Below are 56,249 nucleotides of genomic sequence, written 5' to 3'. Positions count from 1 at the left end.
CCGGCGACACCGTGTTCGTCGCGGCGCTGTTCAGCCTGTACCTGGGCTCGTGGGGCGCGCTGGCCGGCGCCGAGCGCCTGCACTGCCGCAGCCTGCCGTTCGGGGCGGGCGCGCAGGGCATGACCGCCCGCGCCGTCACCTGGCTCGCCCGCACGCGGCCCAAGGCGTTCTACGCGACGCCGTCGTACGCGCTGCGCCTGGCCGAGGTCGCCGAGCAGGAGAAGATCGACCCCCGCGAGTTCGGGCTGCAGGTCATGTTCTTCTCGGGCGAGCCGGGCGCGTCGGTGCCGACGGTGCGCCGGGCGATCGAGGACGCGTTCGGCGCCACGGTGATCGACTGCGGGACGATGGCCGAGATGACGCCGTTCATGTCGGCGTCGGCCACGGCCGGGACCCCGGACGGCATGCTGCTCTGGCAGGACATCGTCTGGCACGAGGTCTGCGACCCGACCACGTTCCGGACGGTCCCGTTCGGCGCCGAGGGCACGCCGGTCTACACCCACCTCGAGCGCACGTCGCAGCCCATGATCCGGCTGGCGTCCAACGACCTCACCCGCTGGGTGATGGAGGACAACCCCTGCGGTCGGACGTACCCCAAGCTGCCCGACGGCGTGTACGGCCGGATCGACGACATGATCCACATCCGCGGGGAGAACGTGTACCCGACGGAGGTCGACAACTACCTGCGCAGCGTCGAGCACTACGGCGGCGAGCACCGGATCGTCGTGCGCCGGACCGGCTCGATGGACGAGATGATCGTCCGCGCCGAGTGCACCCTCGCCGACGGGCAGCGCGCCGAGTTCGAGCGCCGCACCGGCGCCGGCCTGCAGTCGCTCCTCGGCGTCCGCGTGACCGTCGAGTCCGTCGACGCCGACACCCTCGAGCGCGCGGAGCACAAGTCCCGCCGCGTCGTCGACGAGCGCGAGCACACCCGCCGCTGACCCGTGTGAGCGGAGTTCACGGCTATCGCCGTGATTTTCGCTCACGTACCCACACCGTCAACGCAGAGGGGAGAACGTCGTGAACAACGCCCTCGGGGAGAAGCCCGCGCCGTACGGCGCACCCGAGACGACGGCCACGCCGGGGGAGGCGGGCGGCTTCTTCGAGACCGGCCGGCCGCGCCTGGGCGGGCTGCAGGAACCGGTCCGCTTCACCGACCTGCAGGCCGCGGTGATCGATGCTGCCGCCGACACCCTCATCCCGCCGCACCCGCGGTGGCCGACCGCGAGCGAGCTCGACCTCGTGACGTTCGTCGGCCGCTACGTGACGCCCAGCGGCTACCGCACCAAGCACTTCCCCTTCGCCGAGGAGGACGCGTTCACGGCCGGCCTCGACCGGCTCGGGCAGGCGTTCGTGGACGGCTCGCCCGACGACAGGACCGCGGCGATCGCCGCGCTGGAGCAGGCCGAGGACCCGCTCTTCGAGCAGCTGCGCGCGCTCGTCTACTACGGCTACTACTCGCGCCCGGTCGTCACGCTCGCGATCAACCGCAACCTCCCCGCCGGCCGCGACTACCACGGCCCGCCGCTGCCCTACGGCTACCTGCAGACCACCGAGCCCTGGGACGAGGAGCTGCTGACCCAGGCGCAGGAGCACGGCTCCTACCTCGAGACCGACGAGGTCGTGCGCGTCGACCTCTCCCAGCTGTCCTGGACGAAGTGAGGCGACGATGGCCGCATACGAGGAGACCGACGTCCTGGTGATCGGGGCGGGCCCGGGCGGGGCCGGCATCGCGCTCAAGCTGGCCAGGGCCGGCGTCAAGGTGGTGTGCCTGGAGCAGGGACCGTGGGTCAAACCGAGCGAGCACCCGCACTACCACGACGAGTGGGAGCTGGAGAAGCAGCGCGGCTGGGCCTACGACCCCAACGTCCGGCAGCTGCCCGAGGACTATCCGGTCACCGGCACCACGACGCCCTACATGATGAACAACGTCGGCGGCTCGACCGTGCACTACGCGGGGCACTGGCCGCGCTACAAGCCCGTCGACTTCCGCAAGGGCACCGAGCACGGCCTCGAGGGGACGATCGACTGGCCGATCTCCTACGAGGACCTCGCCCCGTTCTACGACGAGAACGACGAGATCTACGGCATCTCCGGGCGCATCGGCGACCCGTCCTACCCGGACCGCAAGCAGGCCGTCCGCGACCCCGAGGTGCTGCCCGGCAAGCTCGGGCTGAAGTACGCGAAGGCGTCGCGCGACCTGGGCTGGCACTGGTGGCCGTCGGACAACGCGATCATCACCGTGCCGCGCGAGAACCGCGAGGCCGACCAGGCCATGGGCAACGAGCTCTCCGGCAGCCCGACCGGCTCGCTGTCCACGCCGGCCAACGCCCACTGGCCCTACGCCATCCGTGCCGGCGCCGACCTGCGCACCCTGGCCCGCGTCGAGACGATCAACGCCGACGGCGGGAAGGCCACCGGGGCCACGTACGTCGACCGCCTCACCGGCCGGCGCCACGAGATCCGGGCGAAGATCGTGGTGCTGGCCGCCAACGGCATCGGCTCGCCGCGCCTGCTGCTGCAGAGCGCGCAGAAGGGCCACCCCGACGGGCTGGCGAACGCGAACGGCATCGTCGGCAAGTACCTGATGCACCACGTGTTCGCGTTCTGCGATTCGTGGTTCGACGAGCCCATCGAGGGTTTCAAGGGCGCGTTCGGCGCGCCGCTCTATTCGCACGAGTTCTACCACACCGACGTCAGCCGGGGATTCGTCAACGGATTCGGCATGCAGGTCGCGCGCAGTTTCGGGCCCGCCTACGCCGCGATGGGGACGCACACCGGCTACACCGCACCGTGGGGCGCGGAGCACCGCGAGTTCTTCGACGGGCACTTCGCCAACCACCTCATGGTCTTCATGTTCGGCGAGGACCTGCCGGTGGAGTCGAACCGCGTCACGCTCGACCCGGACGTCACGGACTCCTCGGGGCTGCCGGCCGCGCACGTCGACTACGCGCTGCACCCCAACGACGTCGCGCTCGCCGAGTACGGCATCGAGAAGATCTTCGAGGCCACGCGGGCGGTCGGGGCGGTCGAGACCAACGACACCGGCGTGCTCTACCCGCCGCCCGGCTGGCACCTCATGGGCACCTGCCGGATGGGCAACACCCCCGACGACTCGGTGCTCAACAAGTGGTGCCAGACCTGGGACGTCCCGAACCTGTTCGTCGTCGACGGCAGCACGCTGACCACCGGCGCGGCGGTCAACCCGACCTCGACGATCGGGGCACTGTCGCAGCGCACGGGCGAGTACATCCTGCGCAACGTCGACCACATCACCGCGCAGCGGACGACGCCGAGCAACGCCGACGCGCCGACCATGTGACCTCCGGTCTCGTGAGCACTTTCGCGTGCCAGGGCACGCGAAAGTGCTCACGTGCGTCGGAGGCGCACCCGGACCTACCATCGCCGCGATGAGGTACACGGTCAGCGACGACGACACCGCCATCGCCCTGGGCAGTGGCGACGTGCCCGTGCTCGGCACGCCGCGGCTGATCGCGTGGCTCGAGGCGGAGACCGTGGCCGAGGCCGCCCCGCGCCTGCGCCCGGAGCAGACCACCGTCGGCGCGGCGATCCGCGTGCGGCACCGGCGTCCGACGCCGGTGGGCGGGGCCGTCGACGTCTACGCCACCCTGACCACCGACGGCGACCGGCTCACCTTCGACGTCAGCGCCATCGACGGCGACGGGCACTACGTCGCCGACGGCGAGATCGACCGGGTCGTCGTCGACCGGGCCACCTTCCACTAGCGCTCCGTCAGGGCACGATCGAGTCCACGTACCCGCCGTCGACGCGCACCGCCGCGCCCGTCGTGGCCGACGCCAGCGGCGAGGCCAGGTAGGTGACGAGGTGCGCGATCTCCTCGGGCTCGATGAGGCGCTGCAGCAGCGACTGCGGGCGGTACTCGACCATGAACCTCCGCTGCGCCTCGTCCCACGGCAGGTCGTCGCCGACGAGCTCGCGCACGAACCCCTCGACGCCCCCGGTGTGCGTGGGTCCGGCGATCACGGAGTTGACGGTGACGCCGGTGCCGGCGGCCTCCTTGGCGAAGCCCCGGGACACCGCGAGCAGGGCCGTCTTCGACATCCCGTAGTGGATCATCTCGGCGGGGATGACGACGGCCGAGTCGCTGGCGATGTCGAGCACCCGGCCCCAGCCGCGAGCGGTCATGCCGGGCAGGTAGGTGCGGATGAGGCGCGTCGCGGCGAGGACGTTGACCTCGAAGTAGCGGCGCCAGTCGTCGTCGCTGATCTCCAGCGCCGGCTGGGCGCCGAAGATGCCGAGGTTGTTGACCAGCACGTCGACGTCGGGCTCGGCGGCCGCGAGCGCCGCGGCGCCCTCGGCGGTGGTGACGTCCGCGGCGACCCCGACGACCTCGCCGCCGGTCTCCTCGCGGATCGCGGCCACGGCCTCGTCCACCCGCTCCTGGGCGCGGCCGTTGACGACCACCCGCGCACCGGCGCGGGCGAGGTCGACGGCGATCGCCCGCCCGATGCCCCCGGTCGAGCCCGTGACCAGCGCGGTCCGTCCGGACAGGTCGAGCTGCATGCTGGTGCCTCCTCGGCGTCGCTGACGTGCTGGGGGAGCAACGGGGCGAGGCGCGCCGAGCTTCCCCACACGTCCCCGCGTCGTCCCCACCTCGTGGAGCGAGGGACGCCCTGGCTGCGTGGGACGCAGCGAGGGACGCCCTCGCTGCCACCCCCGGACCACCCCGCGCCGGTGTCGCCGTCGGGACATCCGCCGTCCGGGCCGGAGCGCGGCGGCGGCGTCCTAGACTGGGGCCATGGCGGGGCGCATCCGGGACGCGGACATCGCGGAGGTGCGCGACCGCAACCGGGTGGACGAGGTCATCGGCGAGTACGTCGCGCTGCGCCGGGCGAGCGCGGGGTCGGTGAAGGGCCTCTGCCCGTTCCACGACGAGAAGACGCCGTCGTTCAACGTCCGCCCCACCCACGGGACGTTCCACTGCTTCGGCTGCGGCGAGGGCGGCAGCGTCATCGACTTCATCATGAAGATCGAGCAGCTGGGCTTCGTCGAGGCCGTGGAGAAGCTCGCGGACCGTGTCGGCTACCGCCTGACCTACGAGGGCGGCGGGTCGAGCGTCCAGAAGGACCGCGGCACGCGCAGCCGCCTGCTCGCGGCCAACAAGCTCGCCGCCGAGTTCTACGCCGAGCAGCTGCGCGCCCCGGGCGAGGCGCAGAAGGCCCGCGAGTTCCTCGCCGAGCGCGGCTTCGACCAGGCCGCCGCCGAGGACTTCGGCTGCGGGTTCGCGCCGTCGGGGTGGGACCGGCTCACCAAGCACCTGCTCGCCCAGGGCTACACGCTCGAGGAGCTCGAGAAGGCGGGGCTCTCGCGGCCGGGCCAGCGCGGCTACATGGACCGGTTCCACCGGCGGCTGCTCTGGCCGATCCGCGACCTCGGCGGCGACGTCGTCGGCTTCGGCGCGCGCCGGCTGTTCGACGACGACCGCATCGAGGCCAAGTACCTCAACACCCCCGAGACGCCCGTCTACCACAAGTCGAAGGTGCTCTTCGGGCTCGACAAGGCCAAGCGGGAGATCGCGAAGACCCGCCAGGCGGTGATCGTCGAGGGCTACACCGACGTCATGGCCATGCACCTCGCCGGCGTGAGGACCGCCGTCGCGAGCTGTGGCACCGCGTTCGGTGACGACCACGTCGCGGTGCTGCGCCGCCTGCTGATGGACGACTCGTTCGACCGCGGCGAGGTCATCTACGTCTTCGACGGCGACGCCGCCGGACAGGCCGCCGCGCGCAAGGCGTTCGAGGGCGACCAGCAGTTCGCCACCCAGACCTACATCGCCGTCGCCCCCGACGACATGGACCCCTGCGACCTGCGGCAGCGCCGCGGCGAGATCGCGCTGCGCGACCTGGTCGCCCAGCGGGCGCCGCTGTTCAGCTTCATCATCCGGGCGATCCTCGACGAGCACGACCTCGGCACCGTCGAGGGCCAGGTCGCGGCGCTGCAGCGCGCCGTCCCCGAGGTCGCCCGCATCCGCCGCGAGGACCTCCGCGACGGCTACGCCCGCCGGCTCGCGGGCTGGGTCGGGTGGACCGACGAGGCGCAGGTGGTGCGCCGGGTGCGCGAGACGGCGGGTGCGCCGGTCGACGCCCCCGCCCGCCGGGCGCCGCGCAAGCCGCAGGGCCGGGGCACCGACGGGCCCGCGCTGCCCGGCCGCGACGACCCGCGCCTGCGCGTGCAGCGCGAGGTGCTCAAGGCCGCGCTGCAGGCGCCGGCCCTCGCCGGCCCGCTGTACGACTCGCTGCCCGAGGACGCGTTCTCGAACGAGGCCTACCTCGCGGTGCACCGGGCGGTGCTCGCCGCCGGGGGGACGTCGGCGGGGTGGTCGGGCTCGGCGTGGATCTCCGCCGTCGGCGCCGAGGTGCCGAGCGGCTACCGGTCGCTGGTCCACGAGCTCGCCGTCGAACCGCTCCAGACCCGCGAGCCCGACGAGCACCGCTACATCACCTCGATGATGAGCGCGCTGCAGGGCACGCTCGTCGAGCGCCAGGTCTCGGAGATCAAGTCGCGGCTGCAGCGGCTCTCGCCGATCGGCGACGCCGACGAGTACCACGAGCTCTACGGCGACCTCGTCGCCCTCGAGCAGTACAAGAAGGCCCTGCGCGACCAGGCGACCGGGGCGGTCTCCCTGTGAGCGGCGTGCGCGACCGGCTCACCGCCCTGCTCACGGGACGCGAGCCGGTGCCCGAGGGCTTTGCGGGCACGCTCGACGAGGGCGAGCGGGTGATCGCCGACGGTCGCGGTCCGCGCGGCTCGATCGTGCTCGCCACCGACCTGGGGCTCTGGCTGCCGCCCGCGGCGTCGGGGGAGGGCGCGCACCGGGTCGCCTGGCACCTCGTCACGAAGGCGACGTGGGCGTCCGGGGCGCTCGAGGTGATCGAGGCCGACGAGGTCGAGGACCTCGCGGGCGGGGTGGTCCTGCTCGCCGACCGCGCCGCCCGCCGCGTCCCGCTGACCACCCCCGGCAGGCTCCCCGAGACCGTGCACCGCCGCGTCACCGAGGCGGTCAAGGACAGCCAGCACCACGACCTCGGCGACGGCGGGGCCTGGTTCGTGCAGCGCCGCGTGCCCGGCGCCGGGATCGTGCTGCACGTGCGCCCCGACCCCGGCACCGACCCGGAGGTCGTGCGCACCGTCGCCGCGGGGGTGGGGGAGAAGCTGCGGGACGCGGGTCAGACCGGCCGGCCGTGACCCTCACCTGGGACCCGGCGCTCTACCGCCGCCACGACGACCACCGGGCCCGCCCGTTCCTCGACCTCGTCGCCCGGATCGGCGCGAGCGCGCCGCGCGAGGTCGTCGACCTCGGCTGCGGCCCCGGGCACCTGACGGGCCTGCTCGCGCAGCGCTGGCCGCGGGCGCGGGTGCGAGCGTCGGACGCGTCGCCGGACATGGTCGCCGCGGCGCGCGCGCACGGGGTGGACGCCGAGCTCGCCGACGTCCGCGGTTTCGCGCCGGGCCCGGACACCGACGTCGTGGTCACCAACGCGGTGCTGCACTGGGTGCCCGAGCACCGCGAGCTCCTGACGCGCTGGGCCGGGGAGCTTCCCACGGGTGGCTGGCTCGCGGTGCAGGTGCCGGGCAACGAGCGCTCGCCGTCGCACACGATCCCGCGCGAGCTCCTGGCGAGCCCGGCGTGGGCCGGCCTCGTCCCGGAGGGCCTGCCCGGGTACGGCGTCGGCGAGCCTGCGGAGTACGCGCGGCTGCTGGCGGCCGCGCGTCCCGGCGGTGTCGTCGACTGCTGGGAGACGACGTACCTGCACCCGCTGACCGGGGACGACCCGGTCGGCGACTGGATCGCGGGCACCACCCTGCGCCCGGTGCGCGACGCGCTCGACGACGCCGGGTGGGAGCGCCTGCGCGCGGAGCTCGCGCCCCGCCTGCGCGACGCCTACCCGCCCGACGACGCCGGCGTCACCTGGTTCGGGTTCCGGCGCGTCTTCGCGGTGCTCGGCGCCTGACCTACCGGCCGGTGCCGTTCGTGGTCGACCGGCCGGGCGCCGAGGGCCCGCCGCCGGCGGGGCCGCCCGCCGCGCCGCCGGACGGCGCCACCCGCTCGCGGGCCATGGCCACACCGGTCTGGACGGCCTCGCCGGCCTTCGCGCGGGCCACGCCAGCCGCCCCCTGGACGCTCGGGTGGTCGGCGACGCGGCGGTAGGCGCGCGAGAGCTGCTCGTAGCGCTCGCGCCCGGCCCGCGTGCCGAGCACGTAGCCCACACCGGCACCCAGCAGGAACGGGATCATCATCAGGCGTTCTCCTCCGCGACGTCTCGTGCGGGCCCATCCTGCCCCACCCCGCGGGGAAAGGCGGTGAGCCCCGTGCGGTAACGTGTACCCCGTCCGGCCGCCGGTGCCGGGCGTCGGCAGTCCTCCGTAGCTCAATCGGCAGAGCATTCGACTGTTAATCGAAGGGTTACTGGTTCGAGTCCAGTCGGAGGAGCCCTCTCCCCAGGTCGCGGCATTCTCGACCGGGTGTGACCCCGTTCTCAGCGACGGTCGTGCGGTGCGCGGCGCTGGTTTTCGGCGCGCCGCGCCGCGGCCTCCTCGGTGAGCCAGCGCGCCACGTCGACCAGGCGGATGTTGGTCTCCTGCGAGGAGCTGACGAGCATCTGGAACGCCTCGTCGTCGTCGACGGTGAAGCGCTCCATGAGGATGCCCTTGGCCTGCCCGATCGTGTCCCGGCTCTCCAGCGCGTGGCCGAGGTGGGCGGCGTGGTCCGCGCCGTGCAGCAGCACCGCCGCCTGGAGGCCGAACAGCCCGGCGGTGAGCTGCGCCGAGGTGTCGAACACGCCCGGGTCGTGGCTGTAGATGTTCAGTGCCGAGCGGCGCTCGCCGTGCAGGGACAGCTGCACCGACATCAGCGAGCGGTGCCCGGCCCGCACGCAGCGCGGGGCGAACTCCGGCCAGCGTGCGGCGTCGTCGCCGGCGAGGTCGGTGGCCGTCACGACCCCGGTCTCGGGCGGGTCGTCCGCGGCCGTGATGCAGGGGCCCTGGCCGAGGTCGGACTGGAGCTGGTCGAGCTCGTAGATCCGTTCGTCGGTCGCGTGGCTCGAGCGCACCGTGCCCAGCTCGGTGCGGGAGATGCCGCCGCCGGAGGCCCCGGGGATGGTGGTGACCGCCGCGTGCACGAGCTTCGAGACCGTCGTCTCGAGGTCGCGGATGCTGCGGTTCTCGGTGAGCTGCTCCGCGGCCTGCCGCAGCGCCTTGACCAGCGTCTCGTGATCCGGGTCGTACACGGTACGGATGTCCTCACCTCGGGGGCGAGCGGCCACGGCCCTGGGGCACGTGCGCGCCGGGCGGGCCGGAGGGTCGACCTGTGACCCGACCGTACATCTTGTGCGTTGACTGTCCATCCCGAGTTCGGCGCCGGCGAGGGGCCGGGCCCCACCGGGTCGAGTGAATCCGTCCCCGTGTCGAGTGAAGCTGGGCGCGCGGCCCTGGTGCCGGCCACCCGGCGTCGGCCACGCTCTGCTCCGAGCCGGTGACGACGTCCCGGCGGTCCGGTGCCCCGGGGGGCACCGACGGCGAGATGGTGGGCCGGACCAGGCAGCTGGGGAGCGGGCCCTCCGGCCCACCATCATCGCGACACCGTCCGCGCTGCTCAGCGGGTCGTGGTGGTCGTGGTGGGCGCCGGCGTCGTGGTCGGGACCGGCCCGGTGGTCGTGGTGGTGGTCGGCGTCGCCGGCGGCGTCGTCGATGGGGTCGTGGTCGTGCTCACGGTGGTGCCGGAGCACGTCACGGGCTTCTGCACCGGCGCGCTCGGCGCGCTGGTCCAGCTGCCGGCGCTCGCGGTGACGCGGACGGTGATGGGCGTCAGCGTCGACGTGGTGGTCAGCGTCGTGGACGTGCCGCTCACGGTCTTCGGCGGCGGTGCGCCGATGCCGAGCGGCCGGGTCGACTCCACCGTGTACTGGCCCGCGCCGCTGACCGCGTTCCAGCTCACGGGGATGGTCGCCGTGGTGACGAGCCCGCTCGTGGTGCACGTGACCGTGCCGATCGCGACGCCGGTCGGGACCTCGATCTGCCCGGCCCGGGCCGTCGCGGTGCCGGTGTTCGTGGTCTGCCAGCCCGCGGTCGCCACGCCGCCGCCCGCGAGCAGCAGCGTGACGACCACGGCGGCGAGGAGGCCGCGCCGGCTCATGCGCTCGTGATCGCGACGGTCACGGGGATGGCGAAGGTCGCGTTCTGGCATCCGGTCTCCGAGGCGCTGGTCATCGACGCCGCGCCCGCGAGCGTCAGCGTCGCCGACCCGGTGGCGGGGATCGCGGTCCCCGGCGAGGCCGCGGTGAGGCTGACGCCGGTGGTCGCGCACGTCCCCACCCCGCCGGCCGCCGTCGGGGCGCCGTTGGGGGCGACCGAGGTGACCCTGACGGGGTAGACGTTCGGGTTGTTGACGGTGATCTTCACGTCGCCGCTGGTGCCCGGGTAGAGCAGGTTCGTGGTGAACGCCGTGCCGGGCACCACGGTCGTCGTCGGCGGCAGGGCCTGGCCGGCCCGCGACGACGCCGTGCCGCCGCCGCTCGACAGCCAGGCCGCCGAGGCGAGCCCGGCGCCCAGCAGCACGGCGACGCCGACGACGCCGACGGTCGGCAGGCGTCGTGCCCACCACCGCCACGAGACCCGTCGCCCGGACGACCAGCGGGCGCGTCCGAGGGGGGACACCTACTGCGCCGCGGAGGCCAGGCTCGCGGTGAGCGGCAGCACGAACGTCTGGTTCTGGCAGGCGTTGTCCGGGTTGGCGATCATCTTCGCCTGCAGCGTGTACGTGCCGGTGGCGCCCGGGGCGATGGTGCCGGCCGGGTTGGTCAGGCCGGTGGTGGTGACGGTGCCGGCGGGGCAGTTGCCGCTCGTGGCGTTCGAGCTGCCCGGCGACACCGAGGCCACGGTCACCGGGTACTGGTTCGGGTTGTTGATCGTGACGGTCGCCGTCGTCGTCGCCCCGGGGTAGAGGCCCGTGGCGCCGGTCGTGGGCGTGATCGTCGAGTTGACGGCCTGGGTCGAGCTGCCCTCGGCCGTGCCGGCCCCGCTGGACAGCCACGCGGCGAGCGCGACACCCGCGACGCAGGCGAGCGCGATCCCCCCGACGACGGCGCCGAGACGCCTCTTGGTCTTCGTTTCCACGTCATCGCTCCTTGTGCCGGACGTCGGTCGTTCCCGACGTTCCGCACCGGAGGTAGTCCGTACGGCCTAGTGGCCAATCGGCGAAACGCCTTACTTCACCGGATCGGTGCGCGTGCCGCGGCGACCCGCACCGTTCGGGCGACGCTGCACCCTGTACAGCCGCTGCGCTCCGCGCACACCCTTGAACTTGCGAGGTGCGGCCGTCCGGAAGCGGAGGGGCTCGACCCCGTCCGGCTCCCCGTCCTGCGCCGCGGCGAGGACGGCGTCGTGGACGGCCGCGGTCACCGTCACCTCGCCGGGGCGCGCGGTCTCGGTGACGCGGCTGGCGAGGTTGACCGGCGGCCCGAACCAGTCGCCCGCGCGCGGCACCGCGATGCCCCGGGCGACGCCCACCCGCAGCGCCGGGCGCCCGTCGTCGGGGGCCGACCACGCCTCGACGAGTGCGACGGCGGCGTGGACCAGCGCGGTCGGGTCGGGGGAGACGAGCATGACCGCGTCGCCGATGACCTTGGCCAGCCGGACCGGTGAGGAGGCCACCTCGGTCGCGCACGCCGAGAGCATCTCGGCGACCTCGCTCAGCTCGACCGCGGAGACGGACTCGCCGAGGTCGGTGAACCCGACGAGGTCGGCGAAGCAGACGGTGACGTCCTGCGCGCCCTGCAGCCGGCCCGCGCTCGACTCCTCGACGGCCAGCGCGTGCGAGCGGATGCGGTCGGCGAGGGCGGCGGCCACGAGGTGGACGAGGTGCAGCGAGTCCTCCTCGACGATGCGCCGGGCCTCGGCGGCGTAGCGCAGCGCCACCTCCGGCTCGGGCTCCCCGGGGCGCAGGAGGGCCTCGCCGAGCAGCCCGCCGAGGGCGTCGGCGATGTTGAGCACGCCTCGACCGATCGCCCGGACGACCGGCATCATCTCCTCGTCGCTGAAGCCCAGGCCGCGGTAGCGGTGGATCCGCTCGGCGATCTCGACGTCCTCGTCGGTGTAGATCGGGTCGTCGGGGTCGGGCGCGAGCGGGCGGCCCAGGGCCTGGAACCAGCGTCGGACGACGTCGATGTCGACGTCGGTGAGGCGGCAGACGTCGGTGAGCGAGTGCCCGTCCTCGGGTCGCAGCGTGCGCTCGAGCAGCAGCAGCCCGAGGCGGTCGCGCTCGATCGCGTCGCGCATGGTGTCGAACGCGACCCCGTCCGCGGCGAGCGACTCCAGCACCGAGACCCGCGTGCGCCGCGCGTCGCCGGTGAGCCCGTCGAGGAGCCCGGCCCGCTCGTAGTCGCCCTCGGCCATGACCGAACGGATGCGCGCCGGCAGCGGCAGTGACGGGCGGTGGCGCGGCGGCACCCGGCTCATGGTGCCAGCGCGACCCCGACCCGACATCTCCTGCTCGCCGTGGGAGACGGCTCACGACGGCTCGGCCGGGTGCTCGCGAGGTCCGTACCGTGGACGGGTCGGGGAGATCGGGAGGATTCATGAGCAGCGGCCCGCGCCTGCTGGCCACGAGCGACCTGCACGTCAACCGCTCGGAGAACGAGGACCTGGTCCGCGAGCTGCACCCCACCCACCCCGACGACTGGCTGATCGTCGCCGGGGACGTGGGCGACCGCGTCGACACCGTGACCTGGGCCCTCGGCGTCCTCGCCGAGCGCTTCGCGCGGGTGATCTGGGTGCCGGGCAACCACGAGCTGTGGACGCCGCCGGGCGACGAGGTCGACCTCGTGGGTCCCGCGCGCTATGACCACCTCGTCGAGGCCGCGAGGGGACTCGGCGTGCTCACGCCCGAGGACCCGTGGCCGGTGTGGGACGGGGAGGGCGGCCCGGCGCTGGTGTGCCCGATGTTCCTGCTCTACGACTACTCGGTGCGCCCGCCCTCGATCCCCGCGTCCGCGTCGAACGCGGAGGCGCTCGAGGTCGCCCGCGAGGCCGGGGTCGTGTGCACCGACGAGATCCTCATGTCGAGCGACCCGTTCGCAGACCCCGCCGCCTGGTGCGCCGACCGCCTCGCGCGGACCGAGGCGCGCCTCGCCGAGCGGCCGGCCGGGATGCCGACGGTGCTGGTCAACCACTGGCCGCTGACCCCGCACCCCACCCGCATCCTGCGCCACCCCGAGTTCGCGCTCTGGTGCGGCACGACCGCCACCGCCGACTGGCACGTGCGCCACGACGCGGCCGCGGTCGTCTACGGCCACCTCCACATCCCCCGCACGACCTGGGAGGACGGCGTGCGGTGCGAGGAGGTCTCGGTCGGTTATCCCCGCGAGTGGCAGCGCCACGGTCTCGTGCGCGGCGCGTTGCGGGAGATCCTGCCCGCCCGGGAGGTCGCCGAGCCCGACCCGTTCACCGCCTGGGCGGCCGAGCAGCGCCGGAACTGGGCCCGGTCGTGACGGCCCCGACCGACGCGCTCGCCGACCTCCTGCCCGGCTCGGTGGTGGCGGTGGCCCGGGCCGACGACGACCCGTCGGCCGTGCTCGCGCCGGAGGAGGAGGCCGCGGTGGCGCGCGCGGTCGCCACGCGGCGCGCGGAGTTCACGACGGCCCGGACCTGCGCGCGCGACGCCCTGAGCCGGCTCGGTGCCCCTGCCGCGGCGATCCCGGTGGGGGAGAAGCGCGCCCCGATCTGGCCCGAGGGCGTGGTCGGCGCGATCACGCACTGCGCGGGGTTCCGGGGCGCGGCCGTCGCCTGGCGCGACGAGGTCCGCAGCGTCGGCCTCGACGCCGAGCCGCACGTCGCCCTGCCCGACGGGGTGCTCGAGGCGGTGTCCGACGAGCGCGAGCGGGCGGTGCTCGCCGCGCTGGCGCGGGACGTGCCCGACGTGCGGTGGGACAAGCTCCTGTTCAGCGCCAAGGAGAGCGTCTACAAGGCGTGGTTCCCGCTGACCGGGCGCTGGCTCGGGTTCGAGGAGGCCGAGCTGGTCCCGTCCGCCGACGGCACGTTCCGGGCGGGGCTGCGCGTGCCCGGGCCGGTGGTGGACGGGCGCGAGGTGACGGGGTTCGCCGGGCGCTGGGTGGTGCGCGACGGGCTGGTGATCACCGCGATCGCCCTGCCGGCCGGTTCTCCGTAGCCTCGGGTCGCGATGCGGGACGAGGGGTACTGGGAGAGCTACGAGTCGATCGTCGAGCAGCGCATCCGCGACGCCCAGGACGAGGGCAAGTTCGACGGGCTGCGCGGCGCCGGCCGGCCCCTGCCCGGGCTCAACCGCCCGTACGAGGAGAATTGGTGGCTGCGCTCCTACCTGGAGCGCGAGGGCATCCCGAACGACGTCCTGCTGCCGACGCCGCTGCGGCTGCGCCGCGAGATCGACCGCCTGCCCGAGACCGTGCGGGACATGGAGACCGAGCGCGAGGTCCGCGACACCGTTGCCGCCCTCGCCGCGCGCGTGGCCGCCTGGCTGCGCTTCCCCGACGGTCCGCAGGTCGCCGTGCCCATGCCGCGCTCGGACGAGGTCGTGGCGCGCTGGCGGGAGGAGCGGGCGCGGCGACGGGCGGTGCTGGAGCCTGCGGTGGCGGAACCGGCGGCGCGGGCGTCGGCGTCCGTCTCGCGGCGGTCGTGGTGGCGGCGGGTGTTCGGGCGCGGCTGAGCGGGGGGTAGCAGCGAACGCGCTGTTCGCTGCTTCTAGGCGTTCGAACTCCCCGTTCGCTCGAGCTGGTCGTGGCGCCGGCTCGCGGCGGGTGGTGACGTCATCCGCTCTTACGCGGCCGTCGGGTCCGTCGGGTCCGTCGGGCCGGCGCGGACGCGGACGCCAGCGCCGTCCCGGGAGGTCAGCCCGCGCGCGGGGCGCGCGGCAGGTCGACGACCGTGCCCGGCGCGCGGGCCGGGGTGTCGTCGGCGGCCGGGGCGGCGGGGTGGTCGCCGCGGTGGTCGTCGCGGTGGTCGTCGCGGTCGGCGTCGCGGTGGTCGCCGACCTCGGCGTGGTCGCGATCGTGCATCCGGTCGCGGTCGTCGGGGCGGCGGGACGGAGCGAGCGGGACGACCGTGGCGGCGCCGATGCCGTGGTAGCGCTCCGGGGTGCAGGTCAGCACCACGACCTGCGCGGCACCCTCGCCGGCGGTCGCCGCGGTGAACACGGCGCCGAGCCGGGCGAGGCGCTCGGGGTCGGTGTGGCCGAGGGCGTCGTCGATGACCACCGGCACCCCGTCCGCCGGGTCCACCAGCGCGGCGCAGGCCAGGCGCGCGCACAGCCCCAGCTGCTCCTGCGCGCCGCTGGAGAGCGCGCTGAACGCGACCGTCGTGCCGTGGAGCGTGCGGTGGGTGATGCGGAGGTCCTCGTCGATCTCCAGGGACAGCGACGACCCGAACACGATCCGCGCCAGCCGCTCGACCTGCGCCCGGAACGGGGCGACGTAGGAGCGGCGGACCCGGTCGCGGTGGCGCGCGAGGGTCTCGTGCAGCCGGCGCGCGGCGGCGGCCCGGCGGGCGACGGCGTCGTGGTCGCGGACCGCGGCCTCGAGCTCGGTCGCGGCGGCCGCGAGCTCGTCGTGCCAGCCCTCGAGGCCCGCGGCCTGCAGGCGCCCGGTGGTCTCGGCGTGCTCGCGCTCGAGGCGGGCGGCCTCGGCGGCGAGGCGCTCGTCGACCGCCCGCGCGTTCACCACCCGCGCCTCGACGGTCTCCGGGTCGTCGTCCGCGAGCGCCGCGGCCAGCGACTCGTGCTCCCGCTCGGCCTCCCGCGCCCGGGCCCGGCGATCCTCCTCGGCGGCCGCGAGGTCGGCGTCCGGCTCCGCGGCGCGGGCGGCGCGCAGCTCCTCGGCCCGGCGCGCGTGGGCGTGGCGCGCGTCGGCCGCCCGCTCGGCGAGCACCGCCGCGCGCGTCTCGGCCCCGCGCACCGCGTCCTCGGCGGCCCGGCACGCCGCCCCGGCCTCGTCGGCCCGGCGAGCCGCGTCGTCCGCGGCCGCGCGCGCGGTGTCGGACGCGTGCCGCAGCGCCGCGAGGTCGGCGGCACCGACCGGCTCGGTGGTGGCCTCGGCGACCGAGAACAGGTCGTCCCCGTGCCCGAGGTCGTCGTCCAGCCGCCCCCGCACCGCGTCGTGGGCCTGACGCAGGGCCGCGGTGCTGCCGTGGCCCGCGACCTCGCGGTCCCGTGCCGCGCGGTGCTCCGCCGCCCGCCGGGCCGCGTCGTCGGCGGAGCGTCGGGCGGCGCGGGCGGCCTCGAGGTCGGCGACGCCCAGACCCGCGCACCGCTCCTCCAGCGCGCGGGCGCACGCGCGCACGACGTCGTCGCGACCGGCCTCGTCGTGGCCGGGGCGGACGCGCACGTCGAGCACCCCGGGCACCACCACCGCCCGCGACCCCGCCACGGGCAGCGAGCGTGTCTCGCCGGGCGCGAGCGTCACCGGCTCGCCGTCGACCTCGATCGTCAGCTCCGCCGGCGCGGTGAGCTCGACGCGCGTGGCGGCGGCGTCGCGCGCGGCCTCGGCGCGCAGGAGGTCGCGGGCCAGGTCCTCGAGCGCGTCGAGGTCGTCGGGGCCGACCGTGGCGGCCGCGAGCACGCGCTCGGCGGCAGCGAGCCCGGACTCGGCCTCCTCGACCCGGCGCAGGCGCTCGGCGAGGTCGGCGAGCTCGGCGCGGTCGCGCGCGGCGGAGACGTCCCGCGCGGCCTCGTCGGCGGCCCGGCGGGCGGCGGCCGCCTCCTCGCGGGCCGCGGTGTCGGCGGCGCGGAGGGCGTCGCGCTCGTCGCGGGCCGCGGTGTGCTCGGCGTCGTGGGCGTCGCGGGCCTCCTCGGCGCGCGCGAGCACCGCGGCGTCGGCCTCCACCGCGGCGACCAGCACGTCGCGCGCCTCCCGGCGCTCGCGGGCGGTCTCCGCGCGCTCGCGGGCCAGCACCGCCCGCCCGCGCTCCGTCTCGACCTCCCGCAGCCGCGACTGCAGCCCGGCCCAGCGGTCCTCGAGCTCGGCGACCTGGGCGGCGTGGGCGAGGCGCCGGCTCCGGACGCCCGCGGCGTCGGCGTCGAGCCGGTCGCGGGCGGCCACGTCGCGCTCCACGGCCTCCAGCGCGGCCCGGCAGCGCTCGTGCTCGACCTCGGCGTCGGCGAGGCGCACCTCGGCGGTGCGCAGCTCGCCGGTGGCCCGGCCGCTGGGCGTGCGGTAGCGGCGCAGCTCCTCGCAGGCGCGCTCGACCAGCCCGTCGTCGGCGGTGGGGTCGGGGCGCGCCGTGCCACCCGTGCCCGACGCGGCGCGGTCGAGCGCGCGGGTCAGCGCGTCCTGGCCGCCGAGGTCGGCCTGCCCGACCGCGGTGTGCTGCTCCACGCGCAGCCCGCGCCAGAGCACGCGGTCCATGGTCTCGTCGAGGATCGCCGTGACGCGGGCGTGCGCGTCGGCCCCCGTGAGCTGCTCGCGGGCGGGCTCGAGGACGTGCAGCTCGGTGCGCGGCCGGCGCAGCCAGCGCTTGCGGTAGACGAAGCGGTAGGGGCCGGTGGACACCTCGGCCTCGACCTCGGGCCCGGCGTCGACCCCGGCCGGCTGGGCGGCGCGGATGTCGGCGCGGCGCGAGGAGTCGGCGGCGTCGAAGAGCAGGTCGAGCGCGGCGACCGTCGAGGTCTTCCCGACCTCGTTGTCGCCCTGCAGCACCGTGACCCCGCGCTCGGCGAGGGCGACCTCGCGGTCGTGCACGCCGCGGAAGTCGCGCAGGCGGATGCGGTGCAGCCTCATCGCGGCCCCCCGACGAGCCGGTGGAGCAGGCGCAGGGCGTCGCGGGCCTCGGCGTCCTCGCGTCCGGCGGCGGCGAAGAGGTCGGTGGCGGCGTCGGCGGCGAAACCGTGGAGATCGAGGTCGTCGAGGTCGGCGTCGTCGGGGACCGTCGCCAGGTCCGAGTGCTGCTCGAGCACCTCGACCGCGGCGAACGCGTGGCCGTGCGCGGCGAGCAGGTCGTCGAGACGGCTGCGCTGCCGCAGCGACAGCGTGCCGACCAGCGCCAGGCGCACCGCCGTGCGCTCCTTGTCGGGCAGCGCACCGAGCGAGGCGTCGAGCGCGTCGAGGTCGTCGTCACCGTCGAGTCCCGCGTCGTGGCGGACGAATCGCCAGCCGCCCACCGTCTCGACGGTCACGTGCGCGGCGTGCTCGTCGAGGTCGACGACCAGGACGTGGCCCGGGTCGACCTCGTCGAAGTCGGTGACCTCCGGCGTCCCGGGATGGCGGATGCGGTCGTCGACGGCGTCGACCCAGGCCGAGTGCCGGTCGCCGAGCGCCACGTAGTGCACGCGGCCGTCGGCCAGCGCCGCGAGCACGCCGTCGCGGCGGATGCGCGCGGGCTCGTCGTCGTCGGGGTCGAGGACGTCGAGCTCGCCGTGGCCGGCGAGCACCCGCAGCGTGCCCGGCGGCGCCGGGTCGAGGGCGGCGAGCTGCTCGCCGACGAGGTCGGTGAGCGGGTGCTTGGACCGCCACGGCGCGGCGACGACCTCGACGCCCGGCGCGACCTCGTGCACGCCGGGGGTGTCGAGCACCGTGACGTGCGGTGGGCAGCGGCGCACGAAGTCGGGGCGGCGCATCACGCAAGCAGCGTCGGCCGGGTCGTGGTTGCCCGGCAGGAGCAGTACCGGCGTGCGGAACGACGCCAGCGCCTCGCACGCGCGGGCGACGACGTCGGGACCGACGAGGTTGGACTCGAAGACGTCGCCGCAGACGAGGACGAACGCGGCGTCGCGCTCGTCGGCGAGGCGGCCGAGCGCGGACACGGCGTCGAGCCGGGCCTGGGCGAACCGGGCCTGGGCCTCGCCGGTCAACCCGCCGGCGGCCTCCTTGGGCGGCCGGGCCCCGAGGACCCGGCGCGTCATGCCGAGCTGCCAGTCGGCGGTGTGCACGAACCGCACGCCTGCTCCCTCCGCTGCTCGACCCCTGAAGGTAGAACGACGCCACGGCCCGGACGGGCACCGACACGCACCCGATCCGGCACAGGGTCCGACGCAGGCGCCGCCTTGCCGGTTCCTTCTTTCTCCGGCGCGATCGAGCGGGTGGGTTTTCTGGCGTTGAGTGACAGCGTGGACGCCAGGCTGGAACACCACAGCCGCTCAGGTCAGCGGGAGCTCCGCCACCGCCTCGAGGCCGCCGCGGCTGCCCGAGCGCTCGACGCGGATGCGGGCGTCGCGGCCGCTGACCTCGAGCGTCGACACCGCGTTGCCGAACCACGGCCCGCCGATCGTCGACCAGGACAGCGGCAGGTCCCCGATCCCCGCCGCCGTGGCGACACGGCCCAGGGCGTTGGTGAGGCCGCGCCACCAGCCCAGCGCGAACACGTACTCCATGAACCACGGGACGCCGTTGCGCACGGGCGAGCAGGTCAGCTGGTAGACCCGCGACCGGGTGGGGGAGGGGTAGCGGGCCTCGGCGGCGTAGCTGTGGTGGACGTCCCCGGACAGCACGCACACCGTGGCCGGCGCCGACGGGCCCGAGGCGACGCCGCGGACCAGGTCGGCGAGCCGGTCGAAGGACGCGCGGAAGGCCGGCCAGTGCTCGAGGTCGACGGCCTGGCGCACGGACTCGGCGAGCTTGCTGCCGCGCGCCGCGGCCCACTCGTCGAGCGACTGGACGTGGCTGACCGCCGGCGGCATCAGCCACGGGATCGACGAGCCGAGCAGCAGGTGGTCGACCTCCTCGTCCGGGTCGGTCGCGTTCTCCTCGATCCAGGCGAACGAGTGGTCGTTGATCATCAACCGTTCCTGGGCGTTGAGCACCCGGGCGCAGCGCGAGTCGACCATGAGCAGGCGGGTGCGCCCCAGGTCCCAGCGGTAGCTCCAGCGCACACCGGTCGGCTCGCCGACCTCGGCGTCGGCGCGGCCGGCGAAGTCGGCGAGCATCTCGAACACGTCACCGTCGGCCTCGAGGACCTTGCGGTAGAGCGGGTCGGCGTCGCGCGTCTCCGGGTCGAGGTTGCCGAGGTGCTGGTAGACCCAGTACGACGCGAGCCCGGCCCGGATGCGCTGCGGCCACCACGGCTTCGACGCCATCTGCTCGCGCCAGGTCTGCGAGGTGTTCCAGTCGTCGCGGACGTCGTGGTCGTCGAAGATCATCGCCGTCGGCACCGTCGAGAGCAGCCAGCGCAGCTCCCGGTCGGTCCACGACTCGCTGTAGAGGTGGGCGTACTCGCCGTAGTCGGCGATCTCCAGGCCCGGGCCGTCCGCGGCGTCGGGGTCGCGGTTCTCGCGGATCCAGCGCTCGGTCCGCGGGGTGATCTCGTCGGCGTAGACCTGGTCGCCGAGCAGGCACAGCGCGTCGGGCAGGACCGTTGCCGGGTCGTCGGCCGCGGTGACCTCGTCCATCAGCCGCGTCGCGAACGCGTCGAGCGCGTCGATGCCGAGCGAGGCCTCCAGCTCGGGGTCGTCGGTCGGCGGGTAGCGGCACGAGCCGAAGACGAACCGCAGGCGCGTGCTGTCGGGCTCGGGGGTGCGCTCGCGGCGCGTGCGCAGGTAGCTCGGCGGCGTCGAGGTGCCCTCCATCGGCCACACCAGCTCGCCGTCGAGGCACACCTCGTAGGGCCGGACGGTCCCGGGCTCGAGGCCGTCGACGACGACGAGCGCGTAGTGCTGCCCGCACACCTGGAACGTCGGGGCGGACGCACCGAGCACCTCGACCGTGCAGGGCTCGCTCGTCTCGACCCAGATCGTGGCGGTGGTCGTGCCGACGTGGCGGAGCAGGGGACCCAGCTCGAGGGAGGTCACCCGCCCTGCCTACACCGGGCACCCGTCCGCGGCCACGTGAGGGCGCGCCGCGATCAGTCCGAGCGGTGGGTCAGCTGCTCCAGGCGGCTCTGGACCTGGTCGAGGCGCGCCTGCAACAGGGCCACCTCGGCGCTGAGCAACGGCACGAGCGTGGCGTCGTCGACCTCGCTCCCGAGCCCCGCGAGCGGGGCGAACCCGTCGTCGGCGCCGTCCTCGGCCCGCACCGGCACGTGTCCCAGCAGCACGCCGAACGCCTCCGGGGTCAGCACGGGACGCGGGCCGGCGCACAGCCCGCAGACCGGGTGCAGGCGCCGCCAGCCGACGATCCCGGGTCCGCCGTCGGCCAGCGCCGTCGCCGCGCGCCCGCAGCCGCAGCGGCCCAGCCGCACCGAGCGGATCGTCTGGCGCGCGTAGCGCAGGCCCAGCTCGTAGCGCACGTACCGGCCCGACGCGGCGACCTCGAGCAGCACGCAGTGCTGGTACTGCGGGTCGCACGCGAGGTCGCGGGCGTCGTCGAGCGCGTGGAAGCAGTAGAAGCCGCAGTCGCACCACGACGACGGGCACCGGTGCCGCGGGCTCTGGATGCAGACGGCGTCGGCGACCGCGCCGTAGACCTGCGAGCGGCCCAGCGCGACGCCGTTGAAGCCCGCGCGGCGCGAGTCCGCGGAGATCATCGGGTACGCGATCTTGTACCCGGTCAGCGGCCCCTCCGGCCGCCGGTGCCTAGCGATCGACCAGCTGCTCGGCCGGCTCACGCTGATCCGTGTCCTCGAGGACCTCCTCGACCGCGGGCTCCTCGGCCGCTGCGGGCGCGGGCGGGTCCTCGGCGATGCCGGCGGAGAGTCGACGTCCCAGGCGCATGGCGGCCTCCGAGCAACTCGTGCGATCGACGTGACGTGCCACCAGCGTCGTCGGCGAACCCCGCGATGTCCAGCGTTCGCGTGCCGCGGACGCGCGGAGGGCCCGGGTCGATCCCGACCCGGGCCCTCGCGGAAGCTGCTGTGGGGAGCGGCTCTCAGTCCATCACCTGCTACATCACCTGCTGGTCGTGCGTCCCGACGCGGTGTCGGGTGATCACTCGGCGGCGGCGAGGCCCAGCGCGTCGAGGGCGGCGCCGACCTCGGCCTCGGTGGCCGCGACGTCCTTGTCCAGCTGGTGGGCGTACGGCGCCAGCTCGACCGCGTTGGCCGCCGGGGCGGCGAAGCCGGTGACGGCCGCGGGGACGGCGACGGCGGCGAACGCGAGGCGCATCGTGCTCTTCTTCATGGGGGTCCTTCCCGATCAGGACGGTGACCGTCCGGGTCCGGCTGACCCGAACGGCCGAACCATCGCGGGCTAGCGGCGTCCGATTCAAGCCAGAACGGCCCATTCCGGGACTCGGTAACGAGATCATCACGCGGGCTGTGACGATCTGGATGCGCTCCGCGACCGGACACCCTTGTCCAGGGCCCTTCGGGTGGTCCTCGCGAGGATCTCGGCAAGATCACGCCGATGTCACGCGTGTTCACACGGACGTCACGTCGCGCGGGCCCGGCGATCCCGTGCCCGGGGTGTCGTACGCTCGGCCCGCCGTGGCCGCCCCGGCGGGCGGCACCCCGGGGGGCAGTAGCTCAGCTGGTCAGAGCAGCGGACTCATAATCCGTCAGGTCGTCGGTTCGAGCCCGACCTGCCCCACTCCCTCGACCTGGTGAGATCTCACCGAGGCCGTCCCGGCGGCATCGCTCAGCGACGATGGGCGCAGGCGCCGACGACCGCTCCCACCGCGGCCGCGGCCCCGAGCAGTGCGGCCATCACGGTGGACGGAGGTCGCCGCACCGTGATCGCCGGCCGCACGACCACCGACGCGGGCTCGTCCGCCGCCTCGGGGGCGTTCTCGCCCAGCGTGGCCGCCCACGCCGTCACGAAGAGCACGAGCCGGGCGACGAGGTTGGTGAACACGAGCAACCCGAGGATCGGGCCGAAGGCGACACCTGCCGGCGAGGTCGTGACCCGGGCGAGGTAGACGGTCACGAGCTGCTGGAGCGCCACGAGCCCGACCGCGCCGAGGGCCGCGGCCCGCACGGCACTGCGCCGCGTCACCGGTTCGCGGGGCAGCCGGGCGATGACCCACACCAGCACGATCCAGTCCGCGAGGAGGGTGAGGGCCAGGCCGGCCAGGACGACCAGGAGTCGGGTCAACCAGGCGCGGTCGAGTCCGAGCAGCTCGATCACGGTGCCGGACATGCCGGTGCCGGCCGCGGTGACCCCGAAGGAGAGGAGCAGCGCCAGTGCGAGACCGATCATGGCGAGCAGGTCGGTGCCGTAGCGCCTGACCAGGGGCACCGCCGGCCGGCGTTGGGCCCACTGCTCGGACAGCGCCTCGCGCAGGTTGGCGGTCCACCCCAGGCCCACGACCAGTCCGAACGCCAGACCGAGGATGCCGACCGCGTCGCGTTGGTCGATCGCGGTGGTGATGATCGAGGTCACGGTGGGGGCCAGCGTCGCCGGCACCGTGCTCGTGATCGCCGACTGCAGCTCCGCCAGCAGGTGCGGGTCGCCGGCGAGCACGTAGCCGGCGGCCGCGAAGGCCATCATCAGCACCGGGACCAGGGCGAGCACGCTGAAGTAGGTGATCGCTGCCGCGTAGTGGTCGCCGTGCTTCTCGGCGTACCGGGAGCCCGCGCGCACCACGTGGTCGAGCCAGGGGTGACGCGCTCGGAGTGCCTCGAACCGGCCGGGTCCCGCGTCCTCCGTCGTGGTCATCAGGTTCTCCTCGACCGACCCGGGACCGCGCTCAGTCGTCTCCGGCCAGGGCCCGCGCAGCGGTCATGAGCTCCGGATCCACCCACCCCGTCGTGTCGATGCCGGCGTGGCGAGCGCGGTCCTGCAGGTCCAACAGGCGCGCGGCGTGGGCGGCCTCCTCGTACGGCAGGCCCTCCCGGTGCGCTCGCCGCAGACCTTCCTGGGCCCGGTCGATGCCTTCACGCAAGGCCGTCTCGAACATCACCACACCTCCTCCGCCCGGGTCGCCGGACGCCAGCATCGCGGCCCGATGCCGCCGCGCGCCTCATGCGCGGGGTGTGAAGTCCTCCGCGGGGGGTCGTCCGTTCGAGCCTGACCTGCCCCCCGCTCAGCCGTCGTCGCCCGAGTCGGTCCCGGTGTCGGCGGACTCGCCGGCGTCGGCGGAGTCGGCGTCGGTCCCGCCCGCGTCGGCCGCGGGGTCCTCGGCGGCGTCACCGGTGGCGCCCGGCTCGGCGGTGCCGGTCGTCCCCGTGTCCTCGGCCGTGCCGGCGTCGGCGGACTCGTCCTCGGACGCCTCGGACTCCGCGCTCGTGGACGCCGGGGCGCCGGTGGACGGGAAGGCCAGGGCCACGCCCGCGCCGGCGGTCACGGCCACGAGCAGGGCGCCGATGGCGACCGCCGACGCGAGCCCCGCGCCGACACGGCGGGACGTGGTCGGGGCCGAGGTCTTCGACGGCGCGGGCGCCACCGCGTCGACGAGCCGCGCCACGCCGGCCTCGAGCGGCCCGCGGCCCAGGAACCGCTGCCACGCCATCCCGGCGGCCAGGGCGCCGACGGCCTGCACGCCGAAGAGCACCCACGGGTCGGTGCCCGGGGCCAGTCCGGTGACGACGACGTGCAGGACGTAGAAGGTCAGCGTCATCGATCCGGCCGCCGCGAGCGGGGCCCGGATCGCGCCCAGGACCCGGCCGGGCGTGCGGTCGGCGAGGCGGGCGACCAGCCGGTCGAGCAGCAGCGCCAGGCCCAGCACCGCCAGCGAGGTCCCGATGGTGCGGGCGAGGTCGAAGGGCGTGGAGGAGTGCGGCAGGGACACCGCGAGCCACCACCAGCTCGTGGCCGGTGTGACGCCGTTCGGTCCCTCGACGAACAGGCTCGCGACCTCCTCGGGGTCGAGGCCGGTGGTCGTGAGGACCTGCCCGAGCCCGCCCGCCACCTGCAGCAGCAGCGCCGAGGAGATGGCGGCGACCGTGGCGAGCGCAGCGCCACCGAGGGCGAGCGCGGCGGCGGTCCGGGTCCGGTCGAGGCGCAGGCGGCCGACGGCGATGCCGACGCAGAGGTACGCCAGCCACGGCCAGACCGGGTAGGCGCCGGTGAACAGCAGGGTGGTCAGCAGCCCGCCGGGGTCGGTGACCAGCATCGTGAACGACGGGTCGAGCAGCTCGGTGGGCGGCAGCTGTGCCCGCAGCAGGTGATTGGTGACGGGGGCGACGACGACGAGGGCCGCACCGAGCCCGGCCAGCACGCGGGTCGACAGGAGCACCAGCGGCACGGCGAGCACGAACAGCACGCCGTAGTAGGTGAGGATGACGTCGATGCTGCTGAGCTCGGCCTGACCGAGGGCGAGCCCGATCGTCCCGATCGCGAGGCCCCGCACCGCCAGGCGCCGAGCGTGCTGGCGAGCGGTATCGGTCTCGACGCGGCGCCGCCCGGTCAGCAGCGCCACCGAGAGCCCGGCGAGGACGCCGAACAGCGCCGCGGCGGGCCCGTTGACCAGGCGCCCGACCAGCGTCGGCTGGTCACCCGCGGTCAGGGGGAGCGTGTGCGCGGCGATCATCCCGAGCAGCGCGAGACCCCGGGCGACGTCCACCCCGCGGACCCGCGAGGCCTTCGTCGCGGCGGGCGGGGCGACCACCTCGACCTGTCGGGTCGGGATGAACCTCACCGTCGGTGCGTCGACCGCCGACGGACCGGCTGCGGGCCGCATCCCCGACCGCATCCCCGGTCCCGTGACCGGTCGCGTGCCCGGCGCGGCCGGCGGACGCGGCGCCGGGTAGCGGTGGGTGACCGCACCCGTCGCGTACGGGGTCCGCGGACGAGGCGGCTCGGTCGTGATCATTGCGGCTCCTGGCGCCCGACGGGGGGTGACCACCGAAGCGTCCGCCGATCGGCGCCGCCGCAGAATCACCGCCGTGGGCACGGAGGCCGTGCACCGGGGTCAGGGTTTCGTCACCGCGGGGTAAGGGTGCTAGGTGCGGGTGACGCGGCGCGGGTGCAGGACGATCCGCCGGATCTCGTCCTCGTCGGCCCACGCCGCCGCGGTCGCGCGGTGCTCGTCGGAGTCCGGGTCGTCCCAGTAGCGCTTCGCGAGCCGGTCCGCGAGCTCCTTGGCGCCGTCGCGGTGCACGGTCACGTCGGCCTCGATCGACACCCAGCCCTCGGGCTCGCCGTTCGGCCGGACCACGACGAACGTGGCCTGCGGGTCGGCCTCCAGGCGGCGCACCTTGGGTGAGCTGACCAGCGAGAACAGCTGGACGCCGCCCTCGGGCGTCGGCTCGAACCACACCGGGCGCGGCGCGGGGAGGCGCCCGGGGGCGGGCGGGATCGTCAGCAGCCCGTGCAGCGGGCGGTCGAGCAGGGCGCGGTCGTCGTCGGTGAGCATCGGGTTCTCCTCGGGGATCGGTGGATCCGTTCCGGGCGCCGGGCGCCGCCCGCTCGACGGCCCACGCGCGAACGGGGCGCGGCGGCCGTCCGTGCAGGCGCGCGACGTCGTCGGTCACGGCGGTCTGCCGTGCCCCCAAGGCTCGCCCGCGGACGCCCGCCCGGCCATCGGCGCGACGCTCCGGCACCTTCGCGAGCGTCCACCCTCGACCCCCGAGAGCGTCTAACCTCGGGGAGGTGGGGACGATCGACGCGCTGCTCGGCACGGTCCGCGTCGAGGAGCCCGCGATGCGTGCGGACACGCTCGCCCCCGGCCGCGCCACGGTCCCCGCCGGCGGACGCTGGGCCCTCGTCGCGGTCGCGCGCGGGGAGGCGGACCTCGGCGACGGCGCGCTCCACCCCGGCGACGCGGTCCTCCTGCGCGGCGCCGACCGCCTCGCCGTCCGGGCCGGCGACGAGGGGGCGACGCTGCTGGTCGCCGAGTTCGCGCTGCGCGGCGCCGCGCCACGGCTGGCGCTGCTGCCCGCGCGGGCGGTCGTGCGCGCCGACTCGGAGTTCTGCCGCCTGCTCGTCGCGCGCGTCACCGACCAGCTCGACGCCGCCCCCACCAGCGACGTCGTGTCCACGCGCCTGCTCGACTGGCTCGTCACCGACACCGTGCGCGACGTCCTCACCGCGGCGGCCGGCGAGGTGACGGCCACCGACCCCGGCGTCGCCGCCGCCCTCGCCGCCATCCACGACGACCCCTCCGGCCCCTGGACGGTCGCGCGCCTCGCCGCGCACGCCGGCGTCAGCCGGGCGGCGTTCGCCCGCCGGTTCCGCGAGGAGGTGGGCACCTCGCCGCTGTCCTACCTGCGCGAGCACCGCTTCGACCTCGCCGAGCGCGCGCTGGTCACCGAGCCCGACGCCACCGTCGCGGCGGTCGCCCGCCGCGTCGGCTACGCCAACCCCTTCAGCTTCAGCACCGCGTTCCACCGCCACCGCGGGCACGCCCCCAGCGCGGTCCGCCGCGCCGAGCCGTCCACGGCCTCGGGCTGATCAGGCCGGGGTGTCCGGCCGGGCCTGCCGGGCCTGCTGGGCCTGCTGCGTTCTCCGCGCCTTCTGCTCCCGCTGCGAGCGCATGCCGGACCTCACCGACACCAGCACGATCAGCCCGATCGTGATCCACAGCGCGTACCGGTCGATGGTCAGTACGAGGTCGACGGCGTGCTGCCCGATGCCGTAGCCGAGGCCGGCGACGAGCCCGGTCATGAGCGCGGCGCCGAGGGCGTCCAGGACCAGGAACGGCACCAGCCGCATCCGCCCGAGACCGGCGAGGGCGAACACCGCGGCGCCCGGCACACCGGGCAGCGAGGCCCCGACGACGGCCAGCGCGGTCGCCCACCGCGGCGCGGACCGGATCCACGTCACGAAGCGCTGCGCGACGTCACCGGGCGCCCACAGCGCGACGATCTTCTCGCCCCACCGGCGTCCGGCCAGCCAGAACAGCCAGTCGAACTTGGTCATGCCGAAGGTCCCGGCCGCGATGACCAGCCACAGGTTCCCCTCGCCGATCCGCGCGAACGCGGCGCCCGCGCCGGTCGCGGAGAGGCTGCCGGTGACGGCGGCCAGGGCCGTGGGGTGCGACGCCAGCAGGAAGGGCCGCAGCGGCATCGTCGCCAGCATCGCGACGAGGACGCCGAGCGTGGCGACGACCAGCACCTTGTCGCCGCGCGACATCGGGTGGTCCCACGGCATCGCGTCGCGCCAGGCCTTCTTCGCCTCGGCGATCTCCTCGGGCGAGTAGTCCGCGGTCCGCCACCGGAAGCGCCTCGGCGTCGCGGCCACGGGCCCGGTGTCCTCGTCCTGCTGCTCGCGGCTCGTGTCGGCGCCCGCGCCCGTCATCGTCTCGCCCCCGTCCCGCTCGGTGTCCTCTCCGACGCGTTCCACGATCGCGCGCCGAGGGGGCGGACCGCGTCCCTCGCCGGGACGACCTCGCCGACGGCCCTCCTCCTCACGGAGGAGGGCCGTCGGCGGTGGAGCGGCGGGACGGGTCAGGCCTGCGCGGGCACCCCGCGTGCGGGCGCCTCGTCCGGGCCGTCGAGGCCGCGGGTCAGGGTCTCGCTCATCGCCCAGCTGCTGCCCAGCGAGATCAGGGCGAGCAGGACCGTGAAGCCCGCGACCGACATGAGGCTGCCCGTCCAGAGCACGAGCAGGCCGCAGATCGCGGGCGCGAGCCCGCCGACGATCGACGCGATCTGGTAGGAGAGCGACGCCCCGCTGTAGCGCAGGTGGGTCGGGAACAGCTCGGAGAAGTACGCCGACTGCGGCCCGTACACCGCGCTGCGGCAGGCCTGCACGACGAGCCCGCCGAGGATGAACAGCCCGACGACCCCGGTCTGCACGAGCAGGAAGTACGGGATCGCGAACACCACGAGCAGGCCCATCCCGCCGAGGAACAGCGGGCGGCGGCCGAGGCGGTCGGACAGCAGCCCGAGCAGCAGGATCATCGGGATGTCCGACGCGGACAGGAAGGTGTTGGCGCCGAGGATCGTGCTGCGCGTGTAGCCGAGCTCGGTGGTCGCGTACGAGACGAGCCAGACCGAGCTGATGTAGAAGGTGGCGTTGGTGGCCACGAACGACCCCGCCGCCAGGAAGATCAGCTTCGGGTGCTCGCGCAGCACCTGCAGGACCGGCAGCCGGCTCGCCTCGCGGCGCTCCTGGTCGCGGCGGAACACGGGGCTCTCGGCCACGGTCAGCCGGATCCACATGCCGACGGCGATGAGCACGGCGCTCGCGAGGAACGGGATGCGCCAGCCCCAGGCCTGGAAGGCCTGCTCGCTGACGGTCAGGTCGAGCACGAGGAACGAGCCGGTGCCCATGACGAGCCCGAGCGGGACGCCGACCTGGGGCCAGCTGCCGTAGAAGCCGCGGCGGTGCGGCGGGGCGTTCTCGACGGCCATGAGCGCGGCGCCGCCCCACTCACCGCCGACCCCGAAGCCCTGGGCGAAGCGCAGCACCACGAGCAGCACCGGGGCGAGGACGCCGATCGTCGCGTAGCCGGGCAGCAGCCCGATGCCGACCGTCGCCGCGCCCATGAGCAGCAGCGAGTACACCAGCATCGGCTTGCGCCCGACGCGGTCGCCGAAGTGCGCGAACACCGCGCCACCGATCGGCCGGGCGATGAAGCCGGTGGCGAACGTGCCGAGCGCGGCGATGGTGCCGATCGCCGGGTCGGCGGCCGGGAAGAACACCTTGTTGAACACGAGCGCCGCGGCGGTGCCGTAGATGAAGAAGTCGAACCACTCGATGGTCGTGCCGACGAGACTGGCCGCGGCGACCCGGCGCGGCACCCGCAGGGAGGGTCCGGCGCGGCCGCCCTCGACCGACTCGGTTCCGGACGCGTCGCTGGCCATGAAGGGCTCCTCGTCGTCGGGGTGCCCGGTCATGGAACGGCTCGCCCGGACCAGGGTCAAGGCTCGGCAAAGGAGTGGTCGCGAGACTGGGCCGTCGGCACGACGCCGTGCCGCCGTCACGGTGCGGTGCGCACACCTCGACGGAGGGTCGCCGTCAGGAGGGCGGCAGCCAGCGGGCGGCCGCGTCGGCGGCGTCGTCCGCCCCGGCGTTGAACGCGATCGCGGCCTGCGGCGCGTGACGGCGGACGAGGTTCACGACGCGTTCGAAGAACTCCAGGCGTGGCTCGTCGGTGCGGATCCCGCCGCCCACGACGACGCACGCGTACGGCTCGGCGGCGAGGACGTCCGCGATCCGCGCCGCCAGGACGTCCGGGTCCTCGTCGTAGGGGAGCAGCTCGTGACGGGCGGCGATGCCGCGGTCGACGAAGCGCCGCTCTCCGTCGGCGATCTTCGCGACCACCGGCGCCGGGTCGTAGCCCGGCACCGTGCGGGGATCGAGCCCGAGGACCAGGACCTGCGTCGGCGCCACGGCGCCCGATCGTGCCAGCGGCCGGACCCGCGGGGACCGCGCCGGGAGGCGACGGCGCATCGGACGCCGGGCGGGCGTCTCCCGTCCCGCGGCGTCAGCGCAGGCGGGGGAGCACCTCGCCGGCGAGGAGGTCGAGCATGCCCGCGCGGCCGGCCGGAGCCACCGCCGGCGCGACGACCACCGACTCCGCGCCCGCGTCGCGGTACTCGGCGAGGCGCGCGGCGACCTGCTCGGGCGTGCCGTGCGGGACGCAGGCGTCGACGATCCGCTCCATGTCCTGCCCGTAGGTCGCGGCGAGGGCCTCGAGCGCGCCGCGTCGGGCGGCGGCCGGGTCGGTGTCGACGCAGCTCCACGCGAAGTACGCGCCGGTGACCTCGGCGGGGTCGCGGCCGTGGCGCTCGGCCTCCTCGCGCGCCGTGCGCAGACCGCGGGCGACGCGATCGGGGCTGCCGAGGTAGGGCATCCAGACGTCGCCGGCCCGGCCCGCGCGGCGCATGGACGCCGGGGAGCGCCCGCCGACCCAGATCGGCGGGCGCGGCCGCTGCACCGGGAGCGGGTCGAGCGTCGCCGGGGTGCCCTCGACGTCGATGGCCCCGCCGGCGAACAGGCGCCCGAGGACGTCGAGGCCCTCGTCGGTGCGGCGTCCCCGCTCGCGGACCGGGACGCCGCAGGCCGCGAACTCCACGGGGTTCTCGCCGCCCACCCCGACGCCGAGCTCGAAGCGCCCGCCGGAGACGCGGTCGAGGGTCGTCGCCATCTTCGCGGCGAGCGGCGCGGGGTAGAGCGGCAGCAGCGTGACGGCGCTGAGCAGCCGCACCCGGCTGGTGACCGCCGCGGCCGCGGCGAGGGTGACGAACGCGTTGGCCGTCGGGCTGCCGAAGAGCACGTGCTCGCCGGCGGCGACGATGTCGAAGCCCTGCTCCTCGGCGCGCCGGGCGTCCTCCGCCGCCATGGTCGGCGGCATCATCAGGCCGACCCTCACGCGTCGGGCCTCACGCGTCGAGCCCTGCGCGGGCCAGCACGGCCGACGCCATCCGCAGGTGCACGTCGTCGACCATCTCGCCGTCGACGACCCCGACCCCGCTCTTCCCGGCCTCGATCACGAGCCGGGCGTGGGCGACCTCGTCGTCGGTCGGCGTGAACGCCTCGTGGGCGAGCGCGACCTGCGAGGGGTGGATGCAGATCTTGCCGTCGTAGCCGAGGTCCCGGCCGGCGGCGGCGTCGGCGCGGAACGCCTCGGCGTCGTGCGCGGCGACCACGGCCTGGTCGAGCAGCCCGACCCCGCCCAGCGCGCCCGCGAGCACGACCTCGCTGCGCGCGTGCAGCACCTCGAGCGAGCCCGGCGTGCGCCGCCCGCCGACGGAGGCGATGTAGTCCTCGGCGCCGAAGTACGCGGCGAGCAGCCCGCTCACGAGCTCGCGGCACCGGGCGATGCCCTTCGCGCTCTCCAGCCCGCCGACCACCGGGAGGTCGAGGCGCGCGCGCAGGTCCGCGAGCTGCTCGGGCGACTCGAGCTTGGGCAGCACCACCCCGTGCGCCGCCGACCCCGCGACCGCGGCGACGTCGTCGGCGTACCAGGGCGTCGTGGGGCCGTTGACGCGGACGAGCACGAGGGTGTCGCCGCCGGCGAGCTCGCCGACCGCCCTCACCGTCGCCTCGCGCGCGCTCTCCTTGTCGGCGGCCGCGACGGCGTCCTCGAGGTCGACGGCCACGGCGTCGGGCGCCCAGCGCGGCACCTTGGCGACCATGTCGGGCCGCGCGCCGGGCACGAACAGCAGGCTGCGCGGCACCCTCACCGGTCCGGTCCCGTCGGCCGCCGGTGCATCAGACCCGTGCGCCGGCAGGTGCACACCACCTCGTTGCGCTGGTTGCGCGCGCGGTGCGCGAACACCGCGATCCCGGCGTCGGGCCGCGAGCCCGAGGCGCGCACCGACACGATCTCCGTCTCCACCCGCACGGTGTCACCGTGGAACACCGGGGCCGGGAACGCCACCTCGTCGAGCCCGAGCTGGGCGACGATCGTGCCGAGCGTCAGCTCCGGCACCGACAGCCCGACCACCAGGGCGAGGGTGAACATGCTGTTGACCAGCGGCCGCCCGAACTCGGTGGTCTCCGCGTACGCGTGGTCGAGGTGCAGCGGCGCCGGGTTCATGGTCATCGTCGTGAACAGCACGTTGTCGGTCTCGGTGACCGTGCGCCGGGTCGCGTGCTCGACGACGAGGCCCTCGGTGAGGTCCTCGAACCAGAGGCCGCTCACGCGTGCACCGCGGCGGCGAGGGTGTCCAGCGACCCCGGGTCCTCCAGCGCGCTGGTGTCGCTGCGCGCCTCGCCGTGCAGCAGGACCTCGCGCATCAACCGTCGCATGATCTTGCCGGTGCGGGTCTTGGGCATCGCCGCGGTGACGATGACGCGGTCGGGCCGGGCGATGCCGCCGATGGTGTCCGCGACGAGCGTGCGCACCTCGTCGGGGACCTCGTCGGCGCTCCCACCGGTGACGGTCACGAACGCGACCGGCACCGTGCCCTTGGTCGGGTCGGGGATCCCGACGACGGCCGCCTCGACCACGCGGGGATGGGTGGTCACCACCGCCTCGATCTCCATGGTCGACAGACGGTGCGCGGCCACGTTGATGACGTCGTCGGCCCGCCCGAGCACCCAGAGGTGCCCGTCGTCGTCGACGACCGCCTCGTCGTTGGTGGCGTAGCGGCCCGGGAAGCGCCCGAAGTAGGTGGAGAGGTAGCGCTCGTGGTCATCCCACACGGTGCGCGCGAGCGTCGGGAACGGGCGGGTCATGACGAGGTTGCCCTTCACCCCCGTCGGCACCTCGTGGCCGTCGGAGTCGACCACCGCGAAGGCGTGCCCCGGCACCGGCGTGCCCACCGAGCCGGCCTTGAGGTCGTCGACGCCGGTGACGGGGTAGGTCCACGTCGACCCGGTCTCGGTCTGCCCGTAGGCGTTGACGACCGGGACGCCGTAGGTCTCGCTCGCCCAGGTGAAGGTCTCGCCGTCGAGGGGCTCGCCCTGGACGGTGATCAGCTGCAGGCGGGGGAGCGGGTGCTCGGCGGCGAGGTCGTCGCCGAACTTGCGCAGCATCCGCAGCACCGTCGGCGCGCACAGGACCTGGGTGACGCCGTGCCGCTCGCAGATGTCGTAGAAGCGGGACGGGCCCGGCGTGTCCAGCGCGCCCTCGTAGCAGGCGATCGTCGACCCGTGCGCCAGCCCGCCGATCACGGCCTGGATCGGGAAGGTCAGCCAGCCGACGTCGGCGGCCACCCAGTAGACGTCGCCCTCGACGGGCCCGGCCTGCCAGTGCACGTTCGCCCAGGTCCCGAGCAGGAAGCCGCCGACCGAGTGCACGACGCCCTTGGGGCGCGACTCGGTGCCGCTGGTGAAGATCAGGAACGCGGGCTCGTTGGGGTCGAGGGCGACGGTCGGTGCGCCCTCGGGGTGCTCGGCGACCAGGGCCGCGTAGGACACCTCGCCCGCTGCGAGCTCGACCCCGCGCCCGGTGCGGTCGACCACCACGACGTGCTCGACGGTCGGCGCCTCCGGCCGCGCGGCGCGCAGCGTCTCGAGCAGCTCGACCGTCCGCCCCCGCCGGTGGATCGCGTCGGCGACGACCACCGCCTTCGCCCGGGCCGCCGCGAGCCGGGAGGCGACCGCCTCGCGTCCGAACCCGGAGAACAGCACCGTGTAGATCGCGCCGATCTTGTTGCAGGCGTGGATCGCGGTGAACGCCTCGACGAGGTTCGGCATGTAGACCGCGACGACGTCGCCGTGGGCGATCCCGAGCGAGCGCAGCCCGCCCGCGAGGCGGTCCACCTCGTCGGCGAGCTCCGCGTAGGTCAGCGTCCGCGTGTCGCCCGGCTCGCCCTCCCAGACCACCGCCGGCCGGTCCGGGGTCGACTCCGCCCAGCGGTCGACGCAGTTGTCGGCGACGTTGATGCGCCCGCCGTCGAAGTACCGGAAGTCGCCGAGCTCGCCCGTCCGCACCGTCTGCCAGGGCGTCAGCCAGCGGTGCTTCGCGGCCACCCAGGCCCAGTAGTCGTCGGGGTCGCGCTCGTGCAGCGCGCGGGCCTCGGCGAGCTCGGCCGCCCGCTCGGCGGAGCGCCACCGCTCGTCGAGGGCCTGCAGCGGCGCGGAGATCAGGGTGGCGAGGGTGTCGCGATCATCCATGGTCGCTCCTCTCCCGGGTGCTCGAGACGGGTGCTGGAGACGGGTGCTCTAGACGGGTGCTCTAGACGGGACTGACGGGGTGGTGACGGCGCCCGCGGGTGCGGGTCCAGCCGTCGGCGTGCCGCAGGCGCGCGACCAGCTCGCCGCGCAGCTCCTCGCCGGGCACGACGGCGTCGACGACGAGCTCGTCGCCCATGCGCAGCAGGTTGACCTCCGCGCGGTGCTCCTCGACGCGGGTGGCGACGAACGCCGCGCGCTCGTCCGGGTCCGCGATCTCGGCGATCTTGCCGGCGTAGACCGCGTTGACCGACGCCTCGGGCCCCATCGCGCCGATGAACGCGCTGGGCAGGGCGAGGGTGGCCCGCGGCTCGAACCCGGGCGCGCACATCGCGTAGAAGCCCGCGGCGTAGGCCTTGCGCAGCACGACCGTGAACTTCGGGACCTCGGCCGACGCCATCGCGGTGATCATCTTGGCGCCGTGGCGGATGATGCCCTGGCGCTCGACCGCGACGCCGACCATGAAGCCGGGCACGTCCTGCAGGAACAGCAGCGGGACGTTGAACGCGTCGCAGAGGCTGATGAAGCGCGCGGCCTTGTCGGCGGAGTCGACGTGGATCGCGCCGCTGCGCACCCGCGGCTGGTTGGCGACGAGCCCCACGACCCGCCCCTCGAGGCGGGCGAAGCCGACGACGATCTCGGGGGCCCAGTCGGGCTTGACCTCGAAGAACGAGCCGCCGTCGACGAGCCGGTCGATCACGCCGGCGATGTCGTAGCCGACGGTCGGGTCCTCGGGCACGAGTCCGTCCCAGCCGGCGGCCTCGGGCTCGACCGGCTCCGCGTCGGGCGGGGGAGCGTCGAACCGGCCCGGTAGGTAGGAGAACAGCAGCCGGGCCGCGGCGATGGCCTGCCAGTCCTCGTCGAACACCGCGTCGCCGCACCCGGAGACCTCGGCGTGCATCCGCGCGCCACCCATCTCCTCGGCGGTGGTGTGCTCGCCGGTGACCTTCTCGGCCACCCGCGGCGACGCGAGGTACATCGACGCCTGCCCGTCGACCATGCCGACCCAGTCGGTGAACGCCGGCATGTAGGCCCCGCCCGCCGCCGAGGGGCCGTGCAGGCAGCAGATCTGGGGGACGCGCCCGGACAGCGCGACCTGCAGGTGGAAGATCTTCGAGGCGCCGCGGCGGCCGGGGAAGAAGCCCATCTGCTCGGTGAGCCGGCCCCCCGCGGAGTCGACGAGGTAGAAGACGGGGAGCAGGTCGCGGTCGGCGCGCTCGAGGATCCGGATCTGCTTCTCGCAGGTCCGCTCGCCCCACGAGCCGGCCTTGACGCCGAAGTCGTGGGCGATCACCGCGACCGGGCGCCCTTCAACGGTGCCCACCCCGGTGACGACGCCGTCGGCGGGCATGCCCGGCGTGCCCGCCGAGGCCAGCACGCCGTCCTCGACGAAGCTGCCCGGGTCGAGCAGCACGGCGAGGCGCTCGCGCACCGGCAGCTTGTCCGGCCACCGGCTGGTGTCCCCGCCGCGGCGGGCCCGGTCGGCCGCCGCGAGCACGTCGTCCCCCGAGGGAGGTGCCGGCGTCCCGGGGGGAGGGGGCGCCGGCACCTCCCACGCGGGAGGTGTGCCGTGGGCGGTGCCGGTCACGGGACGAGCCGCTTCCCGAGGATCTCGAGCTGGATCTCGTCGGTGCCGCCGCCGATGCGCAGGATGCGCACGTCGCGGTGGTGGCGCGCGATCGGCGTCTCCTCGAGGTAGCCCGCGCCGCCGAAGAGCTGCACGGCCTCGTCGACGATCCACGCCGCCGCCTTGGCCGCGAAGTACTTCGCGACGGCGACCGAGCGGTCGGCCTCGGGGTGGCCGCGGTCGAGGCGGTCGGCGGCCCGGTAGGTCAGGACGCGGGCGGCCTCGAGCTCGATCTCCATCGCGGCGAGGCGGTGCCGGATCGTCTGGCGCGCGGTCAGCGGCTCGCCCGCCACCTCGCGGCCCCGGACGTACTCGGTGACCGTGTCGAGCGCCTCGGCGGCGTGGCCGAGCCCCATCGCGGCGAGCGCGACCCGCTCGAGCTGGAACGCCGACATGATCTGGTGGAAGCCGCGGCCCTCGACGCCGAGTACCGCGTCCTCGCCCAGCTCCACGCCGTCGAGGACGACCTCGCGGGTGTCCGACGAGTGCCAGCCCATCTTCGCCAGCGGGGCGCCCATCGACAGCCCCGGCGTCCCGGCGGGGACGACGAACGTCGTGATGCCGCGGTGGCCGCCCTCGGGGTCGGTCTTGGCGCCGACGACCAGGACGTCGGCGAGGCCGGCGTTGGTGATGTACATCTTGCGGCCGTCGAGTAGCCAGCCCGTGTCGGTGCGCCGGGCCCGCGTGGTGATGCCCGCGACGTCGGAGCCGGCGCCGGGCTCGGTGACGGCGATGGCCGCGATCGCCTCGCCGGCCGCGAGCGGCCCGACCCACCGCTCGCGCTGGGCGGGGGTGCCGTGGCGGACGAGGTGCGGGGCCGCCATGTAGGCGCTGACCAGCGCGCTGACCGCGATGCCGCCGCAGGCCCGGGAGAGCTCCTCGGCGAGCACGGCCACCGCGAGCGAGCGCCCGGCCTCGGCGTCGTCCTCCCCGTCCGTGCCCCCGCTCCCGCCGAACTCCTCGGGCGTCAGCAGGCCGAGCAGGCCCGCGTCGCCGAGCTCCTTCCACAGGCGCTCGGGCGGGCGTCCCGCGCGCTCGGCCTCCGCGACGACGGGGCGGACGCGCTGGTCGGTGAACGCCCGGCACGTCCGCCGGAAGTCCTCGTGCAGCTCGCCGAGGTCGTCAGCCACATCGCTCCTTGTCTCGACCGACCGGTCGGACGAAAGTACCCCACGTCACACACGTTCGGTCAAGACGTCCGAGGGGAACCGGGAGCGCGATGGCGACACGGGAGACCGAGGCAGGATCGGCGACGGGCAGCCGCGCCGACGAGCAGCGGCAGCGGATCCTCGCGGGCGCCGTCGCCGTCTTCAGCCGCCGCGGCTACCGGGCGGCGTCGATGAACGAGGTGGCCGACCAGGTCGGCCTGCGCAAGCCGACGCTGTACCACTACGTCCGCACCAAGCAGGACCTGCTCGTCGCGGTCTACGAGGAGGTCCTCGACGAGAGCCTGGCGAGCGCGCGCCGGATCGTCGCCGGGGCGCCGTCGGCGCGCGAGGCGGTGCGCGGCCTGATCGTCGAGCGGGTCCGCTACACCTGCGAGCACCGCGACCTGCTGACGATCTGCTTCCACGAGGAGTCGGCGCTGCCGCCGGAGCTCGCCGCGCCGATCCTCGAGCGCCGCCGCGAGTTCGAGCGCGTGGTGCGCGACGCCGTGACCGCCCACCTGCGCGAGACCGGGCGGACACTGCCGATGTCGGTAGGGACCTTCGTCAACACCTGCCTCGGCGCCGCGAACTGGACCTACAAGTGGTTCGACCCGGCCGGCCCGCGCTCGTCGCGCCAGCTCGGGGAGGACGTGGCGTCGGTGCTGATGGGGGTCCTGGAGGGCTGATCAGGCCGCCGGGCTCACGGCGTGTCCTGGAAGACCGGCGCCCGCTTCTCGAAGCCCGCGGTCACCGCCTCGACCTGGTTCCTGCTGCCGATCAGGGCGCCGATCTCGGTCTGCTCGGCGGCGAAGCCGGTGGTGAGGTCGACGCGGCCGGCGGCGTCGAGCAGGCGCTTGGCCGCGCGGACGGCGTGCGGGCTGCGGCCGGCGATCTCGCGGGCGAGGGTCAGGGCGGCGCCGAGGGGGTCGTCGTCGGTGCGCGTGCACAGCCCGAGCGCGGCGGCCTCGGTGCCGCTGACGACCCGCGCGGTCAGCGTGAGCTCCTTGGCGACGTCGCGGCCGACGAGCTCGGGGAGCACCTGCGTCCCGGTCATGTCCGGGATGAGCCCCCACTTGACCTCCATGACCGACAGGCGCGCGTCCGGGGCGACGATGCGGATGTCGGCGCCCAGCGCGATCTGCAGGCCGCCGCCGAGCGCGTTGCCCCGGATCGCGGCGATCACCGGGACCTCGAGCTCGGCCCACACCCACGCCGCGCGCTGGCCGGTGGCGCGCGCGGGCCCGGCCGAGGGCGGGAGCTGCGCGGACGCCGAGAGCCGCTCGCCGCCCGCCATCGCGCGGAACGAGCCGAAGTCGAGCCCGGCGCAGAAGTCGGGGCCCTCGCCGGAGAGCACCGCGACCCGCACCGAGGGGTCCCCGCGCAGCGACTCGCCGGCGTGGACCAGGCCCTCGAACATCGCCGGGTCGAGGGCGTTGCGCTTCTCCGGCCGCGACAGCCGCACGTCGGCGACGCCGTCGACGACCTCGACCCGCACGCGTTCGTGCTCGCTCATGCGCCGCGACGCTACTTGAACGATCGTTCAGGCGGCGAGACGCTGAGGGCCCGGATACCGAGGAGGTCGGTGTGGACTTCGCACTCCCGGCGGAGCTGACCGAGCGGCTCGAGGCGCTCGACGGGTTCATCGAGCGCGAGATCGTCCCGCTGCAGGAGCAGGACGACAACCAGCGGTTCTTCGACCACCGGCGCGAGTACGCCCGCACCGACTTCGAGAACGGCGGCGTCCCGCGGCCCGAGTGGGAGGAGCTGCTCGGCGAGATGTTCCGGCGCGCCGACGCGGCGGGGTGGCTGCGCTACGGGCTGCCGAAGGACGTCGGCGGGTCCGACGGCACGAACCTCGACATGGCGGTGATCCGCGAGCACCTCGCGCACCGCGGGCTCGGGCTGCACAACGACCTGCAGAACGAGTCGTCGGTGGTCGGCAACTTCCCGTTCGCGCACATGCTCATGGCGTTCGGCACCGACGCGCAGCGCGAGGAGTTCCTCGAGCCGATGCTCACGCGCACGGCGCGCCTGGGCTTCGGTCTCACCGAGCCCGACCACGGCAGCGACGCCACGTGGATGGAGACCCGCGCCGTCCGCGACGGTGGCGACTGGGTGATCAACGGCGCGAAGCGCTGGAACTCCAACATGCACTCGGCGACCCACGACGTCGTGTTCGCCCGCACGTCGGGCGCCGACGGCGACGCGCGCGGCATCACCGCGTTCTTCGTCCCGACCGACACCCCGGGCTTCTCGGTCGACTTCCACTGGTGGACGTTCAACATGCCCACCGACCACGCCGAGGTGAGCCTGCACGACGTGCGGGTCCCGGACGAGGCGATCTTCGGCGCGGAGGGCGAAGGGCTCGCCGTCGCGCAGACGTTCGTGCACGAGAACCGCATCCGCCAGGCCGCCTCGGGCGTCGGCGCGGGTCAGTACTGCATCGACCGCAGCGTCGCCTACGCCCGCGAGCGGCGGACGTTCGGCGCGCCGCTGGCCACGCGGCAGGCGATCCAGTGGCCGCTGGTCGAGCTGCAGACCGAGGGCGAGATGCTGCGCGGGCTGGTGCGCAAGACGGCCTGGGAGCTCGACCGCCTCCCGCACACGGAGATCAGCGACCGCGTCTCGATGTGCAACTACCGCGCCAACCGCTTCGTGTGCGACGCGGCCGACCGTGCCATGCAGGTGCACGGCGGCCTCGGCTACTCGCGGCACACCCCGTTCGAGCACATCTACCGCCACCACCGGCGCTACCGGATCACCGAGGGCGCCGAGGAGATCCAGATGCGCAAGGTCGCGGCGTACCTGTTCCGCTTCACGGGCCCGAACAAGCAGCGGTGACGGGCGACGATCTCGGTGACCGGCTCGCCCGACGCCTGGGCGAGATCACCGGCACCGACGTGCGGATCGAGGGCCTGCGCCGGCTGACCGCCGGGGCCAGCCGCGAGACGTGGTCGTTCACCGCGACCGACGCGCACGGCCGGCGCGCCCTCGTCCTGCGCCGCGACCCGCCCGGCGACGACCGCCCGGAGGGCATGGCGCTCGAGGCGGCGTCGCTGGCCGCCGCCGCGGCGGCCGGGGTCCCCGTCCCGCCGCTGGTCGACAGCGGCAGCGACCCGGCGGTCGTCGGCGCGCCGTACCTGATCACCGGGCACGTCGACGGCGAGACCCTCGGGCCCCGCATCCTGCGCGAGGAGCGGTTCGCGACCGCCCGGGAGGGCCTGGCCGCCGAGCTCGGCCGCACCCTCGCGCGCGTCCACGCCGTCCCGCTCGACGCCGTCCCCGGGCTCCCGGCCGACGACCCCGTCGAGGACCTGCGCGCCACCTGCGACGCGCTCGACGAGCCGCTCCCGACCGTGGAGATCGCGCTGCGGTGGCTCGAGCGGCACCGCCCCGACCCGGTGGCCGACGCCCTCGTCCACGGCGACTTCCGGCTCGGCAACCTCATCGTCGACGAGTCCGGGCTCGCCGCGGTGCTCGACTGGGAGCAGGTCCACCGCGGCGACCCGCGCGAGGACCTCGGGTGGCTCTGCGTCAAGTGCTGGCGCTTCGGCTCCCCGCTGCCCGTCGCGGGCCTCGGCACCATCGACGAGCTGCTCGACGGCTACGCCGAGGTCGCCGGCACGCGCCCCGACCCCGCGGCCGTGCGGTGGTGGCAGGTGCACCGCACGACGTGGTGGGCGCTGGGCTGCCGGCGCATGGCCGGGCGCCACCTGGCGGGGGAGACGCCCTCGGTCGAGCTCGCCGCGATCGGCCGCCGCGTCGCCGAGCAGGAGCACGACCTGCTGCTCCTGCTCGGGCGGCCCGCCGAGCCGGGCGCCGAGCTCACTCCCGCTCCGCGTCCGGACCTTCCGGGACGGCCGAGCGCCGGCGACCTCGTCGAGGCCGTCGCGGGCTTCCTGCGCGACGAGGTCATGGCCGCCGGCGACGAGCGCCTGGCCTTCCTCGGGCGGGTCGCGGCGAACGTCCTCGACGGCGTCGGGCGGGAGATCGCGCTGGGCCCGGAGCTCGAGCGCCGCCACCGCGAGCGGCTCGCGGCGCTCGGGCACGCCGACCAGGCCGGGCTCGCGGCCGCGATCCGCCGCGGCGAGGTCGACGACACCGACCCGGCGCTGCTCGCGGCCGTCCGCGCGGCCGTGACCGACAAGCTGACCGTCGCCAACCCGCGCTACCTCACGCGACCCGGGTGACCGTTGCGCTGAACGACCGTTCAGGGAGAGGCTCGCGAGCATGCGCACCGTGGCGACCGGGCTGGGGTTCCCGGAGGGCCCCGTCGCCCTCGCCGACGGCGACGTCCTCGTCGTCGAGATCCGGCGGGGCACGCTGACCCGCGTCGCCCCCGACGGCACCACGTCCGTGGTCGCCGCGCTCGGCGGCGGCCCCAACGGCGCGGCGATCGGGCCCGACGGCGCGGTCTACGTCTGCAACAACGGCGGCTTCACCTGGCACGACCGCGACGGGATCACCGCGCCCGGACACCAGCCCCCCGACTACGCCGGCGGGAGCATCCAGCGGGTCGACCTCGACACGGGCGAGGTCACCGACCTCTACACGGCCTGCGACGGCCGGCCCCTGCGCGGGCCCAACGACATCGTCTTCGACACCGACGGCGGCTTCTGGTTCACCGACATCGGCAAGAGCCGCGAGCGCGACCGCGACACCGGGGCGCTCTACCACGCGCGGTGGGACGGGTCGGCGATCACCGAGGTCGTGCACCCGCTGACCCAGCCCAACGGCGTCGGCCTCTCGCCCGACGGCTCGCGGCTCTACGTCGCCGAGACCGTCACCGGCCGGGTCTGGGCGTGGGACGTCGCGGGTCCCGGGCGCCTGACCCGCGCCGCGGAGCCGGTCGGGCCGCACGGGCCGCACGGCGCCGTGCTGCTGCACGGGTTCGGCGGCTACCAGATGCTCGACTCGCTCGCGGTCGACGGCGCGGGCAACGTCTGCGTGGCGACGCTGGTGACCGGCGCGATCAGCGTCGTCGCGCCGGACGGGGAGCTGCTGCGGCAGGTCCCGGTGCCCGAGCACGACCCGTACGTCACGAACATCTGCTTCGCCGGCGCCGGCTCGCCTACGGCCTGGGTGACGTCCTCGGGGCGGGGCGTGCTCTACACCCTCGAGTGGGACGGCCCCGGACTCGACCTCGCGTACACGGCCTGAAAGGACAGCGCATGGCCTGGGACTTCTCCACCGAGCCCGAGTTCGAGCAGCAGCTCGCGTGGATGCGGACCTTCGTCCGGGAGGAGATCCTCCCCCTCGAGACCCTCGACCTCGACGGGGAGACGCTGGCGCGGGCGACCGCCCCCCTCAAGGAGGAGGTCAAGGCGCGCGGCCTGTGGGCCGCGCACCTGCCGCCCGAGCTCGGCGGCGGCGGGTTCGGGCAGGTCAAGCTCGGGCTGATGCACGAGATCCTCGGGCGGTGCGCGTACGCCCCGGCGGTGTTCGGCAACAACGCCCCCGACTCGGGCAACGCGGAGCTCCTGGCCCTCGGCGCGAACGACGACCAGAAGAAGCGCTGGATGGAGCCGCTGCTCGACGGGGAGCTGCGCAGCGCGTTCTCGATGACCGAGCCGAACGCCGGCGCCGACCCGACCCTGCTGACGACGCGGGCCGAGCGCGTCGGCGACGAGTACGTCGTCAACGGGCACAAGTGGTTCACGTCGAACGGGTCGGTCGCCGACTTCCTCATCGTCATGGCCGTCACCGACCCCGACGCGGCGCCGCGGCGGCGGGCGTCGATGTTCGTCGTCCCGACCGACACCCCCGGCGTGGAGGTCCTGCGCGACATCCCGACGATGGAGCACCCCGAGGAGCGCAGCGGGCAACCCGGCGGGCACGCCGAGGTGGTCTACCGCGACGTGCGCGTGCCGGCCGAGAACCTCATCGGCGCGGAGGGCGACGGCTTCCTGCTCGCGCAGAAGCGGCTGGGGCCGGGGCGCATCCACCACTGCATGCGCTGGCTGGGGCAGTCGCAGCGCGCCTTCGACATGCTCTGCGAGCGGGCGGTGTCGCGGTACACCCACGGGTCGGTGCTCTCGGAGAAGCAGATGGTCCAGGACTGGATCGCGACCTCGACCGCCGAGATGACCGCCGCCCGGCTGATGACGCTGCAGGCCGCCTGGAAGATGGACCAGGGCGGCACCGAGGCGGCGCTGACCGACATCGCCATGATCAAGTTCTACGGCGCGACGGTGCTCTACAACGTCATCGACCGCGCGATCCAGGTGCACGGCTCGCTGGGCTTCACCACCGACCTGCCGCTCGAGAACATGTACCGCCACGCCCGCGCGGCGCGGATCTACGACGGCCCGGACGAGGTCCACAAGGTCACCGTCGCGCGCCGGGTGCTGCGCGGCTACGAGCCCCGCGAGGTGCCCACCGAGCACGTGCCGACCCGCCGCGAGGAGGCGAGGCGGAAGTTCGCGCACCTCCTGGACGCCGCTGCCGTGGGCAGCTAGTAGTTGTCCCCAACCGAGCGAAGGAGACCCCGAACGATGATCGCTGTGGGAGAGAAGATCCCCGACGTGCCACTGACGACGGTGGACGCCGAGGGGAACACGGAGTCCGTGCGCTCCGGCGAGCTCTTCGCGACCGGGCGGAGCGTGCTGTTCGGCGTCCCCGCCGCGTTCAGCCCGACGTGCAGCGACGCGCACCTCCCGGGCTTCGTGGCCAAGGCGGGTGAGATCTCGGACAAGGGCGTCGACCGGATCGTGTGCGTCGCGGTCAACGACCCGTTCGTCATGGGCGCCTGGGCCAAGGACCAGCAGGTGCATGGCGTCACCATGCTCGCCGACGGGTCCGCCCTGTTCGCGAAGGCGATGGGCACCGACATGGACGGCACGGACTTCGGGCTCGGGATCCGGTCGCAGCGCTACGCGGCGGTCATCGAGGACGGCACGCTGACCTGGATCGACGTGGAGGACGCGCCGCCGGACCACGAGAAGTCCACCGCCGAGGTGGTGCTGACCAAGCTGTGAGGCGAGCCCTGAGCTGAGCTGTGGGGCGCTACCGGCAGTCGACGATCCGCTGCGCGATGGCCGTGTAGCGCTCCACCAGCTCGGGGACGCCGAGCCCGCCGTCGGGCTCGTACCACTGGGCGATGGCGTTGCACGCCGCGACGACGGCCCGGCGGGCGTCGTCGGGGTGCTCGCAGTGGAACACGCCGCGGGCGACGCCCTCGTCGACGAGGTCGGCCCAGAGCTTCGAGGCGGCGGCGCGCAGGGCGTCGAGGCGCTCGCGGTTCGCGGGGTCGAGGTTGCGCCACTCCGAGGCGGCGATGGTGCTCTCGACCTGCCGGCTGACCCGGTACTCGATCGTCGCGCGGACGAGGGCGCCCAGGCGGGCGGCCGGGTCGTCGCCGGCGTCGCGCAGGGCCTCGTCGCAGCGGCGGAAGTACTCCTCGGTGCTCTCCTCGACCAGCGCGGTGAGCAGCTCCTGCTTGCCGGCGTGCCAGTGGTAGAGCGCCGAGAGGGACAGGCCGGCGCGTGCGGCGATGTCGCGGATCGAGGTCCCGTGGTAGCCGCGTTCGGCGAAGCTCTCCCGGGCGGCGCGCGTGATGGCCTCCCGCCCGCCCCCGCGCGGCACCGCCGCCGGGCTGGTCATCGCGACAGCATAGAGCGACTCGACCCCCGAACGATCGATCGATAGGTTCGCGAGGTCATCCGCCGACGGGGAGGGAGTCGCGCACCATGGACGACGAGGTCCTGCTCGTCCGGCGGGAGGGCGGGATCCTCACGCTCACCCTCAATCGCCCGCACCGCAAGAACGCGCTGGACGCGGCGCTGTGGGAGGCGCTGCACACCCAGCTCTCCGCGGTGCGCCGGGACCCGGACGTGCGGGCCGTCGTGATCACGGGCGCGGGCGGCGACTTCTGTGCCGGCGCGGACCTCTCCGGGGCGCGCGAGGGCCACCCGCTCGACCGGATGCGCTTCGTCAACGACGTCGCCCTGCTGCTGCACGAGCTGCCGGTGCCCACCGTCGCGGCGGTCGACGGCGTCGCGGTCGGGGCGGGCTGGAACCTCGCGCTGGGCTGCGACCTCGTCGTCGCGACGCCCCGCTCGCGCTTCTCCCAGATCTTCGCCAAGCGCGGGCTCTCGCTCGACTTCGGCGGGTCGTGGCTGCTCCCGCGCCTGGTGGGGATGCAGCAGGCCAAGCGCCTCGCGCTGCTCGCCGAGATGATCGACGCCGACGAGGCGCTGCGGCTCGGGCTGGTGACCTGGGTGGTCCCGGTCGAGGAGATCGCGGCGTACGCCGCCGACCTGGCGAGCCGGCTCGCGGCGATGGCGCCGGTCGCGGTGTCGCAGTCCAAGGCGCTGCTGCACGAGAACGCCGACCGCCCGCTGCGCGACGCGCTGGCGAGCGAGGCCCGGGCGCAGTCGGTCAACTTCGCCGGCGAGGACGCGCCCGAGGCGTTCGCGGCCTTCAACGAGAAGCGCGACGCGACCTTCACCGGGCGGTGGGCGGTCCCGTGACCGGCGGTCTCTTCGACCTCACCGGCCACGTCGCGCTCGTCACCGGCGGGAACTCGGGGATCGGGCTGGGCATGGCCCGGGGCCTCGCCCTGAGCGGTGCCGACGTCGCGATCTGGGGGACGAACGCCGAGCGCAACGAGGCGGCGGTCGACGAGCTCACCGAGCTCACGGGGCACGCCACGCGCGTGCGGTCCTGGCGTTGCGACGTCGGCGACGAGGACGACGTCGAGGCCGCCTTCGCCGGCGTGCTCGAGCACTTCGGCCGGGTCGACTCGTGCTTCGCGAACGCCGGCATCGGCGGGTCGGGGAGCCGGTTCGTCGACACGACCCTGGAGGAGTGGCGGCGGGTGACGCGCGTCGACCTCGACGGCGCGTTCCTGACGCTGCGGGCCGCGGCGCGGCACATGGTCGACCGGGGCGGGGGAGGGGTGCTCGTGGGCACCTCGAGCGTGTCGACGGTCCACGGCGCGCCGCGCAACCAGGCGTACGCGGCGAGCAAGGCGGGGCTGACCGCGATCATCAAGGGGCTGGCGATCGAGCTCGCGCGCCACGGGGTCAACGCGCACTCGCTGGTCGTGGGCTGGACCGAGACGCCGCTGGCCTCCCGCACGCTGCACGACGAGCGCTTCGAGGCCGCCGTCATGCCGCGGATGCCGCAGCGGCGCTGGGGTGCACCCGACGACTTCGCGCGGCTCGCGGTCTACCTCGCGGGCGGGGCGGGCGGGTTCCACACGGGCGACGAGATCGTCGTGGACGGGGCGTACTCGATCTTCTGATGCTGGACGCGGACCCGTGGGGTGGGGGAGCCTGCCGGGCATGACTCCGGAGCAGGCCGCCCGGGCCCAGGGCGAGCAGGACGCCTCGGCCGCCGTCGCCGACGAGGAGCGCTGGCGCATCGCCGGCGGCGGGATGCTCACCGTGCACCCGGTGGAGGAGTGGGTCCCGCGCGCCCACCGCCGCGCCTACCTCGACGGCGCCGCCAGCGTCCTGGGCTACCGCCCCCTGGTCCTGGGCTGACGTGTGAGTGGTCGGCACGCCGATGGCCGTGCCGGCTACTCACGAGGGAGGACGCAACCTCCCTGCAACCCTGCCGCCGGCGGGCGTGATCGGCTTCACTGTGTCCACGCAGGAGGACCGTGGGCGGAGGCGGGCGTCCGTCCACGGTCGGCACGGGAGCCGCCCGGTGAAGAGAGGCAGCAGTGACGCAGACGGTGGAGAGCGGGCGCACCGAGACCGGCCGGCGGGTGAGCAGCTGGCTCGCGGACTTCGCCGACGCGGTGTCGTCGGGCGACGCGGAGCGCGCCGGGGCGCTGTTCGCGGAGGAGTCGTACTGGCGGGACCTGGTGTCGTTCACCTGGAACCTGGTCACCGTGGAGGGCCCGTCGGGCGTCGCCGGCGTGGTCAGCTCGGAGGCCGCGCGCCAGGTGGCCCCGGTGAGCTTCGAGGTGACGGGCGAGCCGACGGAGGCCGACGGGATCACCGAGGCCTGGCTGACCTTCGAGACCGCGATCGGACGGGGCAGCGGGCACCTGCGGCTGAACAGCGACGGCAAGGCGTGGACGCTGCTGACCACGCTGGACGAGCTCAAGGGCCACGAGGAGCCGCGCGGGGACCGCCGGCCGTTCGGCACCGAGCACGGCGCCAACCCCGACCGCGTGACCTGGCGCGAGCGCCGCGAGGCCGAGGCCGCGGAGCTGGGCTACACGCGCCAGCCCGAGGTCGTCATCATCGGCGGCGGGCAGGGCGGGATCGCGCTGGGCGCGCGGCTGCGCCAGCTCGGCGTCGAGGCGATCATCGTCGAGACCAACGAGCGCCCGGGCGACTCCTGGCGCAAGCGCTACAAGAGCCTCGCCCTGCACGACCCGGTCTGGTACGACCACCTGCCCTACCTGAAGTTCCCGGACAACTGGCCGGTCTTCGCGCCGAAGGACAAGATCGGCGACTGGCTCGAGATGTACACGAAGATCATGGAGCTGAACTACTGGGGCTCCACCACCGCGAAGAGCGCGACCTTCGACGAGGCGTCCGGCGAGTGGTCGGTCGTCGTCGACCGCGCCGGCGAGGAGGTCACCCTCCGGCCGAAGCAGCTGGTCTTCGCGCTCGGGGTCTCGGGCAAGCCGAACATCCCGGCGATCCCGGGCCAGGAGAAGTTCCAGGGCGAGATCCAGCACTCCAGCCAGCACCCCGGCCCCGACGCCTACAAGGGCAAGAAGGTCGTGGTCATCGGGTCGAACAACTCGGCGTTCGACATCTGCGGGGCGCTGTGGGAGGTCGGCGCCGACGTGACGATGGTGCAGCGCAGCTCCACGCACATCATCAAGTCCGACACGCTCATGGAGTACGGGCTCGGCGACCTGTACTCCGAGCGCGCGGTGGCGGGCGGCATCGACACCCACACCGCGGACATGATCTTCGCGTCGCTGCCGTACCGGATCATGCACACCTTCCAGAAGCCGACCTACGACAAGGCCCGCGAGATCGACGCGGACTTCTACCGCAAGCTCACCGAGGCCGGCTTCGACCTGGACTTCGGCGACGACGACTCGGGCCTGTTCATGAAGTACCTGCGGCGCGGCTCGGGCTACTACATCGACGTGGGTGCCGCCGACCTCGTCGCCGAGGGCAAGGTGAAGCTCGCCAAGGGGCAGATCACCGAGCTCACGGAGAACGAGGTCGTCCTCGACGACGGCACCCGCCTCGAGGCCGACCTCGTCGTGCTGGCCACCGGCTACGGCTCGATGAACCAGCGGGCCGCCGACATCATCGGCCAGGAGATGGCCGACCGCGTCGGCAAGGTCTGGGGCCTGGGCTCGGACACCACCAAGGACCCCGGTCCCTGGGAGGGCGAGCAGCGCAACATGTGGAAGCCGACCCAGCAGGACAACCTGTGGTTCCACGGCGGCAACCTGCACCAGTCGCGCTTCTACTCGCTCTACCTCGCCCTGCAGCTCAAGGCCCGCTCGGTCGGCATCCCGACCCCGGTGCACGGCAAGCAGGAGGTGCACCACACCTCCTGAGGTGGGTCGCCCCGAGGGGAGCGAGGGTCACCCTGGCTGCGCAGGACGCAGCCGAGGTGACCCTCGCTCCACCCCCAGGGATCAGGTGCGGGCGGGCTCCGCGGCGAGGTCGAGCACCACGTCGCTGCGCGTGGTGCGGCCGTCGAGGAGCACGATGCGCTGGGCGCTGGGGGCGAGGCCCGGGGCACCGGTGACGAGCAGGTGGTCGCCGGGGCCGTCGGCGCGCAGGTCGAAGTCGCCGTCGTCGGTGCTGACCGCCCGCCCCGCCTCGCGGCCCGTCGGGTCGACGAGGGTCAGCGTGGCGCCCGCGACCGCCCGCCCCGCGGCGTCGCGGACCGCGCCGGACAGGCCGGTGCCGACCGGCGCCTCGGGCTCCGGGGTGTCGGTCCGCGTCGTCACCGCCCCGCGCTCGGTGGTGCGCCCGGCGGGGATGAGGAGGCCGACGACGACGGCGCCGACGACGAAGATCCCGGCGGCGACGAGGAACGCCACCGTGTAGCCGTGGAGCGCGGCGGCGAGCGGCGGCCCGGCGTAGCCCACGGCGGCGGTGCCGGCGACGCTCGAGAGCAGCGCGGTGCCCACCGACCCGCCGACCTGCTGCATCGTGTTCACCGACGCCGAGGCGACACCGGCGTCCCCGGGTCGACGCCGTAGGTCGCGGTGTTGATCGAGGTCGACATCGCGGTCCCCGTGCCCAGCCCGATCATCACCAGCGGGCCGAGGACGTGGCTCGCGTACCCGGACGTCGGGGTCAGGAACGAGAACCAGAACAGGCCGCCGGCACCCAGCAGCATCCCGAGCACCACCAGCGGCTTCGGGCCGGTGCGGGGGAGCAGGTACGACGGGACGGTGTTCGCGGCCGTCACGATGCTCGCCACCATCGGCAGGAACGCCACCCCGGTGACCAGCGGCGAGAAGCCGAAGACCTGCTGGAGGGTGTACGCGAGGAACAGCGTCACCGCGAACATGCCGGTGGTGAGCACGAGGATCGTGAGGAACGAGCCGCCGCGGAAGCGGTCGGTCACCACGCGCAGCGGCAGCAACGGCGCCCGCACCCGGCGCTGGACTCCGACGAAGGCCACGAGCAGCACGAGGCCCGCGGCGAGGAACGCGGAGACGAGCGGCGAGGACCAGCCGTCGGTCTCGGCGCCCGCGAAGCCGTACACCACGCCGAACAGGCCCGCGGACGCCAGGACCGTGCCGACGACGTCGAGGCGGGGCCGGTGCTCGACCGGGTGCGCCGGGAGCAGGAGCGAGGCCCCGACGAAGGCGACCGCCGCGAAGACGGCGTTGACGTACATGCACCAGCGCCAGTCGACGTACTGGGTCAGCGCGCCGCCCAGCAGCAGCCCGATCGCCGCGCCGGAACCGGCGAGGGCGGCGAACACCCCGAACGCGCGCGCCCGCTCCCGTCCCTCGGTGAACGTCGTGGTCAGCAGCGAGAGCGCGGCCGGCGCGAGCAGCGCGCCGAAGACGCCCTGCAGGGCGCGGGCGGCCACCAGCAGCTCGAAGCCCGGCGCGAGCCCGCCGAGCACCGAGGCGGCGGCGAACCCGACCAGCCCGACGAGGAAGGCGCGCTTGCGCCCGACGAGGTCCGAGAGCCGGCCGCCGAGCAGCAGCAGGCTCCCGAACGCCAGCGCGTAGGCCGTGACGACCCACTGGCGCTGCGCGTCGTCGAACCCGAGGTCCGCCTGGGCGGACGGCAGGGCGATGTTCACGATGGAGTTGTCGAGGATCACCATCAGCTGGGCGATCCCGATGACGGCGAGGATCAGCCAGCGACGCCGGTCCGGCGACGCATCGGCGGGAGAGTTCACGGGGCGGACGACCGTTCTTCGACGTTCCGGGTGGTTCCGGGCGGTTCGCGCGGAGGGGGACGGCGCTGTCCCGGCGTGCGGCGACGCTCTCCGGGGCCAGCGCGGCCGATCGCCGGCCGATTCCCCGTGCGGATCCCGGGTCGACGAACGGTCGGTGGGGCACGCTGGCGTCCATGGAGTACACGAAGCTCGGCATGACGGGTCTCGACGTCTCGCGCATCTGCCTGGGCTGCATGAGCTACGGCGTCCCCGACGCGGGCGGCTGGCCCTGGTCGCTCGACGCCGACGACGCGAAGCCCTTCTTCCGGCAGGCGCTCGACGCCGGCATCAACTTCTTCGACACCGCGGACGTCTACTCGGCCGGCACCTCCGAGGAGATCACCGGCCGCTGGCTGAACGAGATGGCCGACCGCGACGAGATCGTCGTCGCCACCAAGGTGTTCAACCGCATGCGGAAGGGCCCCAACGGCGCCGGCCTCTCCCGCAAGGCGATCATGACCGGCATCGACGCCTCGCTGCGCCGCCTCGGCATGGACTACGTGGACCTCTACCAGATCCACCGCTGGGACTACGACACGCCGATCGAGGAGACGCTCGAGGCGCTGCACGACGTCGTCAAGGCGGGCAAGGCGCGCTACATCGGGGCGTCGTCGATGTGGGCGTGGCAGTTCTCGAAGGCGCTGCACCTGCAGGACGTCAACGGGTGGAGCCGGTTCGTGACGATGCAGGACCACTACAACCTGCTCTACCGCGAGGAGGAGCGGGAGATGCTCCCGCTCTGCGCCGACGAGGGCGTCGGGTCGATCCCGTGGAGCCCGCTCGCCCGCGGGAAGCTCACGCGCGACTGGGACGAGTCGACCACCCGCGGCGAGACCGACGAGTTCGGCAAGACGCTCTACCGCGACACCGACCGGCACATCGTCGAGCAGGTCGCCGAGGTCGCCGAGAAGCGCGGCGTGTCGCGGGCGCAGGTGGCGCTGGCGTGGGTGCTGGCCAACCCGGTGGTCGACGCCCCGATCGTCGGCGCGACGAAGTCGCACCACCTCGACGACGCCGTCGCCGCGCTGGACCTGCGCCTCGACGACGACGAGATCGCCGGCCTCGAGGAACGCTACGAGCCGCGCGGGGTGGCCGGGCACCGCTGATCACGATCCCGGTGACGGGACCCCGCACATCTGCGGCGTCCCGTCACCGAGGACGTGATCACATGCCCATGCCGCCGTCGACGGGCAGGCCGACGCCGTTGACGAAGCGCGCGGCGTCGGAGGCGAGGAAGACCGCGGCGTCGGCGATGTCGGAGACCTCGGCGAGCCGGCCGGACGGGGTCAGGTCGACCACCGCGGCGACGGCGGCGTCCGGGCTCTCGAACAGGCCCAGCCCCGAGGTCTCGACGGCGAGCTTGACGCCCATGTCGGTGGGTACGAGGCCGGGGTACAGGCAGTTGACGCGCACCCCGTAGCCGAGCTTCCCCGACTCCATCGCCGCGACGCGGGTGAGGCGGTCGACGCCCGACTTCGTGGCCGAGTAGCCGGCGATGGCGGGGAACGCGATGGTCGCCGCCACCGAGGCGATGTTGATGACCGCGCCGCCGTGGCCCGCCGCACCGCCGGGACGCATCGCGCGGAACGCGTGCTTGATCCCGAGCATCGTGCCGAGCAGGTTGACCTCGAGCATGCGCCGGACGTCGTCGGGCTCGGTGTCGACGAGCAGCGAGGTGACCTCGAGCCCGGCGTTGTTGACCACGACGTCGAGCCCGCCGAGATCCGCGACCGTCTGGGCGACGGCGGCCTCCCACTGCGCGTCGTCGGTGACGTCGAGGGGGACGAACCGCGCGCCAGGGATGCCCGCCGCGGTCTGCTCACCGACGTCCTTGAGCACGTCGCCCAGCACCACCGAGGCCCCGGCGGCCGCCATCGCCGCGCCCATCCCGGCACCCAGGCCGCGGGCACCGCCGGTGATCAGCACCTTCCGGCCGGCGAGCTCGTCACTCATCCGCAGTCCTTCCCACCGGCACGCCTGCCGGACGACACGTCTCGGGCGTCGCTGGTGCGACCCAGGTCACAAACGTAGGGACGCTCTTGGACGGCCGTCAAGGAATCCTTGGACGACTGTCCAAGAGCGGTCGGTCGGCTACGCTGGGCGTTCCGATCCGACCGGAGACCGCCCGTGACCAGCACGTCCGAGCCCCTGGCCCCGCCCGACCGCATCGCGCGGCGGCAGGTGGACAAGTTCGCCGAGCGGCGGCGCCAGCTCGCCGACGCGGCGCTGCTGACGCTGTCCGAGCGCGGCTACGCGCGCACGAGCCTGCGGGAGATCGCGAAGGACTCCGGCTTCTCCCACGGGGTGCTGCACTACTACTTCCGCGACAAGGTCGACCTCATCACCTACTGCGTGCGGCAGTACAAGGCCCACTGCGTGGAGCGCTACGACGGGATCGTGGCCACGGCGACGGAGCCGGCGGCGCTGCTCGCGGGCGTCGGCGACGCCCTCGCGGGCACGCTCGCGCAGGACGCGCTGATGCACCGGCTCTGGTACGACCTGCGCGGCCAGTCGCTGTTCGAGGAGTCGTTCCGGGCCGACGTCGCGGAGATCGACGACAGCCTCGAGCGCATGATCTGGCGGACGGTCGAGGCCTACGCGGGGCTGGTCGGCGCGACGCCCACGTGCTCGCCGTCGTTCGCCTACGCGACCGTCGACGGCCTGTTCGCGCAGGCGCTGCTGCGCCACCTCGCCGGGTCGTCCGACGCGCTCGACGACCTCCGCGACGGGGTGCGCCGCCAGCTCCCGACGCTGGTGGGTTAGTCCGCGCGCGGTGTCGCGCCCGCCGCGACGCGCTTGCGCAGCTCGCCGACCTCGGTGGCCGCGAACCCGTGGTGCGTCAGCCAGCCGCGCACGTCCTCGCCGGCCGGGTGGCGGGTCGGCACGACGTTGTAGACGTAGTTGAGCTGGCGGGCCGCGGCCTCCCGCTCGAGGTTCTCGAGGACGAAGGCGCCGACGCCGGTCCTGCGCACCGTCGGCGCGGCGATGATCAGGATCTCGGCGTCGCCCCACGTGTCGTCGAGCCGGCCGTAGCCGATCGCGGCGCCCGTCTCGTCCTCCACCCGCCACCACGCGTCGCCCAGCGGGCGGCCCACCTCGGGGTGGCCGAGGCCGAACAGGGTGGGCGGCAGGTCACCCAGCGCCGCCGCCTTGTCCTGGTCCCAGCGGGGCTCGTGCTCGGCGACCCAGTGCCACGTCATCGTGTCCTCCGAAGTTCTACAACTCTATGCATCGGCGTCGAAGTGTCGTAGAGTATGGCCCGTACGACAAGGGAGGACCACCACCGTGACCGTTGTCGAGGACGCGCCCGCCCAGACCCCTGACGGCCAGTCCCACCCGGAGACCGTTCCACAGGTCGACTTCGACACCGACCCCGAGCGCTACCGCCACTGGCGCCTGGAGATCGACGGTGAGACGGCCTGGGTCTACCTCGACGTCGCCGAGGACGGCGGCCTCGTGCCGGGCTACGAGCTCAAGCTCAACTCGTACGACCTGGGCGTCGACATCGAGCTCTACGACATCACCCAGCGCCTGCGCTTCGAGCACCCCGAGGTGCGCAGCGTGGTGCTCACCAGCGGCAAGGACTCGAACTTCTGCGCGGGCGCGAACATCCGGATGCTCGCGCAGTCGAGCCACCCCTGGAAGGTGAACTTCTGCAAGTTCACCAACGAGACGCGCAACGGCATCGAGGACATGACCGCGCACTCGGGCCAGACCTGGGTGGCCGCGCTCAACGGCACCGCGGCCGGCGGCGGCTACGAGATGGCGCTGGCGTGCGAGACGATCCTGCTGGTCAACGACCGGTCGAGCGCCGTCGCGCTCCCGGAGGTGCCGCTGCTCGGCGTGCTGCCCGGCACCGGCGGGCTGACCCGCGTCACCGACAAGCGCCACGTCCGCAAGGACCGCGCCGACATCTTCGCCACCAAGTCCGAGGGCTTCCAGGGCCCGAAGGCCGTCGAGTGGAAGCTCGTCGACGAGACGGTGTCGCGCAAGCAGTGGGATGAGACGGTCCGTCAGCGCGCGGCCGAGGCCGCCGCGTCGTCCACGCGCCCCACCCCGTCCGACGGTCCGGCTGCGACCGGCATCGCCCTGCCACCGCTGCGCCGCGAGGTCACCGAGGACGCCATCACCTACCCGAACGTCCGCTGCACGATCGACCGCGAGGCGCGCACGGCGACGATCACGGTGCTCGGCCCCGAGCCCGGCACGGTGCCCGAGTCGCTCGACCGCATCCACGCCCTCGGCGCCGACTTCTGGCCGCTGGCCATGACCCGCGAGCTCGACGACCTCATCCTGCGGCTGCGCACCAACGAGCTCGACATCGGCACCTGGCTGATCACGACCCAGGGCTCGGTCGAGGGCGCGCTGGCCTTCGAGCGGGTCATCGCCGAGCACTCGGGGACCGACTGGCTGGTCAACGAGATCCGCCACTACTTCAAGCGCACGCTCAAGCGCCTCGACGTCACGAGCCGCAGCCTCATCGCGCTGATCGAGCCCGGCAGCTGCTTCGCGGGCGCGCTGCTCGAGCTGGCGCTGGCCTGCGACCGGCAGTACATGCTCGAGGGCGTCTTCGAGGACGCCGACGAGGAGCAGGACCCCGCCCAGATCGTCCTCACCGAGTCCAACTTCGGCGCGTTCCCGATGGGCAACGGGCTGACCCGCCTGCAGTCCCGTTTCTACGGCGACGACGAGACCGTCGCGGCGCTGCACGAGCGGGTGGGCGAGCGGATGACCGGCGCGCAGGCCGAGGAGGCCGGGCTGGTCACCGACGCCCCCGACGACATCGACTGGGAGGACGAGATCCGCATCCTGCTCGAGGAGCGGGCGTCGCTGTCCCCGGACGCGCTGACCGGCATGGAGGCCAACCACCGGTTCGTCGGCCCGGAGACGATGGAGACGCGGATCTTCGGCCGCCTCACCGCCTGGCAGAACTGGATCTTCATCCGACCGAACGCGTCGGGGGCCGAGGGCGCGCTGCGCCGCTACGGCACCGGGCGCAAGGCCGACTTCGACAAGAAGCGAGTGTGACCCCGTGACGTCATCACGCCCGAGGATCGACTTCGACGCCAAGATCCCGAACAACGTCGACCTCGCGTCGGACCGCAAGCTCCAGCGCGCGCTCGAGCGCTGGCAGCCCAACTTCCTCGACTGGTGGGGCGACATGGGCCCCGCGGTCGACACCAAGGACGTCTACCTGCGCACGGCCGTCGACGTCGGCCGCGAGGGCTGGGCGCACTTCGACCACGTGCCGATGAACGAGTACCGGTGGGGCGTCTTCCTCTCCGAGCACGACCCGGACCGCAAGATCGCCTTCGGTGAGCACAAGGGCGAGCCGGTCTGGCAGGAGGTGCCCGGCGAGTACCGCGCCGACCTGCAGCGCCTCATCGTCATCCAGGGCGACACCGAGCCCGCCTCGGTCGAGCAGCAGCGCTTCCTCGGGGCCACGGCGCCGTCGCTCTACGACATGCGCAACCTGTTCCAGGTCAACGTGGAGGAGGGCCGCCACCTCTGGGCGATGGTCTACCTGCTGCACGCCTACTTCGGGCGCGCCGGGCGCGAGGAGGCCGACCAGCTCCTCCAGCGCAACTCCGGCTCGGACGACTCGCCGCGCATCCTCGGGGCCTTCAACGAGGAGACCCCGGACTGGCTGTCGTTCTACATGTTCACGTACTTCACCGACCGCGACGGGAAGTACCAGCTCGGGACGCTCAAGGAGTCGGGCTTCGACCCGCTCTCCCGGACCTGCGAGTTCATGCTCAAGGAGGAGGCCCACCACATGTTCGTGGGCACCACCGGCATCGACCGCGTC

The 56,249-nt window shown here is 74.3% G+C and carries 57 protein-coding genes and 2 tRNA genes (2 of these 59 cut by a window edge); 28 read left to right on the top strand and 31 right to left on the bottom strand.

Annotated features, from left to right (window positions below):
• The 4 genes from PH190_RS13295 to PH190_RS13280 all read left to right on the top strand — a co-directional run.
• Positions 1–941, top strand: the 3' portion of a protein-coding gene (locus tag PH190_RS13295; RefSeq protein WP_274232098.1) for a phenylacetate--CoA ligase family protein. The gene continues 448 nt to the left of window position 1, outside the view; the window shows 941 of its 1,389 coding nt (coding positions 449–1,389); its start codon lies beyond the left edge, outside the window; the stop codon is at positions 939–941.
• A gap of 79 nt (positions 942–1,020) precedes the next feature.
• Positions 1,021–1,662 carry a gluconate 2-dehydrogenase subunit 3 family protein gene (locus tag PH190_RS13290; protein ID WP_274231996.1) on the top strand — a complete coding sequence of 214 codons (642 nt, stop codon included), beginning with the start codon at positions 1,021–1,023 and terminating at the stop codon, positions 1,660–1,662.
• A 7-nt stretch (positions 1,663–1,669) separates the two neighbouring features.
• Complete coding sequence (locus tag PH190_RS13285; RefSeq protein WP_274231995.1) at positions 1,670–3,322, top strand: GMC family oxidoreductase; 1,653 nt, start codon at positions 1,670–1,672, stop codon at positions 3,320–3,322.
• An 88-nt stretch (positions 3,323–3,410) separates the two neighbouring features.
• The gene (locus tag PH190_RS13280) at positions 3,411–3,746 is read left to right on the top strand and encodes a thioesterase family protein (RefSeq protein ID WP_274231994.1); all 336 of its coding nucleotides are present in this window, start codon (positions 3,411–3,413) and stop codon (positions 3,744–3,746) included.
• 7 nt (positions 3,747–3,753) lie between these two features.
• Here the strand turns inward: PH190_RS13280 and PH190_RS13275 are convergent, their stop codons facing one another.
• On the bottom strand, positions 3,754–4,545 hold the full coding sequence (locus PH190_RS13275; RefSeq protein WP_274231993.1) for an SDR family NAD(P)-dependent oxidoreductase: 792 nt from the start codon (positions 4,543–4,545) through the stop codon (positions 3,754–3,756).
• Positions 4,546–4,780: 235 nt separating this feature from the next.
• On the opposite strand from PH190_RS13275, the gene dnaG reads away from it, so the two are divergent.
• Genes dnaG through PH190_RS13260 form a run of 3 tightly spaced genes read left to right on the top strand, consistent with a single transcriptional unit; the run spans position 4,781 to position 7,994 of the window.
• Positions 4,781–6,670, top strand: coding sequence for a DNA primase (gene dnaG, locus PH190_RS13270; RefSeq protein WP_274231992.1), 1,890 nt, complete (start codon positions 4,781–4,783; stop codon positions 6,668–6,670).
• Positions 6,667–7,227 (top strand): hypothetical protein, encoded by a 561-nt coding sequence (locus PH190_RS13265; protein ID WP_274231991.1) that lies wholly within the window; start codon positions 6,667–6,669, stop codon positions 7,225–7,227. The genes dnaG and PH190_RS13265 overlap by 4 nt, the downstream gene beginning before the upstream one ends.
• Positions 7,224–7,994, top strand: a complete 771-nt coding sequence (locus PH190_RS13260) for a trans-aconitate 2-methyltransferase (protein ID WP_274231990.1) — start codon at positions 7,224–7,226, stop codon at positions 7,992–7,994. The genes PH190_RS13265 and PH190_RS13260 overlap by 4 nt, the downstream gene beginning before the upstream one ends.
• A 1-nt stretch (position 7,995) precedes the next feature.
• Here the strand turns inward: PH190_RS13260 and PH190_RS13255 are convergent, their stop codons facing one another.
• Positions 7,996–8,280, bottom strand: coding sequence for a hypothetical protein (locus tag PH190_RS13255; RefSeq protein WP_274231989.1), 285 nt, complete (start codon positions 8,278–8,280; stop codon positions 7,996–7,998).
• Between the two features lie 120 nt (positions 8,281–8,400).
• On the opposite strand from PH190_RS13255, the gene PH190_RS13250 reads away from it, so the two are divergent.
• Positions 8,401–8,473 (top strand) — tRNA-Asn (locus PH190_RS13250).
• A gap of 46 nt (positions 8,474–8,519) precedes the next feature.
• Here the strand turns inward: PH190_RS13250 and PH190_RS13245 are convergent.
• Positions 8,520–9,269, bottom strand: coding sequence for a GAF and ANTAR domain-containing protein (locus PH190_RS13245; protein WP_274231988.1), 750 nt, complete (start codon positions 9,267–9,269; stop codon positions 8,520–8,522).
• A gap of 375 nt (positions 9,270–9,644) precedes the next feature.
• On the opposite strand from PH190_RS13245, the gene PH190_RS13240 reads away from it, so the two are divergent.
• Positions 9,645–10,184, top strand: a complete 540-nt coding sequence (locus PH190_RS13240; RefSeq protein WP_274231987.1) for a hypothetical protein — start codon at positions 9,645–9,647, stop codon at positions 10,182–10,184.
• Here the strand turns inward: PH190_RS13240 and PH190_RS13235 are convergent.
• The 3 genes from PH190_RS13235 to PH190_RS13225 all read right to left on the bottom strand — a co-directional run bounded on the left by PH190_RS13235 (position 10,171) and on the right by PH190_RS13225 (position 12,495).
• A complete protein-coding gene (locus PH190_RS13235) occupies positions 10,171–10,695 on the bottom strand; it encodes a hypothetical protein (RefSeq protein ID WP_274231986.1) in 525 nt (174 codons plus the stop codon). The two genes, PH190_RS13240 and PH190_RS13235, sit on opposite strands and share 14 nt — an antisense overlap.
• Complete coding sequence (locus PH190_RS13230) at positions 10,696–11,154, bottom strand: hypothetical protein (RefSeq protein ID WP_274231985.1); 459 nt, start codon at positions 11,152–11,154, stop codon at positions 10,696–10,698.
• A 90-nt stretch (positions 11,155–11,244) separates the two neighbouring features.
• Complete coding sequence (locus tag PH190_RS13225) at positions 11,245–12,495, bottom strand: adenylate/guanylate cyclase domain-containing protein (RefSeq protein ID WP_274231984.1); 1,251 nt, start codon at positions 12,493–12,495, stop codon at positions 11,245–11,247.
• A 119-nt stretch (positions 12,496–12,614) separates the two neighbouring features.
• On the opposite strand from PH190_RS13225, the gene PH190_RS13220 reads away from it, so the two are divergent.
• From PH190_RS13220 to PH190_RS13210, 3 genes are read left to right on the top strand one after another with little or no spacing between them, the layout of a single operon-like run.
• Positions 12,615–13,526, top strand: a complete 912-nt coding sequence (locus PH190_RS13220) for a metallophosphoesterase family protein (protein ID WP_274231983.1) — start codon at positions 12,615–12,617, stop codon at positions 13,524–13,526.
• Positions 13,523–14,203, top strand: coding sequence for a 4'-phosphopantetheinyl transferase family protein (locus PH190_RS13215; RefSeq protein ID WP_274231982.1), 681 nt, complete (start codon positions 13,523–13,525; stop codon positions 14,201–14,203). Before PH190_RS13220 ends, PH190_RS13215 begins: the two co-directional genes overlap by 4 nt.
• 12 nt (positions 14,204–14,215) lie before the next feature.
• Entirely contained in the window at positions 14,216–14,719 is a 504-nt protein-coding gene (locus tag PH190_RS13210; protein ID WP_274231981.1) for a DnaJ family domain-containing protein, read from the top strand.
• A gap of 181 nt (positions 14,720–14,900) precedes the next feature.
• Here the strand turns inward: PH190_RS13210 and PH190_RS13205 are convergent, their stop codons facing one another.
• The 6 genes from PH190_RS13205 to PH190_RS13180 form a co-directional block, all read right to left on the bottom strand.
• Positions 14,901–17,783 carry an AAA family ATPase gene (locus tag PH190_RS13205; protein ID WP_274231980.1) on the bottom strand — a complete coding sequence of 961 codons (2,883 nt, stop codon included), beginning with the start codon at positions 17,781–17,783 and terminating at the stop codon, positions 14,901–14,903.
• Positions 17,780–18,940, bottom strand: a complete 1,161-nt coding sequence (locus PH190_RS13200) for a metallophosphoesterase family protein (protein WP_274231979.1) — start codon at positions 18,938–18,940, stop codon at positions 17,780–17,782. The genes PH190_RS13205 and PH190_RS13200 overlap by 4 nt, the downstream gene beginning before the upstream one ends.
• Positions 18,941–19,138: 198 nt before the next feature.
• Entirely contained in the window at positions 19,139–20,785 is a 1,647-nt protein-coding gene (locus PH190_RS13195) for an alkaline phosphatase D family protein (protein WP_274231978.1), read from the bottom strand.
• 53 nt (positions 20,786–20,838) lie between these two features.
• Positions 20,839–21,459 (bottom strand): hypothetical protein, encoded by a 621-nt coding sequence (locus PH190_RS13190; RefSeq protein WP_274231977.1) that lies wholly within the window; start codon positions 21,457–21,459, stop codon positions 20,839–20,841.
• A gap of 49 nt (positions 21,460–21,508) precedes the next feature.
• Positions 21,509–21,646, bottom strand: coding sequence for a hypothetical protein (locus PH190_RS13185; protein ID WP_274231976.1), 138 nt, complete (start codon positions 21,644–21,646; stop codon positions 21,509–21,511).
• Positions 21,647–21,859: 213 nt separating this feature from the next.
• Positions 21,860–22,051, bottom strand: a complete 192-nt coding sequence (locus PH190_RS13180) for a hypothetical protein (RefSeq protein WP_274231975.1) — start codon at positions 22,049–22,051, stop codon at positions 21,860–21,862.
• Positions 22,052–22,384: 333 nt separating this feature from the next.
• Here PH190_RS13180 and PH190_RS13175 point away from each other — a divergent pair.
• Positions 22,385–22,459: transfer RNA gene (locus PH190_RS13175), tRNA-Ile, on the top strand.
• Between the two features lie 48 nt (positions 22,460–22,507).
• On the opposite strand, the gene PH190_RS13170 is transcribed toward PH190_RS13175, so the two are convergent.
• From PH190_RS13170 to PH190_RS13155, 4 genes are all read right to left on the bottom strand, one after another.
• The gene (locus PH190_RS13170; protein ID WP_274231974.1) at positions 22,508–23,527 is read right to left on the bottom strand and encodes a YhjD/YihY/BrkB family envelope integrity protein; all 1,020 of its coding nucleotides are present in this window, start codon (positions 23,525–23,527) and stop codon (positions 22,508–22,510) included.
• A 31-nt stretch (positions 23,528–23,558) separates the two neighbouring features.
• Positions 23,559–23,771, bottom strand: a complete 213-nt coding sequence (locus PH190_RS13165) for a hypothetical protein (protein ID WP_274231973.1) — start codon at positions 23,769–23,771, stop codon at positions 23,559–23,561.
• Between the two features lie 123 nt (positions 23,772–23,894).
• Positions 23,895–25,448: a heparan-alpha-glucosaminide N-acetyltransferase domain-containing protein gene (locus PH190_RS13160; protein WP_274231972.1), complete on the bottom strand. Its 1,554-nt coding sequence runs from the start codon at positions 25,446–25,448 to the stop codon at positions 23,895–23,897.
• Positions 25,449–25,751: 303 nt separating this feature from the next.
• Positions 25,752–26,165 (bottom strand): pyridoxamine 5'-phosphate oxidase family protein, encoded by a 414-nt coding sequence (locus PH190_RS13155; RefSeq protein WP_274231971.1) that lies wholly within the window; start codon positions 26,163–26,165, stop codon positions 25,752–25,754.
• 236 nt (positions 26,166–26,401) lie between these two features.
• Between PH190_RS13155 and PH190_RS13150 the strand changes: the two genes are divergently transcribed.
• Positions 26,402–27,202, top strand: a complete 801-nt coding sequence (locus tag PH190_RS13150; protein WP_274231970.1) for a helix-turn-helix domain-containing protein — start codon at positions 26,402–26,404, stop codon at positions 27,200–27,202.
• On the opposite strand, the gene PH190_RS13145 is transcribed toward PH190_RS13150, so the two are convergent.
• From PH190_RS13145 to PH190_RS13105, 9 genes are all read right to left on the bottom strand, one after another.
• Complete coding sequence (locus PH190_RS13145; RefSeq protein ID WP_274231969.1) at positions 27,203–28,093, bottom strand: DedA family protein; 891 nt, start codon at positions 28,091–28,093, stop codon at positions 27,203–27,205.
• A 104-nt stretch (positions 28,094–28,197) separates the two neighbouring features.
• Complete coding sequence (locus PH190_RS13140; RefSeq protein WP_274231968.1) at positions 28,198–29,592, bottom strand: MFS transporter; 1,395 nt, start codon at positions 29,590–29,592, stop codon at positions 28,198–28,200.
• Between the two features lie 121 nt (positions 29,593–29,713).
• The gene (locus PH190_RS13135) at positions 29,714–30,088 is read right to left on the bottom strand and encodes a hypothetical protein (RefSeq protein WP_274231967.1); all 375 of its coding nucleotides are present in this window, start codon (positions 30,086–30,088) and stop codon (positions 29,714–29,716) included.
• Between the two features lie 94 nt (positions 30,089–30,182).
• Entirely contained in the window at positions 30,183–31,070 is an 888-nt protein-coding gene (locus tag PH190_RS13130; RefSeq protein ID WP_274231966.1) for an LLM class flavin-dependent oxidoreductase, read from the bottom strand.
• Positions 31,071–31,080: 10 nt separating this feature from the next.
• Entirely contained in the window at positions 31,081–31,884 is an 804-nt protein-coding gene (locus PH190_RS13125) for an HpcH/HpaI aldolase/citrate lyase family protein (protein ID WP_274231965.1), read from the bottom strand.
• Entirely contained in the window at positions 31,881–32,345 is a 465-nt protein-coding gene (locus PH190_RS13120) for a MaoC family dehydratase (RefSeq protein WP_274231964.1), read from the bottom strand. Before PH190_RS13120 ends, PH190_RS13125 begins: the two co-directional genes overlap by 4 nt.
• A complete protein-coding gene (locus PH190_RS13115; RefSeq protein WP_274231963.1) occupies positions 32,342–34,264 on the bottom strand; it encodes an AMP-binding protein in 1,923 nt (640 codons plus the stop codon). Before PH190_RS13115 ends, PH190_RS13120 begins: the two co-directional genes overlap by 4 nt.
• A gap of 61 nt (positions 34,265–34,325) precedes the next feature.
• Positions 34,326–35,819, bottom strand: coding sequence for an acyl-CoA carboxylase subunit beta (locus PH190_RS13110; RefSeq protein ID WP_274231962.1), 1,494 nt, complete (start codon positions 35,817–35,819; stop codon positions 34,326–34,328).
• A gap of 86 nt (positions 35,820–35,905) precedes the next feature.
• Positions 35,906–37,078: an acyl-CoA dehydrogenase family protein gene (locus tag PH190_RS13105; protein ID WP_274231961.1), complete on the bottom strand. Its 1,173-nt coding sequence runs from the start codon at positions 37,076–37,078 to the stop codon at positions 35,906–35,908.
• An 89-nt stretch (positions 37,079–37,167) separates the two neighbouring features.
• On the opposite strand from PH190_RS13105, the gene PH190_RS13100 reads away from it, so the two are divergent.
• Complete coding sequence (locus PH190_RS13100) at positions 37,168–37,782, top strand: TetR/AcrR family transcriptional regulator (RefSeq protein WP_274231960.1); 615 nt, start codon at positions 37,168–37,170, stop codon at positions 37,780–37,782.
• 14 nt (positions 37,783–37,796) lie between these two features.
• Here the strand turns inward: PH190_RS13100 and PH190_RS13095 are convergent, their stop codons facing one another.
• Complete coding sequence (locus PH190_RS13095; protein ID WP_274231959.1) at positions 37,797–38,609, bottom strand: crotonase/enoyl-CoA hydratase family protein; 813 nt, start codon at positions 38,607–38,609, stop codon at positions 37,797–37,799.
• 71 nt (positions 38,610–38,680) lie between these two features.
• Here PH190_RS13095 and PH190_RS13090 point away from each other — a divergent pair, with 71 nt between their 5' ends.
• Genes PH190_RS13090 through PH190_RS13070 form a run of 5 tightly spaced genes read left to right on the top strand, consistent with a single transcriptional unit; the run spans position 38,681 to position 44,073 of the window.
• Positions 38,681–39,937, top strand: a complete 1,257-nt coding sequence (locus PH190_RS13090) for an acyl-CoA dehydrogenase family protein (protein WP_274231958.1) — start codon at positions 38,681–38,683, stop codon at positions 39,935–39,937.
• Entirely contained in the window at positions 39,934–41,286 is a 1,353-nt protein-coding gene (locus tag PH190_RS13085) for a phosphotransferase family protein (protein ID WP_274231957.1), read from the top strand. The genes PH190_RS13090 and PH190_RS13085 overlap by 4 nt, the downstream gene beginning before the upstream one ends.
• Positions 41,287–41,326: 40 nt before the next feature.
• Positions 41,327–42,256: an SMP-30/gluconolactonase/LRE family protein gene (locus tag PH190_RS13080; protein ID WP_274231956.1), complete on the top strand. Its 930-nt coding sequence runs from the start codon at positions 41,327–41,329 to the stop codon at positions 42,254–42,256.
• A gap of 11 nt (positions 42,257–42,267) precedes the next feature.
• A complete protein-coding gene (locus PH190_RS13075) occupies positions 42,268–43,554 on the top strand; it encodes an acyl-CoA dehydrogenase family protein (RefSeq protein WP_274231955.1) in 1,287 nt (428 codons plus the stop codon).
• A gap of 36 nt (positions 43,555–43,590) precedes the next feature.
• A complete protein-coding gene (locus PH190_RS13070) occupies positions 43,591–44,073 on the top strand; it encodes a peroxiredoxin (protein ID WP_274231954.1) in 483 nt (160 codons plus the stop codon).
• 28 nt (positions 44,074–44,101) lie between these two features.
• Here PH190_RS13070 and PH190_RS13065 read toward each other — a convergent pair whose 3' ends face one another.
• Positions 44,102–44,698, bottom strand: coding sequence for a TetR-type transcription factor C-terminal domain-containing protein (locus PH190_RS13065; RefSeq protein WP_274231953.1), 597 nt, complete (start codon positions 44,696–44,698; stop codon positions 44,102–44,104).
• 86 nt (positions 44,699–44,784) lie between these two features.
• On the opposite strand from PH190_RS13065, the gene PH190_RS13060 reads away from it, so the two are divergent.
• The 4 genes from PH190_RS13060 (at position 44,785) to PH190_RS13045 (ending at position 48,584) form a co-directional block, all read left to right on the top strand.
• Complete coding sequence (locus PH190_RS13060; RefSeq protein ID WP_274231952.1) at positions 44,785–45,567, top strand: enoyl-CoA hydratase/isomerase family protein; 783 nt, start codon at positions 44,785–44,787, stop codon at positions 45,565–45,567.
• Positions 45,564–46,343: an SDR family NAD(P)-dependent oxidoreductase gene (locus PH190_RS13055; RefSeq protein ID WP_274231951.1), complete on the top strand. Its 780-nt coding sequence runs from the start codon at positions 45,564–45,566 to the stop codon at positions 46,341–46,343. The genes PH190_RS13060 and PH190_RS13055 overlap by 4 nt, the downstream gene beginning before the upstream one ends.
• 40 nt (positions 46,344–46,383) lie before the next feature.
• Entirely contained in the window at positions 46,384–46,584 is a 201-nt protein-coding gene (locus PH190_RS13050; protein WP_274231950.1) for a hypothetical protein, read from the top strand.
• Between the two features lie 182 nt (positions 46,585–46,766).
• Entirely contained in the window at positions 46,767–48,584 is a 1,818-nt protein-coding gene (locus PH190_RS13045) for a flavin-containing monooxygenase (protein WP_274231949.1), read from the top strand.
• 81 nt (positions 48,585–48,665) lie between these two features.
• Here PH190_RS13045 and PH190_RS30775 read toward each other — a convergent pair whose 3' ends face one another.
• Both PH190_RS30775 and PH190_RS13035 read right to left on the bottom strand, forming a co-directional pair.
• A complete protein-coding gene (locus tag PH190_RS30775; RefSeq protein ID WP_420791650.1) occupies positions 48,666–49,187 on the bottom strand; it encodes a carboxypeptidase-like regulatory domain-containing protein in 522 nt (173 codons plus the stop codon).
• A 5-nt stretch (positions 49,188–49,192) separates the two neighbouring features.
• Positions 49,193–50,401, bottom strand: coding sequence for an MFS transporter (locus PH190_RS13035; protein ID WP_420791644.1), 1,209 nt, complete (start codon positions 50,399–50,401; stop codon positions 49,193–49,195).
• Positions 50,402–50,574: 173 nt separating this feature from the next.
• On the opposite strand from PH190_RS13035, the gene PH190_RS13030 reads away from it, so the two are divergent.
• Positions 50,575–51,546, top strand: coding sequence for an aldo/keto reductase (locus PH190_RS13030; protein WP_274231948.1), 972 nt, complete (start codon positions 50,575–50,577; stop codon positions 51,544–51,546).
• Positions 51,547–51,604: 58 nt separating this feature from the next.
• Here the strand turns inward: PH190_RS13030 and PH190_RS13025 are convergent, their stop codons facing one another.
• On the bottom strand, positions 51,605–52,393 hold the full coding sequence (locus PH190_RS13025) for an SDR family NAD(P)-dependent oxidoreductase (RefSeq protein WP_274231947.1): 789 nt from the start codon (positions 52,391–52,393) through the stop codon (positions 51,605–51,607).
• Between the two features lie 174 nt (positions 52,394–52,567).
• Between PH190_RS13025 and PH190_RS13020 the strand changes: the two genes are divergently transcribed.
• The gene (locus PH190_RS13020; RefSeq protein ID WP_274231946.1) at positions 52,568–53,203 is read left to right on the top strand and encodes a TetR/AcrR family transcriptional regulator; all 636 of its coding nucleotides are present in this window, start codon (positions 52,568–52,570) and stop codon (positions 53,201–53,203) included.
• Here the strand turns inward: PH190_RS13020 and PH190_RS13015 are convergent.
• Positions 53,200–53,640, bottom strand: coding sequence for a GNAT family N-acetyltransferase (locus PH190_RS13015; protein ID WP_274231945.1), 441 nt, complete (start codon positions 53,638–53,640; stop codon positions 53,200–53,202). The genes PH190_RS13020 and PH190_RS13015 overlap by 4 nt on opposite strands.
• Positions 53,641–53,725: 85 nt before the next feature.
• Here PH190_RS13015 and boxC point away from each other — a divergent pair, with 85 nt between their 5' ends.
• Together boxC and boxB are read left to right on the top strand one after the other, a co-directional pair.
• The gene (boxC, locus tag PH190_RS13010) at positions 53,726–55,468 is read left to right on the top strand and encodes a 2,3-epoxybenzoyl-CoA dihydrolase (RefSeq protein ID WP_274231944.1); all 1,743 of its coding nucleotides are present in this window, start codon (positions 53,726–53,728) and stop codon (positions 55,466–55,468) included.
• A 4-nt stretch (positions 55,469–55,472) separates the two neighbouring features.
• Positions 55,473–56,249, top strand: the 5' portion of a protein-coding gene (gene boxB / locus PH190_RS13005) for a benzoyl-CoA 2,3-epoxidase subunit BoxB (protein ID WP_274231943.1). It continues 651 nt past the right edge of the window; 777 of the gene's 1,428 nt are visible here — the first part of the coding sequence; its start codon is at positions 55,473–55,475; its stop codon lies off the right edge, out of view.

The sequence above is a fragment of the Actinomycetospora straminea genome, from assembly GCF_028737255.1.
GTDB classification, from domain to species: domain Bacteria; phylum Actinomycetota; class Actinomycetes; order Mycobacteriales; family Pseudonocardiaceae; genus Actinomycetospora; species Actinomycetospora straminea.
Note: the sequence above shows the minus strand (reverse complement) of the source record. Positions and strands in the feature narration are given on the sequence as shown.

Bases quoted from the DNA above. Each gene is read 5' to 3' on its own strand.
- PH190_RS13285 (WP_274231995.1), top strand. From the start codon at position 1,670: ATGGCCGCATACGAGGAGACCGACGTCCTGGTGATCGGGGCGGGCCCG.
- PH190_RS13280 (WP_274231994.1), top strand. From the start codon at position 3,411: ATGAGGTACACGGTCAGCGACGACGACACCGCCATCGCCCTGGGCAGT.
- PH190_RS13275 (WP_274231993.1), bottom strand. From the start codon at position 4,545: ATGCAGCTCGACCTGTCCGGACGGACCGCGCTGGTCACGGGCTCGACC.
- dnaG (WP_274231992.1), top strand. From the start codon at position 4,781: ATGGCGGGGCGCATCCGGGACGCGGACATCGCGGAGGTGCGCGACCGC.
- PH190_RS13255 (WP_274231989.1), bottom strand. From the start codon at position 8,280: ATGATGATCCCGTTCCTGCTGGGTGCCGGTGTGGGCTACGTGCTCGGC.
- PH190_RS13225 (WP_274231984.1), bottom strand. From the start codon at position 12,495: ATGAGCCGGGTGCCGCCGCGCCACCGCCCGTCACTGCCGCTGCCGGCG.
- PH190_RS13220 (WP_274231983.1), top strand. From the start codon at position 12,615: ATGAGCAGCGGCCCGCGCCTGCTGGCCACGAGCGACCTGCACGTCAAC.
- PH190_RS13210 (WP_274231981.1), top strand. From the start codon at position 14,216: ATGCGGGACGAGGGGTACTGGGAGAGCTACGAGTCGATCGTCGAGCAG.
- PH190_RS13205 (WP_274231980.1), bottom strand. From the start codon at position 17,783: ATGAGGCTGCACCGCATCCGCCTGCGCGACTTCCGCGGCGTGCACGAC.
- PH190_RS13190 (WP_274231977.1), bottom strand. From the start codon at position 21,459: ATGATCTCCGCGGACTCGCGCCGCGCGGGCTTCAACGGCGTCGCGCTG.
- PH190_RS13185 (WP_274231976.1), bottom strand. From the start codon at position 21,646: ATGCGCCTGGGACGTCGACTCTCCGCCGGCATCGCCGAGGACCCGCCC.
- PH190_RS13180 (WP_274231975.1), bottom strand. From the start codon at position 22,051: ATGAAGAAGAGCACGATGCGCCTCGCGTTCGCCGCCGTCGCCGTCCCC.
- PH190_RS13170 (WP_274231974.1), bottom strand. From the start codon at position 23,527: ATGACCACGACGGAGGACGCGGGACCCGGCCGGTTCGAGGCACTCCGA.
- PH190_RS13155 (WP_274231971.1), bottom strand. From the start codon at position 26,165: ATGCTCACCGACGACGACCGCGCCCTGCTCGACCGCCCGCTGCACGGG.
- PH190_RS13140 (WP_274231968.1), bottom strand. From the start codon at position 29,592: ATGACCGGGCACCCCGACGACGAGGAGCCCTTCATGGCCAGCGACGCG.
- PH190_RS13115 (WP_274231963.1), bottom strand. From the start codon at position 34,264: ATGGATGATCGCGACACCCTCGCCACCCTGATCTCCGCGCCGCTGCAG.
- PH190_RS13100 (WP_274231960.1), top strand. From the start codon at position 37,168: ATGGCGACACGGGAGACCGAGGCAGGATCGGCGACGGGCAGCCGCGCC.
- PH190_RS13095 (WP_274231959.1), bottom strand. From the start codon at position 38,609: ATGAGCGAGCACGAACGCGTGCGGGTCGAGGTCGTCGACGGCGTCGCC.
- PH190_RS13080 (WP_274231956.1), top strand. From the start codon at position 41,327: ATGCGCACCGTGGCGACCGGGCTGGGGTTCCCGGAGGGCCCCGTCGCC.
- PH190_RS13075 (WP_274231955.1), top strand. From the start codon at position 42,268: ATGGCCTGGGACTTCTCCACCGAGCCCGAGTTCGAGCAGCAGCTCGCG.
- PH190_RS13070 (WP_274231954.1), top strand. From the start codon at position 43,591: ATGATCGCTGTGGGAGAGAAGATCCCCGACGTGCCACTGACGACGGTG.
- PH190_RS13065 (WP_274231953.1), bottom strand. From the start codon at position 44,698: ATGACCAGCCCGGCGGCGGTGCCGCGCGGGGGCGGGCGGGAGGCCATC.
- PH190_RS13060 (WP_274231952.1), top strand. From the start codon at position 44,785: ATGGACGACGAGGTCCTGCTCGTCCGGCGGGAGGGCGGGATCCTCACG.
- PH190_RS13050 (WP_274231950.1), top strand. From the start codon at position 46,384: ATGACTCCGGAGCAGGCCGCCCGGGCCCAGGGCGAGCAGGACGCCTCG.
- PH190_RS30775 (WP_420791650.1), bottom strand. From the start codon at position 49,187: ATGCAGCAGGTCGGCGGGTCGGTGGGCACCGCGCTGCTCTCGAGCGTC.
- PH190_RS13030 (WP_274231948.1), top strand. From the start codon at position 50,575: ATGGAGTACACGAAGCTCGGCATGACGGGTCTCGACGTCTCGCGCATC.
- PH190_RS13025 (WP_274231947.1), bottom strand. From the start codon at position 52,393: ATGAGTGACGAGCTCGCCGGCCGGAAGGTGCTGATCACCGGCGGTGCC.
- PH190_RS13015 (WP_274231945.1), bottom strand. From the start codon at position 53,640: ATGACGTGGCACTGGGTCGCCGAGCACGAGCCCCGCTGGGACCAGGAC.